Raw genomic sequence first — 55,312 nt, 5'->3', positions numbered from 1 at the left:
AGTATCCGACGGGCCAGGACAGTTTCGGGTGGGCGGTCGTGCCCTCAGCCCTCGCCGGTGGCGAAGGCGCGCACGGAGTCGGCGACCATCTGTACGGCGATCGCTGAGAGCAGGAGGCCGGCGATCCGGGTCACCAGGACCACGCCGCTCTCCTTGATCACCTTCAGGATCCGCACCGAGAATCGCATCGCCAGCCAGATCGACACGTGCACCAGGATGATGCCGAGCGCGAGGGCGGTGAACGCGGCGACGTTGTCGACCTCGCGGCTGAACAGCATGGTCGCGACGATCGCGCCCGGGCCGGCGAGCAGCGGCGTACCCAGCGGCACCAGCGCCACGTTGACGTCCTGGCCGGCGCTCGGCTCCTTCTCGTTGCCGGTCAGCAGCTCGAGTGCGACCAGGAGGAGCAGCAGGCCGCCGGCGCCCTGCAGGGCCGGCAGCGAGATGTGCATGTAGCTGAGGATCCCCTGGCCGAACAGCGCGAAGGTGACGATCACGAAGAACGACACCAGCACCGCCTGCCAGGCGGCCCGGCGTACCGTCGCCTGAGAGCGGCCGGAGGTCAGCGACAGGAAGATCGGGATTGTGCCCGGCGGGTCCATGATCACGAACAGGGTCACGAAGACCTCGGTCAGCAGGACCAGGTTGATGATCTCGCTCATCCGACCGGCACCTCCGGGGTCGCCCGGCCCGACGCCACCGCAGCAGCGCGGGCCAGGTCGAGCAGCCGCTCGTACTGGCCGGGGTCGGTGGTGTTGCAGCCGAGCTCGTGGTTGGCCTTGCCGGTGCCGTGGTAGTCGCTCGACCCGGTCGCGATCAGGTCGAGGTCGCGCGCGATCCCGCGCAGCTGCTCCCGGGTCTCCGGGGCGTGGTCCTGATGGTCGACCTCGATGCCGGCGAGCCCCTCCGACTTGAGCGCGGCCAGGCCGGCGGCATCGAGCGCGGTGTGGCTGTGCCGCGCCCACGGGTGCGCGATGACCGAGACGCCACCCGCGTCAGCGACCAGCCGGATCATCGCGACCAGGTCGGCGGCGTACCGGTCGACGTACGCCGGCTTGCCGGGCGCGAGGTACTTGGCGAACGCCTGGTCGCGGTCCTTCACCACGCCGAGCGCGACCAGCGCGTCGGCGACGTGGGGACGTCCCATGGCGGCGGCGTCGCGTGCCACCCGGCGTACGTCGCGGATGTCGATGTCGATGCCCTCGCCGCGCAACCGCTCTAGGGTCGCGGGGAGCCGGGAGTTACGGCCGTCGAGGATCTTGCCGAGCTCGCGGACGAAGCCGGCGTGGGTCGGGTCCGGGAAGTAGGCCAGCAGGTGCACGCCCTCGCCGGCGTGCCGGCAGCTCACCTCGATGCCCGGCACCAGCGTCAGCGCCACGTCCGCGGCAGCGGCGCGCGCCTCGGCCCAGCTCTCCGCCGTGTCGTGGTCGGTCAGCGCCATCACGTCGAGCCCGACCTCGGCGGCGTGCCGGACCAGCTCGGTCGGCGACTGGGTCCCGTCGGACACCGCGCTGTGGGTGTGAAGGTCGATGCGCACAGCCCGCAGCCTAATGCGCGGGTTCGCCTATCGCCGAAGCGTGGAGGAGCTGCCGTCGCTCGGCTGCTACATCACCTGGAAGGGCCTGAACAGCTGGGGGACGCCACCGTCCTCGAAGTTCGCGGCGAGCTCGTCGGTCGGCTCCCCCAGCAGCTCGCCGGTGCACTCGCCGGTCGCGGTGATCGCCTCCATCAGGTGCACGAGGTTCTGATGGTGCTCGATGAGCGCCGCGGAGTCGCGGAAGCGCTCGATGACGATCGCCTCGGACTCGTCGTGGTTGAGGAAGGTGTCGTACTGCAGCGTCCCGGGGTCCTTCGCGCGCACGATCTCGAGGCACTCGGCCGACAGCCGCTTGAACTCCTCGAGCTTGCCCTCGTAGAACTTGAATCGCACGATTGCCTGCAGCTCGCTCATCGTTGGTTCTCCTTCTCAGTGGTTGGTAGTGACGACCAGTCGGACGGCGACGGTGGCCAGGATCAGGCCGGTGACCTGCTCGATCCGCGCCTGCACGCGCGGCCGGCGTAGCCAGCGGCCGAGGCGCTCGACGGCGGCGACGTACAGGCCGAACCAGGCCAGGTAGAGCAGGCCGAAGATCGCCGACAGTAGCAACGCCTCGGCGCGCGGTGAACCGCTGTCGGCGCTCAGGAACTGCGGCAGGAAGGTGACGAAGAACAGGGCCACCTTCGGGTTGAGCGCGTTCGACAGGAACCCCTGTCGCAGGTAGGTCCAGCGTCGCTCCGGCACCGGGACCGCGGCCTCGGCGTGGGCCGGCGCCTGGCGCGACCTCCGCGCCGACCACAGCATCTGCGCCGCGAGCCAGAGCAGGTAGACCGCGCCGACGATCTTCAGTACGGCGAACGCGGTCGCTGAGGTCAGCAGCAGCGCGGACAGACCGAGGGCGGCCGCACTGGCGTGGATGGTCAGCCCGAGGACGCCACCCACCATGGTCAGCAGCCCGCCCCGCCGGCCCCCGACCAATGCGTTGCGCGTCAGCAGCGCCTGGTCCGGGCCGGGCATCATGATCAGCACCAGCGCCGCGATCGCGAATGTCAGCATCTCCGTCTCCCATCACGAGTTCCTTGGAAAAGACGATGCCAACATCTGATCGATAAGTCTAATGTCAGTTTTTACTGCTATCTATGAGTAGTCTTTATATATGGTTACCCTCGTCCAGCTCCAAGTGATCGACGCCGTTCGCCGCCACGGATCGGTCACCGCTGCAGCCAAGGACTTGAGCTACACGCAGCCGGCCGTCAGCCACCACCTGTCGAGGCTGGAGGCCCAGCTGGGCGCCCAGCTGCTGCAGCGGGTTGGGCGCGGTATCCGGCTCACCCCGGCCGGCCGGCTGCTGGCCGACCGCGCCGCCGAGATCCTCGGCCGGGTCGACTCCGCGACCACCGAGCTGTCCGCGCTCGTCGGCCTCACCGCCGGTCGGGTCCGGCTGGCCGGGTTCAACTCCGTGATGAGCTCGCTGGTCCCGGCGGCGGCCACCGTCCTCGCCGAGCGGCATCCCGACCTCGAGCTCGGCCTCACCGACGCGCACCCCGAGGACGCGCTGGAGCTGCTGCGCGCCGGCCAGGCCGACGCCGCGCTGATCTTCCGGTACGACGACACCGCACCCGAGGACGCCGGCATCCGGCTGACCCACCTGCTCGACGACCCGCTCTACCTGCTCACCACCGGCGGTGGCACCACGCTCACCGACCACGCGCAGTCACCCTGGATCGGCGGCTGCGTGCGCTGCCGCAGCCATCTCGTCGAGCTGTGCGCGGGCGCCGGCTTCCCCCCGCGGCTGGTCTCCTCCACCGACGACATGGTGGTCATGCAGAGCCTGGTCGCCGCCGGCATGGGCGTCACCACCATCCCCGGGCTCGCCCTGCGCGCTCACCGGCACCCGGCCGTCACCGCCACCCGGATCCAGGTGCCACCCCGCCAGATCTACGCCGCGACGTACGGCGAGCCGCCCGACCCGCCCGCCACCGCTGCGCTGGTCGCGGCGCTCGTCGAGACCGGCCGCGCGCTGGCCCGCGACTGATCCCTCACCAGGCCATCACCAGGAGGGTGGGGCACCGCCGAAGGACATGTCGAGCAGCTGCGGTCCGAGACCGGAGACGTCACGCAGGATCCAGTCGTCGCGCAGCAGCAGCATCGCCGAGGCGGGCCGCAGCACCATCCACAGCCAGCGGCCGACCGCCTCGCCGGCGAACACCGAGCGGTCCCAGTCGCCGTCCGAACCGCTGGTCGAGACCGGCCACAGCGGCACGGCCTGGGATCCGATCCGCACCTTGACCGTCGGCGGCCCCTCGCCCACCTCCGGCCCGGGGTCGTCGGTTGCGGTGCCGGCACACCGGGCGCCGAGGCCGGTGCCGGGCTCCTCGGCGACCACGAGTACGTCGACCGGTCCGTCCAGTGCGCTGTTCCCGGAGCTGCAGGTCAGCGTCGCCCGCGCGGACTCCGGGGTCGCACCCACCACGCCGAAGTCGGTCACCGACCAGCCCGGAGACAGCGGCCACGGCAGATAGGTCGGGAACTGCGGCGAGGCGCGCAGATGGTGCCCGAACGCGTCGTACGACGCCTCGCCCGGCTTCCACAGCGGTGCGGTCTCGCCGTGGTCCGGGCAGGCCCAGGTCCCGCTCCACTCGGTCAGTGGGGCCGAGCAGCGTGGACAGCTCGCCGTCAGGCTCACGCCGCCATTGTCCACTAAGTGAGATTACTTGGGAACCGTCACGTTCTACCGGCCGCCAGTGGTGGTGCTAGGAGTTCCAGCGGAGCAGGACAGGAGTCTCGCGCTCGTAGCCGAGCACCGACACGGTCGCGGTGTCGAGCCGGAAGTTCCGGCCTTCCTCGACCGGCTGGCCCAGCCACCGGGCGGTGAGCACCCGCAGCGCATGACCGTGCCCGAAGACCAGCACGTCGCCGTCGGCCTCACGGACCCGCTCGATCACCCGGTCCAGCCGCGCGCCGACCTGCGCCGCGGACTCACCGCCCGGGCTCGGGTGGGTCCACACCGTCCAGCCGGGCACGGTCTCGCGGATGGTCGCGGTGGTGACGCCCTCGTACTCGCCGTACGCCCACTCCGCGAGGTCGTCGTCGACCTGCGCGCCGGCGTACCCGGCAAGCTCGGCGGTACGCCGCGCCCGCTGCCGCGGGCTGGTCAGCACCAGCTTGAAGTCTCGGCCGGCCAGCCGCTCCCCCAGCGTGTGCGCCACCTGCACGCCCTCGTCGGTGAGCGGCAGCTCGGTGGTGGAGGTGTGCTTGCCGTCGCGGCTCCACTCGGTCTCGCCGTGCCGGACCAGCCACAGCTCGGGCGCGTCTGGGTGGGTGCTCATGGACCGGAGGTCTACCACAGCGTGCGGCTCCCGGTGGCGCGGGTCAGCGCGACGTAGCTCGCGAGGCTGACCAGCAGACCACCCACACCGGCGACGACGAAGGTGGTGCGGGCGTCGGTCGCAGCCAGCAGCAGGCCGCCCAATGCGTACGAGAGCCCGGCGCTGACGCCGACCGCGCCGTAGAGGGTGCCGAAGGCGCGGCCGAGGAATCCGGGCGGTACGACGCGCTGCAGGTGGGTGTTGACCCCGACGTCCAGGGCGGCGATCCCGATCCCGCGGAGACCCTGGTAGATCAGCGCCGCGGCAATGGACCCGGCCAGCCCGGTCACCAGGTTGCCGGCGCTGCTCACCACGAACCCGGCGATCAGCAGCCCCAGTGCCGGCCATCGCCCGCCGCCACGGGCGAGCAGCAGGTAGCCGGCCAGCAGGCCGACGCCGACTCCGGCGTACACGAGGGCCGCGTCGGTGTCGGTGCCGCCGAGATCGTCGCGGGCCAGGAAGACCAGGGCGACGTCGTCGACGCCGCTGAAGGCGACCACCCCGACGAACCCCACCGCCACCGCCCGCACCGTCGGAAGCGACCACAAGAGCCTCAGGCCGGCCGCGACCTCGCGGTACCACGGCGCTGCCTCGGGCGGGTCGCTCGACGCCGGGGCGCCGTGTGCGCCGCTGAGGGCGGGGAGTGTCGCGAGCAGGACAGCCGACACGGCGAAGGTCGCGACGTCAACCAGCAGCACACCGCGGATCTCGGTCACCGCGAACAGTGCCGCGGCGATCAGCGGACCCAGCGCCTCGAGCCCGTACGTGCCGACGCCCAGCGCGGCGTTCGCGGCCTCCAGGTCCTCGTCGCCGACGAGCCGCGGTACGGCAGAGCGGGAGGCCGCGGTGAACGTCGTCGCACCGATCCCGCGCGCCGCGACCAGCACCAGCAGGAGCGGCAGCGGCGGCCAGGCGGCGACGATCGCGAGCACCAGAAGGCCCTGGATGACCTCACAGGACACCATCACCCGGCGCAGCCCGTACCTGTCCCCGATCAGCCCGGCCACCGGCCCGAAGAGACCCGGGACGCAGTCGCCGGCCAGCAGCAGCAACGCGACGGCGATCGCGGCGCCGGTCTCGGCCTGGAGATGGACCAGCAGCGCGACCAGGCCCAGGGAGTCGCCGAGTACCGAGACCGCCCGCGCCGACCAGAGCACCCGGAACTCACGGTTGTCGCGAAGCAGCCGCAGTGCGCCACCGCGCTTGACCTCGAAGGCCACCGACGCTCCTCTCCTGACCGGGTTGGTGTGCGGGTCGCGACACTACGGTGGAGGAATGCGCGTCGACGATGTGGCGAGGCTAGACCTGGGGACCTTCGTGCGGCCGGCCGAGGAGACCGGGACGGGCAGCCCACGGGTCGAGGCGGTGTTCGGGTACGTCGCGCGGACGCCGGCCGGCGTACTGCTCCTCGACACCGGGCTCGGTGAGGCAGACGCAGAGACGGAGGCGTGGTACCGGCCGCACCGGATCCTGGTCGACGACGCGCTGCGCAAGCTGAGCCTCACTCGCGACGACGTCGATCTGATCGTCAACTGCCACCTGCACTTCGACCACATCGGCGGCAACCCGTCGTTCGCCGGCACCCCGATCCACTGCCAGCGCACCGAGCTGGAGGTGGCCCAGACCACCGACTACACGGTGCCGAAGCTGGTCGACTTCGCCGGCGCCACGTACGAGCTGCTCGACGGCGAGACCGAGCTCGCTCCCGGCGTTCACGTCATCCCCACGCCCGGGCACGTCGACGGGCACCAGTCGGTGGTCCTGGAGTGCGACGACGGCTCGATCGTCCTCGCCGGCCAGGCACACGACACCGCGTCAGCCTGGTCGGCCGACGCCCTGGCCGCCCGGGCCGCCGGACTCGGCCACGAGCCGCCGCTGCCACTCCCGAGCCCATGGATGGCGCGGCTGCTGGAGTTCGACCCGCGGCGTGTGGTGTTCGCGCACGACGCCGCGGTCTGGATGCCTTAGGCGGCGCGGCAGTTTCACTAGGTACCTAGTGAAACTGTCACTCCCCGGGCGAAACTTCGGTCGGGGCGGGACAGGAACGGTAGGGGAAGTGGCGGGCTATTCGGTCTTGGCCGGCCAGTTCTTGTCGGGCTGGGGGACGGGGCGGCCGGGCTGCTCGCCGCCGCGGGCCTCGAGGTAGTTGTTCTTCGGCACCATCACCTTGCGCCGGAAGATGCACACCACCTTGCCGTCCTGGTTGTAGCCGATGGTCTCGACGTGGACGACGCCACGGTCGTCCTTCGAGGTCGACTCCCACTTGTCGAGCACCGTGGTCTCGCCGTACAGCGTGTCGCCGTGGAAGGTCGGCGCGACGTGGCGCAGCGACTCGATCTCCAGGTTGGCGATCGCCTTGCCGGAGATGTCGGGGACCGACATGCCGAGCAGGATCGAGTAGACGTAGTTGCCGACCACCACGTTCTTGCCGAACTGCGTGGTCTCCTCGGCGTAGTGCACGTCGAGGTGGAGCGGGTGGTGGTTCATCGTGAGCAGGCAGAAGAGGTGGTCGTCGTACTCGGTAACCGTCTTGCCGGGCCAGTGCTTGTAGGTCGCACCGACCTCGAACTCCTCGTAGCTACGCCCGAACTGCATGCCCTGCTCCTTCAATCACGACTGACCCACTTCTGTGGGCGTCGCCCATCCTCGCCGACCCGGCCCCGTCTCGGGAACCGGACCGGCGGGTGGCGATCGTCACCCGGGAGCCGGCTCAGGAACCTCCGCCGCCGGCCTTCCGCCGGTGCATCTTCGGCGCGCCGCCAACCACCTCGGACCCGTGGACCTTCTCCTTGGGGTCGGCCGACTTGGGTACGCCGGTGTCGTTCGACTTCTTGCGCTCCAGCGCCTCGCGCATCTTGGCTTTGAGATCGTCGTTCCCGGACACGTGCGTCTCCTTGTCCTCGACATCGCCCCCTCAGATACCGGGGCTCGCTGACCACCTTGGCACGGGTACGGCGGCCGGTCGAGCCGATTTCGGGGCCCTACCCAGTGCGCTTACTCTTCGGTAACCTCCGTCACGGACCGGAGGAGAGGGCCTCCGGCACCGAGGGAGGACAACTTCATGAAGACACGCATCCGCATGCTCGTGACCGCCGCGGCGGCCGCGACAATCGCCGGTTCGACGCTGGTGGGAGCAGCGCCGGCCCAGGCCGCCGACATCAATGTGACCATCCCGATCACCGGGACCAGCACGCTCAAGAAGCAGAACGCCACGCTCACGCTGCCGGCCGGCGCCAAGATGACCGGCGTCCTGTCCGGCGACACCGTGACCGGCTCGATGACGATCCCGACGATCACCGCGAAGCTGCGGATCTTCGGCGTACCGACGCTCGGCGACACCACGTCCACGGTGAAGATCGTGGAGACCAAGCCGGCTGTGACCAAGCTCGAGGTGGACGGCAGCGTCAAGGTGACCTCGACGTTCCGGCTGGAGCTGCCGAAGGTCACCTCGGACGTGCTGCCGAGCGTGAACGTGGTGCGTCCGACCTGCCGCACCAAGGAGATCAGCGCGGTGCTGACCGCGGCGAAGTTCGACCTGTTCACGCCGTTCGCGCTGAGTGGCACGTTCACGATCCCGGCATTCGAGAAGTGTGGGTACTCGCTGTTCGGGCTACCCAGCGGGCGCGACCTGCTGATGACCAGCCTGCTGTCCGGCCCGGACAACCGGATGGACCTGATGGCCGGACCGGTGCAGATCGGCTGAGCTCGCACAAAAACTCGTGAGAATGGCTACTCCGGGGGAGGCGGTGACGCCTCCCCCGGAGTAAGTTCGGCAGCCATGAGGCCTCAGGCAAACCGTCGGGTCGCCGTCGGACTCGCCGTCGCGGCAGCGCTGTGTGCGCTGGCCGCCTGTGGCGGCGACGACGACCCCGACGAGTCCGAGGAGACTCCGCGAGCGGCGCGCATCGAGGTCGACTCGGCGAAGCCGGCCGAGGGGGCGACACTGACCACCGAGCACTTCCTGTACGCCGTTCCGGCTGGCTGGCGGGACGCGCGCGACCAGTTCCCGACCGTCGAGAGCGCCGCGGTCGACGCCGGCGACGGGGACGGCTTCGCCGACAACCTGAGCGTGCTCCGGGTCGAGCCGGCCCCGATCACCGACCTCGCCGAGCTCGAGTCGGGCCTGGGCCGCGAGCTGGCCGAGGCGGAGACCAAAGACATCGAAGTGCACGTGCGCACCACCATCGACGGCATCGAGACGGTGCACCTGAGCGGCATCGTCGAGCAGCCCGGCCGCACCTACACCGTCGACCAGTTCAACGCCGTGCTCGACGACGCGTCGTACATCCTGACCTTCTCGTACGACACGAAGACGCCGGCCGACGTGCGCACCAGCGAGGTCGCCGCCATGCTCGCCAGCTGGCACTGGCAGCCGTAGGGACTAGCTGGTCGCCGCAGTCTTCGTCGCCGTGGTCTTCGCCGCGGCGGTGGTCTTCGCGGCCGTCGTGCGCTTCGCGGGAGCCTTCTTGGCAGGGGCCTTCTTAACAGGGGCCTTCTTGGCAGGAGCAGCCTTGCTGGCCGTGGTCTTCGCTGCGGTGGTCCTCGCTGCGGGGGCCTTGGCGGCCGGCGCCTTCTTGGCGGTCGTCGTCTTGCGCACCGGAGCCTTGCGTGCCGGTGCCTTGCGCGCGGGGGCTCGCTTCGTGGGTGCGCTGGGCGCTGCGGCCGCGGCCGGCGCGGGAGCGGGGGTGGCGGCGGCCGCCTCCAGCTTGGCCACTCTCCCCTCCAGACGCTCGACGAGTGCGGTGAGCTTGGCGAGGGCCGCGGTGTGCTGGTCGTCGGCGGCAGCGGCCACCTTGGTTGGCTTGCTGGGCTTACTCGGCTTGCTTGCCTTGCTGGACTTCGCGGGCTTGTCGGCCTTCTTGATCTTCTTGATCTTCTTGGCCTGCTTCTCCAGCTTTTCCTTGACCTTGCTCTTGCCCATGCCTGCTTCTCCTTCGCGCGTCGTTCATCGAAGCATAGGGAACGCCAACGGCCGCGACAGGCAGCCAGGGTCGCGGGAACAGGGCGAGTCGCCGTCGACTGTCGGGTAGGGTTCGATGGCCTAGGGGGATGCACAACAGTGAAAATCACGACACTTGTCGCGACGGTTGTCGCGGTCGGTTTGCTGTCCGCATGCGGCGGTGACAACGGGTCCAGCGACGACCGCACCGAGCGTCGCGCGGACGCCTCAGACTCCGCCGAGCCGACCACTGAACCGCCGACCAGTGAGCCGCCGATCACGGAGCTGCCGGCCGGCGACGGCTCGACCATCACCGGCAAGGGCTACTCGTTCACAGCGCCCGGTGGCTGGTCGGACCAGACCGCCCACTTCAAGAGGGTTCAGCCCGCCGTGGACAAGGCTGCCGCGGAGCCCAGGCCGAAGGAAGGCTTCGCCAACAACGTCAACGTGCTCGTAGTACCCGCCGGCCCGGACGCCGGCAAGTCACTGGACGAGCTGGCGCCGGCCCTGAGGTCGGGCCTGTCCCAGTTCGCTAACGACGTCAAGGTGCTTCCACGAACCGAGCTGGACGGCATCGAGGCGCACCGCCAGGCCGGCCGGGCGACTCTCTTCAAGAACGAGGTCGCCGTCGAGCAGATCGCCGTCATCGTCGGTGACGAGCTCTACAACATCACCGTGACCATGCGCATGAGCACTCCCGCAGCCGAGCGCAAGGCGGCAGCCGACGCCGTGATCGCATCGTGGCGCTGGCGCGACCCACCGACGGTCTAGGCAGGAGACCCGCTGCGGCTTCAGCCACCGCCCGGGAAGACCGCCGAGTTCGCAATGCCGCTGACCGCCACCGTGCACGTGTTGTCGGTGACGTCGCAGCGCACGATCGAGATCGGCCCGGGGTCCTGGAAGGCACCGGACCGGTCGACGTCGCTGCGCCGCGCCACCGAAAGCGCGATGACCGTGGGCGACTCCCAGCCGAGTGGGTACGTCGCCCCCTGGAGCGTGCGCGGCAAAGGTAGCTCGGCGATTCGGCCGTCGCGAGCCTGGACGAGGACCGGGTACGGGTGTCGATACTGCTCGGCCTCACGGAACCAGATGCTGGGTGAGTAGGCGCGGTGGCGGCCGTCGGGCGACCAGATGCCCGTGCTGGCGTTCAGCAGCTCGGCCACCGGCTGGAACGAGCCGTCGTCGCCGACCGTGCCGACCACGCCGGGCTCCTCGAACTCCTCGCGCTCGGAGTCTGGCTGTCCCGCTGCGGTCAGCCCGCCGGGCCAGGATCGGCCGCCCGCCGCGGCACCTGGCAGGCCGCTCACCTCGACCGGCTCCGAACCGGGCCGCCAGACGGTGATCTCCTGCAGCCCTTCGTTCCTGGCCCAGTAGACCCGGCCGTCGGTGTCGACGTGCACCGGCACCTTCGAGATCCGCTGCTCGACGCCCTCGGTCGGTCCTGGGCTCGGAAACAGCCGGCCGATCGCGCGGTCGAGCGCGATCCGGGCGATCTCACGGTTGGCGGTGAGGTCCCAGGCCACGACGTACTCGGTGCGCTCGTCCTCCACGTCGACCCAGGCGAGCGTGTTCCCGTCGGCCGACAGGACGGGGTCCCCTGCGATCTTGCCGGTCGGTAGCTCGACCAGGTCACCGTCGTGATCGACCTCGTACCAAGGCGGCCCGAGGTCGTTGCCGAGGACGATCGAGCCGCCGGCGTACACCAGCTCGTGGTTCTCCGCCGACAGCCGGACCGTCTTCTCGCCGACGTGGAGCAGGTTGCCTACGACGTACGGGACGGGATGCTGCGAGGCGTGCCGCGGCGCCTGATCCGACGCGTCGGGCGTGTCTGGTGCGCTACAGGCCACGGCTGCCATCACAGCAGCGGCGACCAGCACGCGGTTCGGTGTCGGCATACCACCTACACGCGCCGACGCACGCTGGGGTTGCTTCAGCCCTTGAGCTTGTAGTCCTCGACGACGCGGCGGCCGATGATCATCCGCTGGATCTCCGAGGTGCCCTCGCCGATCAGCAGCATCGGGGCCTCGCGGTAGAGCCGCTCGATCTCGTACTCCTTGGAGAAGCCGTAACCGCCGTGGATCCGGAACGACGACTCGACGACCTCGTTGCAGTACTCCGCGGCGAGGTACTTCGCCATCCCGGCCTCGAGGTCGTTGCGCTCGCCGGAGTCCTTCTTGCGGGCCGCGCGGACCATCATCTGGTGGGCGGCCTCGACCTTGGTCGCCATCTCCGCGACGCGGAACAGGATCGCCTGGTGGTCGATGATCTTCTTGCCGAAGGTCTGCCGCTGCTGGGCGTACTCCACACCGAGCTCGAACGCCCGGTTGGCGACGCCGACCGCACGCGAAGCGACATTCACGCGGCCGACCTCGACGCCGTCCATCATCTGGTAGAAGCCGCGGCCCTTGCCCTTCTCGCCACCCAGGATCTGGTCGGCCGAGATCTGGTGGCCCTCGAACACCATCTCGGTGGTGTCGACGCCCTTGTAGCCCATCTTGTCGATCTTGCCGGGGATGGTGACGCCCTGGGCGGTCTCACCGAAGCCCTCGGTCTTCTCGACCAGGAACGTGGTCATGTTCTTATAGACGCTGTCGGCACCCTCGTCGGTCTTGACCAGTACAGCGACCAGGTTGGACGAGCCCCCGTTGGTCAGCCACATCTTCTGGCCGGTGATCGAGTACGTCGACTCGTCCACCTTCGTCGCCTTGGTGGTGATCGCCGAGACGTCGGAGCCGAGCGCCGGCTCGGACATCGAGAACGCGCCGCGCACCTCGCCGGTCGCCATCCGCGGCAGGTACTTCTGCTTCTGCTCCTCGGTGCCGTGCTGGAGCAGCATGTAGGCGACGATGAAGTGGGTGTTGATGATGCCCGACACGCTCATCCAGCCGCGGGCGATCTCCTCGACCACGAGGGCGTAGGTCAGCAGTGACTCGCCGAGACCGCCGTACTCCTCGGGGATCATCAGCCCGAAGATGCCGAGCTCCTTCATGCCCTCGACGATCTCGGTCGGGTACTCGTCCTTGTGCTCGAGCTCGGTCGCGACCGGGATGATCTGCTCCTCCACGAACTGGCGGACCAGCTTGAGGATCTCCTCCTGCTCGTCAGTGAGGCCTTCGGTCTCGCAGAGGCGACCCATGAAAGTGTCCTTCCGGAAGTGACTGGTGAGCGGGGGAAGTGTATTACCGCGGCGTACGCCGGAGCCTCATGACGCTGGTCACGCTGCGGCGCTGCCGACCCGCCTTCTCCGCGTGCGGAGCCGGCTCCGCAGGCTGCTCGGCGGCCTCGCTCGCCTCCCGTACGTCGCGCATCAGCCGGGCGACTGTGGCGATCGCCACATCGGCGATCTCGGCATCGGTCACCGACGACGGGTGCCGCCGCGGCTCCAGCTCGTCGGGCACGAGCAGCGCGTCGAGGTCACCGACCACGTCGTACCCCTCGGCGACGATCCGGTCGACGGCCGCGCGGCCGCGGGCCCGGCAGTCGGCGACCTGGTCCTCGCCGGGCCAGAACCGCTCGCCATCGCGGGGCACCAGCCGCTCGTCGGCGAGGAAGGTGCGGATCCACACGCCGCGCTCGTGCGGGGTGTCGAAGCCACGCAGCTGCTCGTTGATCCGGCGCAGCGTCTCGGCCTCGACCAGCCCCATCGACTCGTTCGGGAAGCTGCCCGAGGTGTCGGCCAGATCCGGGTCCACCCCGAGTACGGCGCAGAGCCGGGCCCACAGCTCGGTGCGTGGCGAGCCGGGCGGCGGAGCGGCGATCACGTGCACCCGCTCGGGCGGGACGGCACTCCCCCAGCGCTCCAGCACCAGCCCGAGGTCCAGCGCTCGCCAGTCCCAGATCTTCTGCGGGTCGTCGGACACGCCGCGGCCGTACTGGTCGATCGGGATCGTGCCCTGGTTCTTCAGCGACTCCTGCCAGCTCGACGTGAACAGCCCGAGCGGCTCGCGCGCGGTGACGACGACGTGGACGTCGGCCGGAGCCAGCTCCGCGACCATTCGCGCCGCCTGCTCCTGGGTCGCCGAGCAGAAGAACTCGTGGCTGACGACCCCGTCGCCGTCCCACGCCTCCAACTCGCGGCGTACCACCTGCCACGACTCGCGGGCCCGCGGGTCGCGTACCCCGATCTTGGGGTCCTCGCGCACCACCAGCGACGACCAGAGGTGGTCGCGGCGCTGGCGGCCGGGCACCAGCAGCCCGGCGTCGCGGAGCGCGGGCCGGTTCTGCCAGAGGATCGTCTGCAGGTAGGTGGTGCCGGTCTTCGGCAGCCCGATGTGCAGGTAGACGCGCGCCGCCACTGTCAGCTCAGGCGGTCGGTGTAGCGCTCCATGAGCTCGGCGATCCGGTCGTTGTCGCGCTGTGCGACCGGGAGCAGCAGCTCCTGGACGACGTCGGTAAGCTCGGCCAGCCGCAGGTTCAGCTGACGGCACTCCTGCACCTCGGCCTCGAGCTCGGTGACCCGCGCCGCCAGCCGGGACACGTCGTTGCGCTCGGCACGCATCTCCCGCACTCGGGCGGCGCCCTGTACGAGTCGTTCCTTCATCTCACCCATTCGACCACCAATCGACACACGCGTCGCCTTTGCCCACCCTGGTCGTGAGCCTTGTCCAGATCCATGTCCGCCGTCTCGAGCTCGGTGCGGCTCACCACCCGCGCGCCGGTGCCCTCGAGCTCGGCGATCACCAGCTCCGGAGACACCTTGTGCAGCAAGAACTGCTGCGCCCACGCGTCGTCGGCCGCCGAGCGGGTGAGGAACTCCAGGTAGAGCCTGCCACCACCGCTGAGGGCCATCTTCGCCAGCCGCCACAGGTACTGACGCGGGATCCCTCCGGTGGCGTCCACGAAGTGCCGGGCCATCAGCGCCCGCGGGCCGGGCATCTCGGCAATCCGCGCGCCCCAGCTAAGGGTGTGCCGCAGCTCCAGCAGATTTGCCCGGTGGTAGGTCACGGGGAGGTCGTTGCGCTCTGCTCGCTGGGCGAGGAACTCGTAGCCGTTGCTCGTGAAGTCCAGCCCGAGCGCCTGGCGGCCCTGCTTGGCCAGCCACAGCGCGTCGCTGCCGCGGCCGCAACCGATGTCGACGACGAAGGCGTCCGCCGGCTCCTGCTCGTGCAGGTACGTCGCCAGCACGTTCGGGCGGGAGCGCGGCTGCTTGTAGCGCGTGCCTTGGTACTTGCGTCCCCACTCCTGGCGCCCCTGGCGGGCACCGCGGAACCAGCCGTCGAGGCGGCGGTGCGTCGAGCCCGGCGTCTCGTACTGGAACGCCGGGTCGGGAACCCGCCAGGACTGGCCGTACGTCGCGGCCAGGAACCGGTCGGTGTCGGCGGGCGCCGGCAGCTCGCGCCCCTCGAGCGTGGTGGTGCCGAGCGGGAAGATCCACTCGCGCTCGAACGGCGTCCGGATCTCACCCATCAGCACCAGGTGGCCGGCCTGCATGAAGCCGCCGAACACGTCCAGCCCACGGGCCGAGCCGTCGCTCTCGCTGACGATGACCTTGAAGGCGGCGCCGCTGTAGCGGTGCACCGGGTAGCCCATGTCGACCAGCTTGCGCTCGATCGCGAACGACTCACGGCTGACGTCGACCGGGTGCTCATGCTGGCTGACGTAGCCGATGTCGGCGTCGCTGTCGTGGCCGATCAGCTTGCCGTCGCGGACCGCGCCGAGCAGGGTGCCGTAGGCGGGGAAGGCGTCGATCCCGGCCTTCTTCAGCGCGGCCAGCACCTCTTCGAGGGCGTCCAGCAGCGGCGCCACCTGGTCGGTGCTGCGGGTCTCGAAGGTCTGCATCAGCTTGCCGGACTTGTCGATGCCGAGCGGCTTGCCGGCGGCGTTGACGACGGCGATCCGCTGGTCCGACGTACCGAACCGGACCTCTTCGGCGAACAGCACCACCTCGTCGAGGTGCTGCTGGACGGTCAGCTCGGTGACGCCGTCGAGGAACTTCGGCAGGCCCTTCGGCCAGGGCACCAGATAGTCGTCGGTCGGCTTGCGGTACTTGCCGTCGCGCTGGATCCAGAACGACCAGATCCGTCGCCCGTCGAAGAGCACGTCGAGGATGACCTCGTCCGTCGCCCGGGCCGCGATCCCGGTGTTGTCCACCAGGACACGCGAGACGCCGGTCTCCGCATCCGACACACCAGCCCCCTTGACCTTCGACAACTGCACAGCAGAGCCTCCCACACCGGCCCTAGTGTCAAGGGCCGGGGCGCGAAACTTAGGCGACGTGTCCTCCGGAGCCGGACATGTCGGGCGGTACGGCGATCTCGCCGCGGCCGACGTGGTGCACCCCACCGGCGACGTGACACTCGGTCGCGCGGCCAGCGACGGCGTCGACCCGCCCGCTGAGCCGGGACGGACGGCCGAGCTCGACGCCCTGGGTGATCTCGTAGCGGCCGCCGTCGGGCAGCAGACCGGCGGCGACCAGAGCCATGCCGAGGCCGGCGGCCGCCGACCCGGTGGCCGGGTCCTCCGGCACCGACAGCTCCGGGACGAACACCCGCGACCGGACCGTCAGCTCCGGCGCGGTGCCGCTGACCGAGAACAGGTTGATCCCGTCGAACGGGTCCTGCAGCGGCCCGACTGCCTCGGTAAACCGGCTGACCGGGCGCCGAGCCGGCTCCGCACGGCCGATGGCGTCGGCCCGCACCGGCAGGTGCAGGAAGTTCAGCCCGGCGCCGGCGACGTACGCCGCGCCGTCATGGTCGTCGGCGCTCAGCCCGAGGTCGCCGAGCACCTCCTCCACGATCTCGTCGGAGACCGGCGCCGACAGGTCCCGCGGCGTGGCCGAGAGCTCGACCCGGTCGCCGTCGAAGCGCACCTTGATCTGCCCGGCGCCGCAGTGCTGCACGGCGCCGTCCGGCCCGAGCGCGCCCGCCGACCGCAGTACCCAAGCCGTGCCGAGCGTCGGGTGGCCGGCGAACGGGATCTCCCCGGCCGGCGTGAAGATGCGGACGTCGTACTCCCCCGCGCCCCGCGGCGTCGGGAACGTGGTCTCTGAAAGGTTGAACTCACTCGCGATCGCGTGCAGCTGCGCGACGCTGAGGTGCGCGGCGTCGTGCACCACCGCGAGCTGGTTGCCCGCGAAGGGCCGGTCGGTGAACACGTCGACGAGGTCGTATCTCAGCACCCACCCAACCTAGTGGTGGGCCGCAGGCCGAATGGTGCCCGGCCGCCGGATAGTCCAGAACGTTTGACATCACCTTCGGCCGAAAGATGATGCCAAACGTTCTGGACTATCCCGGCCTAGCGGATGAGGAGGCGCCGGGCAGCGGACCAGTAGGCGCGGGAGCCGTAGCGCAGGGGGGCGGGGGCGGCGATGCCGGTGGAGTCGCCGGGGGCGAAGTCGCCGGTGAGCAGTGGGAGTACGCCGGCGTCGGGGACGGTGCGGGCGGCCTGGACCTCGGTCCGGCGGCTGCGGACGACGTCACGGTTGCGCAGCAGCCAGCGCCAGCCGGCGACCTTCTGCCGCCACCAGCCACCGCGTGCGGCCACCGCGAGCATCGCCAGCTCCAGTCCGAGCAGGGCGGGCAGGATCACCAGCAACGTCCGGCGTTCGAAGAGCGTTAGCAGCAGGAAGAGCCGGTTGCGCTCCAGCAGGTAGAACTTCTGGTCGTTGCGCGAGAACTCGTAGCGGTGCAGGACCACCGCCTCGGGTACGTACACGACCCGCCAGCCGCGCTGCCAGCAGCGCAGGCTCAGCTCGGCGTCCTCGCAGTAGGCGAACATCGGCTCGCAGAAGCCGCCGAGCTCGGCGTACCGGTCGGCGCGGCAGACCACCGCGGCGCCGGTGGCGGAGGCGACGTCGACGGACTTCGCGTGGGCGCTCGCCGGCTCGCCCAGGCCGCCGGCCCAGCTCAGGCCCGAGAAGTGGATCGGGTTGCCGGCCGAGTTCATCACCTCGGGCTCGTCGTACAACCGGAGCGAGCCGCTGGCCAGCCCGACGCCGTCGTCGGCCGCGACCCGCGCCAGCGCGGCGATCGCGTCGGGCCGGACCACGGCATCGCCGTTGACGAACGCCAGGAAGACCCCGGTCGCCTGCTTCGCGCCGACGTTGCAGCCGCCGGCGAAGCCGGTGTTCGAACCGGGGTTCACCACGGTCACGCCCGGCTCGTCGGCCAGGATCCTGACCGCGTCGGACGTGCATCCGTTGTCGACGAGTACGACGTCCGCCGAGACACCGGTCGACGCGAGCACCGCCCGCACCGCCTCCACCAGCACCGGCTCGTCACCCCAGGCCAGCATCACCGCGGTCACCCGCGGGAGGGTCTCGTCGGTCACTCGGACCCGTCCTCGACCGGTTCGCCGTCGGCCTGCTGAGCCTTCTGGGACTCCGTCTGGGACTGCTCGAAGTCGAGCCGGAGCAGGCCCACCTCCTCGGCCAGGGTCCGGCAGCGCTCCTCCAGCCGACCCAGCTCGTGGCTGTGCTGCAGGGTCAGCCCGAGCAGCAGCAGCGAGGCGAGGAAGAAGAGCAGGTTCGACGGCACCTTCACGCCGACCAGGTCGGCCAGCCCGAAGAGCACCCCGGGCACCACCGCCACCACGATCGCGCTGACCGCGATCACGAACCAGATCACGGCGTACTTCTCGCGCAGCCGGTGCCGGCGCAGCATCTCGAACAGCACCACCATGATCACGACCGCGCCGGTCAGGCCCAGGATCGTCGTCGCGCTCATGCCCGGCCTGCCTTCCCGGCGGGACCGATGCCGAGGTCTGCGGGTGCGTGCTCCAGGGCGGCCGGCCAGCGGCGTACCAGGGCCAGGCCGAGAGCGACCACCGCACGGCCGAGGTAGACCGCGGCTCGCACCGGCGTCTGGCTGGCCTGGCCGGCGGCGCGGACCCGCATCTCGACCGGCTCCTGGGTGACCGTGCAGCCGGTGCGCAGGGCGATCACCAGGGACTCGACGGTGTCACCGAGGTACTCGGCCGGGTAGTGGGCCGCGAAGACAGTGATCGCCCGGGTGTTGGCGGCCCGGAAGCCGGAGGTGACGTCGGTGAGCCGGGTCTTGGCGAGCCGGCTCAGCGTGCGCGCCAGCAGCACCATCGCCCACCGGCGCGGGCCGCGCACCTGGTAGGGGTCGCCCTTGTGCGCGAAGCGGGCGCCGACCACCACGTCCGCGTCGACCAGCCGGGCCAGCAGCTTGGGGAGGTAGCGCGGGTCGTGCTGTCCGTCGGCGTCGATCTGTACGGCGACGTCGTACCCGTTGCGCAGCGCGTAGCGGTAGCCCGCCCGCATCGCTCCACCGACGCCAAGATTGAAGGGGAGCTGGCAGACCAGCGCACCCGCCGCGGACGCGCGTGCGGCGGTGTCGTCGTCGGATCCGTCGTCGACCACGAGGATGTCCACGCCCGGGTTGGTCTCGAGGATCTCCGCGATCGTCTCGGCCACCGAGTCGCGCTCGTTCCACGCCGGCATCACCACCAGAACCCGCGCGGTTAGACGGCTGGGGTGGGGCATGCGGGCATACTACCCACGCGTGTGTCAATCGGAGAGCGGCGCTATCACCCACCACACAGACAGCCAGCTGACACCAGGGGATCCGTTTTGAGCGTCACCAAGCTCCGCGCCGGGCTCGACGGTGCGATGGACGCGATCGTGCTCTCGCTCGCCCTCTGGACCCTGCTCTACTGCCTGGGTCTGGCCACCCAGTGGTCGCTGTGGCCGAGCGGCTGGCTGTGGCTGGTCGCCACGGTTACCCTCCTCGCCTGGCGGGTGCGGGCCGAGACAAGCGCAGCAGGCGACCTTGGTTTCGAGACGGTTGCTGCGCAACCTCCTCAACCGGCGGCCGACGGGACCTCTCCCCGCCTCCCCCTCTTGTGCGCCGGCATCGCGCTGGCCGCGGTCGGCGCGGTGGCCGGGCTGTTCTGGAGCAAGAGCGCGTTCCCGGCCGCCTGGGGCGCGGCCACCGTGGCCGTCGCCCTGCTCACCGCATGGATCTGGCTGCGGCTGCGCGCGACCGGCGCCGAGACCGAGCCGCCGCTCGGCGTACCCGAGCCGCGCCCCGACGATGGCGGCCTCTGGGCGCACCTCGGCGTACTCGCAATCAGCGCCGGGCTCGCCGTCTCCGCCCTGTTCATCCACCTCGAGGACGGTGACGACGCCTACTACGTCAACCGCTCGGTCTGGGTGGCCGAGCACGGCAACGCCGCGATCAGGGACACCATGTTCGGCGCGGAGGAGTACATCTCGCCGTACGGCGGCGGCATCCCGATCGCGTCCATCGAGGCGCAGATCGGCGTGGTCGCACACATGCTCGGCATCCGCGCGGGCACTGCCACCTACCTGATCGCCGGCCCGGTCTTCTCGCTGCTGGCCGGCTGGGCGATCTGGCGGCTGGTGCGGGCGTGGGCGCCGCGCCGCGTCTTCCTCGTGTACGCCGCGTCGATCGCGTTCCTGATGCTCAGCGGCGACTCGACGCTCGGCAACTTCTGGATCGTCCGGATGTGGCAGGGCAAGGTGATGGCGATCTGCTTCCTGATGCCGCTGATCTGGGCCTACGTCACCGATGTGGTCGAGTCACGTCGCGCAGCCGCGGACCGGACAGAGTGGTGGCCGGTCTTCATGCTGCTCGCCGCCGGCACCGCGTTCTTCGGTCTAACCCCGACCGCGGTCGTCTGGGGCCCGCTAATGAGCACCGCGATCCTGCTGGCCGCGCTCCTGGTCCGCTCCGGCCAACTCGCGATCGCTTCCGGCGCGCTCGCAGTAGGGCCGGTGTTGAGCGGGACCGCGGTGATCGTCTTCTCGTCCGACGTCGGCGGCAAGGACCCTGCCAAGGAGACGCTGACTGCGTACGAGTCGTTCGTGCGGGTGCTCGGGGAGACCAACCCGATGGTGGCAGTGTCGCTGCTCGGGCTCGCGGTGGCGCCGCTGCTGGTCCGGTTCGGTACGCCGACGCTGGTCGCCGGCTCCTCGGCGCTGGCCAGCATGGCGATCTTCGCGCCCGGCATCATGCCGCTCGCCAACGCGGTCACCGGGTCTGGCCCGATCCTGTGGCGGATGCTGTTCTGCGCGCCGATCCCGGTGCTGGTCGGGCTGCTGGCGAGCGCTCCGGCGCCTGCCTGGCTGCCGCGCGGCCGCCTCGTACCTGCCCTCGCGGGCGTCGCCCTGCTCTCCGGTCTCGCCCTCGGAGGCCGGCCGATCTGGGCCTACACCGATCACGTCGGACCGGTCTGGGTCGACACCCGGCCGCAGTGGAAGATGAACAGGTCGGCCCGCGACGACGTCGCGCTTCTTGTCGACCAGGGCGTACGTGGCGACGTGCTCCTGCCGCCGCGGCAGATGAGGGCGCTGGCGATGTACTCCACCCGGGCGTTTCCCATCGTGCCGGACGACTGGTTCATCGACAACATCGGCGAGCCGCAGGCCAAGACCGAGGCCCGCCAGCTGCTGTTCCGGGTCGCCGAGGGCGACAACCGGAACCCCTCGATCCCGGCCGTACGGCGCTCGCTCGAGCTGCTGGGGGTGGACGTCGCTTGCGTTGGCAGCGGCCCGAACGGCCCCCGAATCCTCGCGGTGTACAAGCGCGCTGGATACGGTCAGGAGCGTCGCTACGGCGCGCTACGCTGTGTGACACCTCAGCAATGACGCCCACGATCTGGGGGTTGGGCGTCTCATCCGGGTGACCATTCCCCGGGCCAGGTCGTTGTACCTTGGTCCCGGTACTGCGCCGATCTACACGGGGGCATCACGTCTTGCGCACGTTCAAGGTAGTTGCTGGTTTCGTCCTGCTCGCGATCCTGACCACGATGTTGGGCTCGGCCAACGCCGGTTCGTCACCGGCGCCAGCCGCCCAGGCCGCGCCGTACACGCCGAAGGCAGGGGTGATCTTCAACGACCCGACCATCCCCCACCGGCGCCACGACGTCCTGGACCACATCGTCCGCAGCATCCGCAGCACGCCCAAGGGCGCCAAGATCCGGTTCGCGAGCTGGAACTTCGATGCCATGCGGGCGGCCGACGCGCTGATCGACGCCCACAAGCGCGGGGTCTCGGTGCAGGTCGTGGTGTCCGGGACAATCGCTACCGAGTCGTTCACCAAGCTCCAGCGGCGGCTGGCGGGTCCGCCCCGGAGGACCGGCGAGAAGCGCAGCTTCGCTCGGCGCTGCCGGCACTCCTGCCGCGGCGGCAGCACCGGCACCATGCACACCAAGGTTCTGCTGTTCAGCAAGGTCGGCCGAGTCCCGAACGTGGTGATGTTCGGCTCCGCCAACCTGACCATCCTGGCCGGCAGGCGGCAGTGGAACGACTGGCGCACACTTACCCGCGCCGGCCAGGCCTACGACCGCCTCTACGACCTGTTCCGGCAGCTCCGCGCCGACGAGCCGCGCGACCAGCCGTGGAAGGTGATGAGCTGGGACAACCACGGCGCGTGGGCGTTCCCCGCCATTGGAGTGCGGCCCGGGCCGATCGACCGGCACTTCAAGGCGGTGAAGTGCGTGGGCGTGACCGGCGGTGCCGGCAACGGCCACGGCCGGACCAAAATCCGGGCGGCGATCGCCGGCGTCTTCGACGAGTACGGCGTGACCGTAGCCAAGGCGCTGCGCGATCTGTGGGACCGCGGCTGCGACGTCAAGCTCGTCTACGGCGTAATGGGCAACAGCATCGCGCGGATCCTCCACGACCCGTCCGGCCGCGGCCCGATCCCGACCCGCGAGCTGACCGACGACCCCGAGGGCGACGGCGAGCTGGAGCTCTACCTGCACACCAAGTACTTCACGATCAACGGCGTGTACGGCGACAAGACCAACGCCCGGGTGGTCTTCAACGGCAGCCCGAACTGGAGCGTCCGCGCCCTCCGTGGCGACGAGATCCTGGTCCGCACCAACAGCGCCCGGGCGCTGGTCGGCATCTACAACGGCCACTTCGAGCGGCTGTTCAGGTCGCCGTACGCCCACGACCGGACCACCTCGCCGGAGGAGCTGGTCCGCGGCTTCCCGGGCCACGAGAAGATGGCTCGACTTGCCCGGCAGCGCGGCTCCGACCCGGCGTCGTCGGTTGAGCAGGACTGGTGAGGCGGGCCCTGCCTCACGCGACGTGAGGTAGGGCACCACGCCCTCGGGCGGGTGTGTGCGCATTCACCGATTACCCTTGGTACCCATGAGCACCCCCACTCTCGAGCAGGTCAACGCTGCCTTGGCGACGGTGAACGACCCCGAGATCAAGCAGCCGATCACCGACCTCGGCATGGTCGACTCCGTCGACATCGAGGACGACGGCCGGGTCCGGGTCAAGGTGCTGCTGACCGTCGCCGGGTGCCCGCTCAAGGACACCATCAACCGCGAGGTCACAGCAGCCGTCTCCGGCGTAGCCGGCGTGACCGGTGTGGAGCTCGAGCTGGGCGTGATGACCGCCGAGCAGCGCGCCGGCCTCAAGGACCGGCTCGGCCGCGGCGGTGCCGCGCAGCGCGAGATCCCGTTCGCCCAGCCTGGCTCACTGACCAAGGTCTACGCGATCGCCAGCGGCAAGGGCGGGGTCGGCAAGTCCTCGGTCACGGTCAACCTGGCGCTGGCGATGGCCGCACAGGGCCGCCGCGTCGGCATCGTGGACGCCGACATCTACGGCCACTCGATCCCGGCCATGCTCGGCGTCGGCGATTCCCGGCCGACCCAGGTCGACGACCTGATCATGCCGGTGCCGACCCCGTCCGGCGTCTCGGTGATCTCGATCGGCATGCTCAAGCCGCGCCGCGACCAGGTCGTCGCCTGGCGTGGCCCGATGCTCGACCGGGCGCTGGTTCAGATGCTCTCCGACGTCTTCTGGGGCGACCTCGACGTGCTCCTGCTCGACCTGCCGCCCGGCACCGGCGACGTGGCGATCTCGCTCGGCCAGCACCTCCCGAACGCCGAGGTGGTCGTGGTGACTACGCCGCAGGAGGCCGCCGCCGAGGTCGCTGAGCGCGCCGGCACGATGGCCTCGATGATGCACCAGCGGGTGGTCGGCGTCGTGGAGAACATGAGCTACCTGACCCTGCCCGACGGCTCCACCATGGAGGTGTTCGGCTCCGGCGGCGGCGACCGGGTCGCCACCACTCTGAGCCAGCGCTTCGGGTACGACGTACCCGTGCTCGGCCGGGTGCCGCTGGACCCCTCACTGCGCGAGGGCGGCGACAGCGGCAAGCCGATCGTGGAGTCGGACCCGACCGCACCGGCCGCGGAGGAGCTGGTCAAGATCGCAACCGCCCTCGGTGGCCGCGGACGTGGTCTGGCCGGGATGCAACTCGGTCTCACCCCATCCAGTAAGTTCTAGCCCGTGTTCGGAGTCGGGCTCGCGGAGATGGCGGTCATCGCCTTTGTGGCGGTGCTCGTCTTCGGCCCGGACCGGCTCCCGGACTTCGCCCGCCAGGCGGGCCGCTTCCTGCGCGGGGTGCGCAACTACGCCAACGCCGCCCGCGACGAGCTGCGCACCGAGCTCGGCCCGGAGTTCGCCGACCTGGAGCTGCGCGACCTCGACCCGCGAACCATCGTCCGCAAGCACATCATCGACGCGATGAACGACGATGACGACGCTCCTGTCGCGCCCAAGCGCCCGGGCCTCCGCCCGCTCGAGGACGGCGAGCTTCCGCCGTACGACGTCGACGCTACGTAGCAGAAACGCGCGCTAACGCTGCTGGACGGCCGCGATCGCGTCGAAGGCGAACAGCATCACCGTGTCGCTGCCGGTGACGGCCTCGACGAAGTCCCGGCCGACGCGCCGGACCAGTACGTCGTGTGCGCTGCCGTCGACCAGCCGAAGGTGACAACGCTCCCGGGCTGAGGCGATCCGGCGCAGGGTGGAGCCGAACCCCAGCCTGGTGACCCGCGGCCAGGCAGCCTCGGGAAGAGAGCGCTCGGAGGCGCCACGGACCGCGCTGACGGCGGTCAGCCGGACGATCCAGGACTGCGCCCCGCTCTCGAGCAGGCACCAGCCGTCACCGACCCGCTGCAGGGTGCCGCGCACCAGGCCGACACCGAGCACCTCGAGCCCGACCTCGCTGTCACGTGAGGCCATCAGCCGGCTGGCGAGGGTGACCTGCTGGTACTCGGTCTGGCCCCGATCCTCGATCTCAAGCACGCGTTCCGCGTGGTAAAGCCCCTCCGCTTGGGACTCCAGATCGTCGAACAGCGCAAACAACTGTTCTTCCCAGCCCATGCAGCCAACCTTTTCATACCCCGCGGGCGTTCCTTCTGTAAGAGCAAACGACAGACAGCACTCGCTAACCAACGTTACAGTTCGCAAATAGCATCAAACGAAAGGTACAGAGGGATGACGGGGGAAAGTTCTGGGGCATCGCTCGGCAGATGCCTCCTGGTGTGGACCACGGTGTCGGTGGCCGTTCTCGGCCTCCTCACCTATCTCGCCGGCGATCTCGGTTGGGCCTGGTCACTGCTGACCGGCGCCGACCGCGCCACCATCCAGTTCGACACGGTGCTCGCGCTCACCGCGTCGGTCAGCCTCGCCGGCTGTGCGGTGTGGTTCTGGCTGGTCAGCTCGGCCGTCGTGATCGAGGCGGCCAGCGGCTCGGCGCCGCGCCTCGGCGGCGGCGTTCCGTGTCCGGCGTACCTGCGCCGCCTCCTGCTCGGCTGCTGCGGTGCTGCACTCGCCGGCGGGCTGAGCGCGCCGGGCTTCGCCGTACCGGTCGACATCGACTCCGGTCGCACCGATCGCACCGTGATCGGCGGCCTGCCGCTGCCCGACCGCGCGACGTCCGACCAGGCATGGGAGGCGGCACCCATGCCCGCACACCCTCGCCACCCGTCGTCCGTGCTGGTGCAGCCCGGCGACTCACTGTGGCAGATCGCCGAGCGACACCTGCCCGCCGCCGCATCCGACGCCGTGGTCGGCGAGCGGGTGCACCAGCTGTACGCCGCCAACCGCGACCTGATCGGCGCCGACCCCGACCTGATTCACCCCGGACTTCACCTCGAGCTGCCCCACGACCGGAAGGACTCCTGATGTCTTCGTACGACGCCAACGTGACCCGCCTCCGGGTGCCCGTCCCGCTCGCCGGCGTGCAGGGCACGCTCGCCCTGGAGATGCTGCCGCAGGTCGACCCGCCCGAGGGCGGACCGATCGCGCCGGTCACCGACATCGGCGAGGTCCCCGCGCGGGTGCGCCGCGAGTTCGAACGGCAGGCCTGGCACCAGATCCAGCGGACCACCGAGGTCATCTGCGGCGACCGCCCGGTGACGCAGCTGGTCCGCTGGACCTCGAAGCCGGTCTACGACCAGATCAACCACCGCGCGCAGGTCGTTGCGCGAGCCGGGGCGCACGAGGCGGGCTTCGGCCGCGGCCGCCGACCGGTGGTGACCCCCAAGGTGCAGAGCATCCACACCTGCTTCGTCACCCCAGCCATCGCCGAGGTCAGCCTCCGGATCCGGTACGGCGCCCGCTCCCGCTGCATCGCCGCCCGCTTCGAGCTCACCAACAACAGCTGGGTCTGCACCGAGATGATCTTCGGATAACTACAAGCAGGATTGCCCGCTAGCTGAGCAGCCACGCCAGCGACGGGGTGGCCGGAGGTGCCGGGCGGCGTCAAGCGGCTTGGCCGCGGCGCCCGCAGCGGCGCCGGACCACAGCGGACGCCACCGGGCGACGCGCCGCCGCAGCGCCCGGCACCTCCGGCCGCCGCGGCGCGGGCCTGACAGACCCGCCTGCTGAGAAGAAGAACTACCCGTTGACCCGCGTCGTCAGCCCCGTCGGCCCACCGGGCGCCCCGTGGCACTTCTTGTACTTCTTGCCGGAGCCGCAGGGGCAGAGGGCGTTGCGGCCGACGTTGGCGTACGGGTCGTCGGCGTTGCTGACGGTGGTGGAGCCGGTGACCTCGGCCTCGCCGTCCTCGCTGGGGGCGGAGTAGGAGAGGTTCTGCGGCGTCTTGGGAGCCTCCAGACCCTTCGCGCGGATCTGCGGCGCCTCCTTGCTCAGGGACGCGGGAGCCTGCACCTGGTCGAGGGGCGCCGAGAGCGCATCCTGGGGCTCCTCGATCACCTCGCCGGCGACGATCTCCACGCTCGGCTCCTCCTCGACCTGGACGTCGAGGTTGAACAGGAAGCCGACCGCCTCCTCCTTGATGCCGTCCATGATCGCGGCGAACATGTCGAAGCCCTCGCGCTGGTACTCGACCAGCGGGTCGCGCTGCGAGTACGCACGCAGGCCGATGCCCTCGCGCAGGTAGTCCATCTCATAGAGGTGCTCGCGCCACTTGCGGTCGAGCACCGACAGCACCACGCGCCGCTCCAGCTCGCGGGCCACCTCCTCGCCGACCTCGGCCTCCCGCCTGTCGTAGGCCTCGTGCGCGTCCTTCTTGAGGATGTCGATCAGCTTGTCGCGCGACAGGTTGGCGCGGCCGCCGGCTTCCTTCTCGATCGTCTCGTGGCTGAGCCCGATCGGGTAGATCTGGCCGAGCGAGGTCCACAGCGCCTCGAAGTCCCACTCCTCGGCGAACCCCTCGGTGGCACCGGTGACGTAGCCGGTCACCACGTCATCGATGAAGGTGCGGATCTGCTCCTCGAGGTCGGCGCCCTCGAGCACTTGGCGGCGCTCTCCGTAGATGACCTCGCGCTGGCGGTTCATGACGTCGTCGTACTTGAGGACGTTCTTGCGGGAGTCGAAGTTCTGCGACTCGACCTGGCCCTGGGCGTTGGCGATCGCGCCGGTGACCCGCTTGTTCTCGATCGGTACGTCGTCCGGCACCTTGAGCACCTGCAGGACCCGGTCGACCCAGTCGGACTTGAACAGCCGCATCAGCTCGTCCTCGAGGGACAGGTAGAACCGCGACTCACCCGGGTCACCCTGACGGCCGGAACGACCGCGCAGCTGGTTGTCGATCCGGCGCGACTCGTGGCGCTCGGTGCCGACGACGTACAGACCGCCGGCGTCCTTCACCTCGTCGTGCTCCGCGGCGACCTGGGTCTTGATCTGCTCGAGCGTCTCGGGCCAGGCGGCTTCGTACTCCGCCGCGGTCTCGCCGGACGGCTCGAGGCCCTTCTTGCGAAGCTCGGCGTCGGCGAGGAACTCGATGGAGCCACCGAGCATGATGTCAGTGCCTCGACCGGCCATGTTGGTGGCCACGGTGACCGCGCCCTTGTGGCCGGCCAGCGCGACGATCTTGGCCTCCTCGGCGTGCACCTTGGCGTTGAGAACCGAGTGCGGGATGCCCTTCTTCTTCATCAGCCCGGACAGCAGCTCGGACTTCTCCACCGAGACCGTGCCGACCAGGATCGGCTGGCCCTTCTGGTGCCGCTCGGCGATGTCCTCGACGACGGCCAGGTACTTGGCCTCCTCGGTGCGGTAGACCAGGTCCGCCTGGTCGATCCGGATCATCGGCTTGTTGGTGGGGATCGGGACCACGCCGAGGGAGTAGATCTTGTCGAACTCCGACGCCTCGGTCATGGCGGTACCGGTCATGCCGCCGAGCTTCTCGTAGAGCCGGAAGTAGTTCTGCAGGGTGACGGTGGCCAGCGTCTGGTACTCCTCGCGGACCTGGACGCCCTCCTTGGCCTCGATCGCCTGGTGCAGGCCGTCGTTGTAGCGACGACCGGAGAGCATGCGGCCGGTGTGCTCGTCGACGATCATCACCTCGCCGTTCATGACGACGTACTCCTTGTCGTTGCGGAACAGCTCCTTGGCCTTGATGGAGTTGTTCATGAACGAGATGAGCGGGGTGTTGACCGAGTCGTAGAGGTTCTCGATGCCGAGGTGGTCCTCGACCTTGGTGATGCCGGGCTCGAGCACCGAGATCGTGCGCTTCTTCTCGTCGACCTCGTAGTCGACGTCGATGGTGAGCTTCTTCGCGATCCGGGCGAACTCGTCGTACCAGTGGACCTCGTCCTGGGTCGGGCCGGAGATGATCAGCGGGGTCCGCGCCTCGTCGATCAGGATCGAGTCGACCTCGTCGACGATCGCGTAGTGGTGGCCGCGCTGGACGCAGTCCTCGATCGTGGAGGCCATGTTGTCGCGCAGGTAGTCGAAGCCGAGCTCGTTGTTGGTGCCGTACGTGATGTCGCAGGCGTAGGCCTCGCGACGCTCGGCGGGCGACATCTGCGGCAGGATCACGCCGACGGTCAGGCCGAGGAAGTGGTGAATGCGGCCCATCCACTCCGCGTGGTACTTGGCCAGGTAGTCGTTGACGGTGACGACGTGGACGCCCTTGCCGGTGAGCGCGTTGAGGTACGTCGGCGCGGTGGCGACCAGCGTCTTGCCCTCACCGGTCTTCATCTCGGCGATGTTGCCCTTGTGCAGCGCGGCGCCGCCCATCAGCTGGACGTCGTAGTGGCGCTGGCCGATGACCCGCTTGGCGGCCTCGCGGACGGTGGCGAACGCCTCCGGCATCAACTCGTCGAGCGACTCGCCCTTCGTCAGCCGCTCCTTGAACTCGCCGGTCATCGCCTGCAGCTCGGCGTCGCTCATCTTGACGAAGTCGTCCTCGATGGCGTTCACGGCCTTGGCAACGGCCTCGAGCTCACGGACGATCTTGCCCTCGCCGATGCGAAGGATCTTGTCGAGAATGGCAGGCACGAGCGTGGTCTCCTGAGACTTGTAAGAAGATGCGGGGCAATGCTACCCAGCGGGCGGTCGATCCCCGTTTTCGACGCCGCAGGCGAGCCTACCCGCCTGCGGCCGAGCGGAGGCTATCCGGCACCTGCTTGCCGTACGCTGGAACGGTGAGCACCCAGGCCTCGATCGAGTTGCCGCGCCGCCGCTTCACCGTCGCCGAGTACGAAGCGATGGCGCGGACCGGTGTGCTGCGCGAGGACGACCGGGTGGAGCTGCTTGACGGAGAGATTGTTGTGATGACGCCCATCGGGCCGCCACATGCTGGCGTTGTCAAGAGGCTGAACCGCCTGCTCGTTACCGCCCTGGGCGAAGCCGCGATCGTAGGCGTGCAAGATCCACTGCGGCTGTCTGCACACTCCGAGCCTGAGCCAGACCTGGTCGTCGCCCGCCCGCGGTCCGACGACTACACGGCCGGGCACCCGGGCCCGGACGACGCCCTTCTGGTGATCGAGGTGGCGGACTCGTCTCTCGCGGTCGACCGCGGCGTCAAGGTGCCTTTGTACGCCGCCGCCGGCATCACCGAGGTCTGGCTGGTCGACCTCGCGGGCGCGGCCGTACACGTCCACCGCGCGCCCGCAGGCTCGGCCTACACCGAGATTCAGACGCTGCGCCGCGGCGACACCGTCACACCGCTCGCGTTCCCCGACCTCGCCGTCGAGCTCACCGCGATCCTCGGCGACTAGAGCACCTGCGAGAGGCGGTGCCAGGTCGCGCTGGCAAGGCTTCCGGCTAGGGCTGAATCGGGGCGATCGTGACCCGGTCGGTCTGGGCGGCGAGAGCCGACAGGTCCGTCACATCGACAGTGGCGACGACCGCCCCGCCGGCAAGGTCGGCGACGGCCACCAAGAACGCGTCGATCGCCAACTCCGAGCCGGACCCGGCCGCGCCGAGCAGTTGTCCTGCCCGAACCCCGACGCGCGAGTCCACGGGGTGAACCGTCACCCGCTCGCGCCTGAGGCCACTGAAGACAGCAGCGTCGGCAGATCGACCCCGAACCACCTCGGCGAGCACCGCGGAGACGGTGGCGACTGAGTACTCACGGTCCCGCGCCTGTGCGATCAAGGCGCGAACGCGGTCACGCCGAACGGCCGGGCCATGGGCGACCGCCGACAGTGCCTCGCTGTCGAGAAGCAGCATCAGACGGCCTCACGGCCGGCAGCGGCAGGCTTGCCCACTTCCCAGCTGTCGAAGATCTGCGCCGCCCACTCCAGGGTCTCCTGAGGCACGGCCCCATGCTTCTCCTCCATCTCGGCCAGCCATTCGTCCACGGCGGCCATGTGTCGGAGATGAGCAAGGTGCTTGGCGACAGCAGCATCGATGGTCGAGGACAGACTCCGGGACCCGACCAGCGAGCGCAGCGCCGCGAGGCTCTCGGCATCGAGCGTCAACGTGACCTTCTCCTTTGCCATGGCCATATAATAGTACTTCTATACCATCGCAGCCAGCGCGGGCGCGAGGTCGCCGCGGGGCTCGACCACGACATCGTCGAGGTCGAGCCAGCCGGCCAGGTCGCGCAGCTCCTCGGCCAGCTCCGGGACCGTCTCGGGCGGTGCGTGCTCCTCGGCGTACGCCCCGCGGACCAGCAGCCGCCGGCCGGGGCGGTCGGCCTTGAGGTCGACCCGGCCCACGATCTGGTCGCCGAGCAGGAACGGCAGCACGTAATAGCCGTAGATCCGCTTGTCCGGCGGCGTGTAGATCTCGATCCGGTAGTGGAAGTCGAACAGCTGCTCGGCGCGGGTCCGCTCCCAGCAGATCGGGTCGAACGGGCTGAGCAGCGCGCGCGCCCGGACCCGGCGCGGTAGCCGCGCGTCACGATGCAGGTACGCCGGTCGCGCCCAGCCGTCGATCCGCACCGGGATCAGCTCGCCGGACTCGACCAGGTCGTCGATGGCTGGCTTCACCGCGGCCACCGACTGCCGGTAGTAGTCGCGCAGGCACTGGATCGTGGCCACCCCGTGGGAGGCGGCCGCACGCCGCACCAGCTCTCGGTCGGCGTCCGCGACGCTGGGCGTGGGCCGCTCGAGGATCTCGCGCGGCAGCACCCGCTCGGGCACGTCGTACAGCACCTCGAACTGGCTGTTGCGGCCGGCGATCGCCAGGTCGCCGACCATGTAGAGGAAGTCGAGCGTCTTCCGGCTGTCGGACCAGTTCCAGCCCCAGTGCTTCTTGTCCCTCGGCGCGCCACCGCCGAGGTGCGACTCGAGCTCGCGCGCGGTGCTCGCGCCCAGCTCGCGGACCGCGGCGAGCACCTTCTCGTCGAGTTCGACGTTGATCGCCTTCACCCACTTGCCGCGCTCGGGACGGTACGACGCCATCCGGTGCTGCATCACCGGCCAGAGGTCGACCGGCATGAACGCCTGGACGTGCGCCCAGTACTCCACGAGCTTGCGCGGCGACTTCTCCGAGGCCCGGGTCAGCATGCTGACGTCGTACGGGCCCATCCGCGAGAACAGCGGCATGTAGTGGGCGCGCTGCAGCACGTTGACCGAGTCGACCTGGAGCACACCGGTGCGGGTGAGCGTGCGGTTGAAGGTCCGCATCGTCGGCGTGGTGTGTCGTGGATCGAGGAAGCCCTGCGCGGCCAGAGCCACCCGCCGCGCCTGCGCCCGGGACAGTGTCTGCATGACCGAGACGCTATCCGGCGCCACCGACATTCGGTCACCACGAGATTTGTCAGGCGTCCGGGTCAATTGACCAGTGACAACCGTCACACTCCCCGCTATAACTTGTTCTATAACGTGTTCTACTTCTTGGGAGGGGAGTAGCGATGACCGATGACCTGTCTCGCCGCGGATTCTTGGTCGGAGCCAGCGCCACCCTCGGCCTGGCCCTACTTCCGGACCGCGCCACCGCAACAACAGCCACGACCGCTGCGATTCAGGACGCCGTCCACGTCCCGGCTCTGGTGATCGGCTCCGGGTACGGCGGCTCGGTGACGGCGCTGCGGCTGGCCGAGGCCGGAGTCGACGTACAGCTGGTCGAGCTCGGCATGGCCTGGGACACCCCCGGCGCCGACGGCAAGATCTTCTGCAAGACCACCGCACCCGACCACCGGTCGTTCTGGCTGCGCACCCGCACCAAGCAGCCGATCAGCCACTTCCTGGGCGCCTCGATCGACCGGGACATCCCGCGGCACACCGGGATCCTGGACGCCGAGGAGTTCGGCGGCATCACCGTCTACCAGGGCCGCGGCCTCGGCGGCGGCTCGCTGGTCAACGGCGGCATGTCGGTGACCCCGCTGCGTTCCCGGTTCGCCCAGATCCTGCCGACCGTCGACCCGGACGAGATGTACGGCGTCTACTACCCGCGCGCCAACGCGGGACTCGGCGTCGCGCTGGTCGACCCGGCGTGGTGGGAGGCGGCGCCGGCGTACCAGTTCAGCCGGGTCGGCCGGAAGCACGCCCAGCGCTCCGGCTTCCCGTGGCTGTTCGTGCCGAACGTCTACGACTGGGACTACATGCGGCGCGAGGCGGCCGGCGAGGTGCCGAAGTCGGCGCTGGACCAGGAGATCCTGTTCGGCAACAACGCCGGCAAGAAGTCACTACAGAAGACCTATCTCGCCCGGGCCGCGGCCACCGGCCGGGTCACTGTCTCGACCCTGCACCGGGTCACGTCCGTGCGTCCCGCGGCCGGCGGCGGGTACGCCGTGACCATCGAGCAGCTCGACACCTCGGGCGCCGTGGTCACCACCAAGGAGGTCGTCGCCGACAAGGTCTTCTTCGCCGCCGGCAGCGTCGGCACCAGCAAGCTGCTCACCCAGCTCAAGGCGACCGGCGTGCTGCCAGCCCTCAACGACGAGGTCGGCAAGAACTGGGGCGACAACGGCAATGTGATGTGCGGACGCGCCAACCACATGTGGGACCCGACCGGCGCCCTCCAGTCGACGATCCCGACTCTCGGCATCGACAACTGGGACGCCGGCGGCGCCTTCGCCGAGGTCGCGCCGCTGCCGACCGGCATCGAGACCTACGCGTCGTTCTACCTGTCGATCACCAAGACCAGCCAGCGCGCGCAGTTCAGCTGGAACCCGACCACCAGCAAGGTCGACCTGAACTGGCAGACCGCGTGGAAGCAGACCTCGATCAACGCCGCGAAGACGATCTTCGACAAGATCAACAGCAGGGAGGGCACGATCTACCGCACCGACCTGTTCGGCAGCTACAAGATCTGGGGCGACGGGCTCACCTACCACCCGCTCGGCGGCGCTGTGCTCGGCAAGGCCACCGACAACTACGGCCGGCTCTCGGGCTACCCCGGCCTCTACGTCATGGACGGCGCGCTGATTCCCGGCGCCGCCACCGTCAACCCGTACGTCACCATCACCGCGCTCGCGGAGCGCAACATCGCCAAGATCCTGGAGGCTGATCTGTGACCATCCCCACCGCTGTCTGGGGCACCGGCAACGTCGGCCGCGCCGCGATCCGCGCGGTGCACGCCAACCCGCAACTCGAGCTGGTCGCGGTCGTGGTCCGCAACCCGGAGCTGGTCGGCCGTGACGCCGGCGAGATCGCGGACCTCGGGCGGTCGCTCGGCGTGGCCGCCACCGACGATCTCACCGCGGTGCTGACGGCCGGACCGCGCGCACTGGTGTACGCCGTGACCGGCGACGGCCGCGAGCAGGACGCCTTCACCGACGTACTCCGGGCCGTCGAGGTGGGGTGCGTCGTGGTGACTCCTTCGCTCTACGCGCTGTACGACCCGCGTAACGCGGCGCCGGAGACGCTGGAGCCGCTGCAGGCGGCAGTCGAGCAGGGCGGCGGGTCGCTGTTCGTGTCCGGCGTCGACCCGGGCTGGGGCAACGACGTACTCCCGGCGCTGATCACTGGCGTGGCGAGTGAGATCGACCTGGTCCGCTGCCAGGAGATCTTCGACTACTCGACGTACGACGCCCCCGACTCGGTGCGCTACCTGATCGGCATGGGTCAGCCGATGGACTACGAGCCGCTGATGACCGCGCCCACCATCCCGACCATGGTCTGGGGCGGGCAGGTGCGGATGATCGCCCGGGCGCTCGGCGTGGAGGTCGAGGAGATCCGCGAGACGGTGGCTCGGCTGCCGCTGGAGAAGACGGTGACCACCGAGCTGATGGGCGAGTTCGAGGCCGGCACCCAGGGTGCGATCCGGTTCGAGGTGCAGGGCATCGTCGACGGCGAGCCGCGGATCGTGATCGAGCACGTCACCCGGATTCACCCGAGCTGCGCCCCCGACTGGCCGCAGCCCTACAACGGCGTCGGCGCGCACCGGGTGATCCTCGAGGGCAGGCCCCGGATCGAGGTCACCCTGGAGGCGACCGACGAGGGCGGCAACGCCGCAGCGGGCGGCAACGCCACCGCAGTCGGCCGCCTGGTCAACGCCATCGACTGGCTGGTCGACGCCAAGCCGGGCGTGTACGACGCCTTCGACGTCCCGCTGCGACCGGCGACAGGAAGACTGGGCTCATGATCATCGACGTACCCGACGGCAAGGACCCGATCGGCTGGGTGTGGGGCGACCTGGTGCCCGGCATCGGCCCGGCCGCCGCCAACCTCGCCCTCAACGTCTACTCCCACAGCACGCTCGGGCTGCGCGAGTTCGAGGCCGCGCGGCTGCGGATCGCGCAGGTCAACGGCTGTCTGTTCTGCCTGGACTGGCGCACCGACCGCGACGGCGAGAAGGTCGAGGAGAGCTTCGCCGACGCCGTACTCGACTGGCGGACGACGCCGGACTTCGACGACCGCACCCGGCTGGCCGCCGAGTACGCCGAGCGGTACGCGCTGGACCACCACGCCCTGGACGAGGACTTCTGGGCGCGGATGAAGCAGCACTACTCCGAGCGGGACATCGTCGAGCTCACGATGTGCCTGGGCTCGTGGCTGGCGTTCGGGCGGCTCAATCACGTGCTCGGACTCGATGCCGCGTGCGTGCTGCCGTCGTCGGTCCAGTCGAGGTGAAAGTCGTAGACCCAGTTCTGGGCGTTACCGGCCAGCCGCACGACGACCGGAAGCATCAGGTCGCGTAGCACCCGCGACAGACCGGTCGCGGCCTTGCTGCTGTTGACCCGCGCGGCCTGCTTGATGATCTTCTCGACGCGGGGTCGCCGGAGCGCCTCGAACCTGGCCAGCGCGCTCGCGCGATCCGGCTGGTCACGCAGGCTCTGGGCCAGCACCACCGCGTCCTCGATCGACAGCGAGGCGCCCTGACCCGAGCTCGGGGACGGCGCGTGCGCGGCATCGCCCAGCACCACCATCCGGTCGTTGTGCCAGGCCGGCAGGTGGGCGAGCGTGTGCATCGGGGTGGCGGTGACGATCTGCTCGCTGGCCGCGACCAGCTCGGCTGCCGGGCCCTCGTCGTCGGCGAACAGGTCGCCGAGGGTACGCCGCCACTCGTCCGCGCCGATCGCCTCGACCTCACCGCGGGCCGGCTCGTCCGGTCGCGGCACATTGGCGAACCACCAGACCTCGTCGTCCGGCGCCACGGCGTACCCGAAGAAGCCGCGGCGGCCGAAGATCATCTGGTAGCTCCCCGGCTCGGCGTCGACCGCGACGCCACGGGCGTAGCCGCCGAGACCCACCAGCCCGGTGTACGACGGAGCCGGCGCGGCCGGGTCGATCAGGGTCCGGACCACCGAGTGCAGACCGTCACAGCCGACCAGAAGGTCGCCGTACTCCTCGGAGCCGTCGGCGAACCTCGCGACCACGCCGTCGCCGGACGGCCTCGCGTCCACCAGCCGCTTGCCACCCTCGATCCGCAGTCCGCGCTCGACCGCCTCGGCCCGCAGGGCGGCGTACAGGTCGGAGCGGCGCATGGTCCGGCTGGTGGTGCCGTCGGCAAGCTCGGTGCCGACCCGGCTGACACCGAGCGGCTTGCCCGTGTAGCTGCGTAGGTGGATGCCCGGCGTCGGGAAGCCCGTTGCCAGCGCCTTGCGGTCCGCGCCGAGGGTGCGCAGCGCGTCGATGCCGTTTGAGCCGAGCGTGAGGAACACGCCGAGGCCCTCGGCGGATGCGGCGTACTGCTCGAACACGACCGGCTCCAGGCCGGCCTTCTGAAGCGCAATGGCGGTTGCCGGTCCGGCGATCCCGCCTCCGATGATCAATGCTTTCGTCATAGTCATAATATGACTCCCTATACTATGACTAGTCAAGGTCGATTCTCGTGGAGGTTGCCGGATGCCCGCTGTACTGCGTCGCTCACCGCTGGCGATGGTGCTGCTCGCACTGTTGGAGGAGGCGGCGATGCACGCCTACCGGATGCAGCAGCTGATCCGCGAGCGCGCCCAGGACAGTGTGGTCAATGTCGGCTCCCGGAACAGCGTCTACCAGGTGCTGGACCGGCTGCAGCGGCACCAGCTGATCGCGGTTGCCGAGGACGGCGGCCAGGGCGGGAAGACCGTCTACGAGATCACCGGCGCCGGCCGGGAGACGCTCTACGCCTGGCTCGGCGAGATGCTGGGGCGCCCGCGCAACGAGTACCCGGAGTTCCCCGCGGCCCTGGCCTTCGTCGCCCTGCTCACCCCGGCCCGAACCGCCGAGCTGCTGGCCGAGCGAATCGCCGAGCTCGACGCCGTACTCGCCCAGCCCGACCCGGAGACGGTCGGCAAGGAGCTGGGGCTGCCGCGGGTCTTTCTCGTCGAGGACGAGTACAAGCGCGCGATGGCCACGGCTGAGCGAGCCTGGGTGGCCGGCCTGGTCGCCGACCTACGCTCCGGAAGCCTGGCCTGGGAGCGGCCCGGCTGAGGCCGGCCGCAACGACGCCCGGTCAGGGGATGTCGAGCAGCTTCTCCTTGACCGCGTACATCACGGCCTCCATGCGCGAGTGCAGCTGGAGCTTCTCCAGGATGTTGCGCACGTGGTTCTTGACGGTGTTCTCGCTGATGAACAGCTGGCGGGCGATCTCGCGGTTGTTGAGGCCCTTCGCGACCAGCCGCAGCACCTCGAGCTCGCGCTCGGTCAGCCGGAGGCCGGAGACCTGGTCCCGCTCGGGCCGCGACATCTGCTTGAACTCGTCGATCAGCTTGACCGCCATCGACGGCGAGATCAGCGACTGGCCGTCGGCCACCAGCCGGACCGCCTGCGCGACCTCGTCGATCGAGGAGTCCTTGAGCAGGTAGCCCGAGGCCCCGCTCTTGACCGCCTCGTAGAGGTCGGCCTCCTCGTCGCTGACCGTCAGCATGATGATCTTCGCCGACGGCACAGTCTCCTTGATCGCGACGCAGGCCTCGATGCCGGACTGCTTCGGCATCCGGACGTCGAGCAGCACCACGTCGGGCGCCGTACTCGCTGCGAGTGTCGAACCCTCTACGCCGTCACCGGCCTCGCCGACAACGTCGATGCCGGCCTCCACGCCCAAGAGCATCGTCAAGCCCTTCCGGAAAAGCTCCTGGTCATCGACCACCAGCACCCGGATCGGCTCTCGCTCAGTTGTCCCTGCCTGCTCTCCCACAAGAGGCATCATGGCACGAAGTGGCCATCCCGGTTGCCTCGACGGACCATCCAAACTCGCTAGCGCCGATAGCCAGTGCGGGCTACCGCGACCCTGCGCAAGCTCGGGTGGTCGAGCAGGGTTGCGCAGCAATCTGCTCGACCACCCGGTGTTGCTCAGGTGGCGAGGTTGAGCGAGATCACGCCGTAGTCGTAGCCGCGGCGGCGGTAGACGACCGACGGCCGTTCGTTCTCCTTGTCGACGAACAGATAGAAGTCGTGGCCCACGAGCTCCATCTCGTAGAGGGCCTGGTCCAGGGTCATGGGAGCCGCGGCGTGCGTCTTCTCGCGCACCACGAGGGGTCCGTCGCCAGTGACCGCGATCGGTCCGACCTGGCGCTCAACGGTGACGGTGCCTACCTCCTCGGTGGAGGTGGCCAGTCCGTCGGGTACGACGCCCGCTAGGGCCTGCCCGACGGAGACGGGGGTGTGGCGGCCGCGGTGCACGCGGCGGCGGTCGGCCGCGCGGCGCATCTGTGCGGCCATCTTGTCCAGCGCGAGATCGAGAGCGCCCATCTTGTCCTCGGCTGCTGCCTCGGCCCGGATGACGGGTCCCTTGGAGAATGCGGTGAGCTCGACGCGAACAGCCCGGTCGTGCTGTCGGGGGTTCCGCTCCTTCTCCACTTCGACCTGGACCCTGATGATCCGGTGGTCGTGCTTCTCGAGCCGGGCCAGTTTCTCCTCGACATGACTGCGGAACCTGTCCGACACCTCACAGTGCCGTGCATTGACCACAACGTCCATGTGAACCTCCCGTACTTCAGTTGGCGATATTCACTCCCCTACCGGCCCTGTCCTGGGCAGGCATCATCAACGGGCCGCTGAGTGGCCCGTGGGGAGCGTGGGCTGGAGTCCGTCCGGCCGACCTGGTCTTCGACCCCACAGTCGCCTGCTGAGGCGTTCGCAGCTTCTCTGCCACTACTGGCCTTCTCCCGCCTTCGGCCGTATCTGACGGCGTGGGCGAGGCAGGACTTACGTCTAAGCCGCACCGTGATCGTCCGAAGCCCGAGCGCACCCGGACACCGGACTTACGTGGACCGTTTTGCCTGCGACTGGCATCGGCTAGCCACCCGGACCTACTCGTCCCGGTGACGCAACCACGGACCCGGACGGACTCCATGAATCGACGTTAGACGGTAGGTGTCTGCAAGGAAAGCGCTCAGCCTGAAGATTCCCCGAGAGCGGTGCTACCCAGTCTGCGACGGGTCGCCGCGACACTGGCTATTCCCACTATCCGGACACCGACGGAGGCCAGCGCGCGCTGCGCTTCGTGGACCGTCGCGCCGGTCGTGAGCACGTCGTCGCAGACCACGACCTGGGCCGCCGGACGATGCGCGGCCAGCCGGGCCAGCCGCCGGGACGGGCACGACATCGAGCCCGCGAGGTTAGCGGCGCGGCCGGCAGCGTCCAGACCACCCTGGTCGACCACACCGCCGCGCAGCGCCAGCAGCCGGTGCGGCAGCGCGTCGTACTCCTCCCGGCGGAGTAGCCGGGCCGCCTCGGCGACCAGGGAGTACGTCGCGTCGTGACCACGCCGGCGCACCATCGTCGGCCGCGACGGCGCCGGCACCAGGACGACCGGCAGCTCCGGGCTCACCAGCTCGCGCACCGCGCTCGCCAGCAGCTCCCCGAGCGGTCGCCGGAGCGCGAACAGGCGGCGCTCCTTGTGTCCCACGATCAGGTCCCGCACCACGCCGTCGTACTCCGCGGCCGACACCGGCAGCGCCAGGCCCGGCGGGGCCGGGCTCGGCCAGCGCGCCTGGGCCCGCGTGGGCAGTCGCGCGTGGCAGTCGACGCAGAGCAGCCGGCCGGGCCGGCCGCAGGCGACACAGGTGCTGCCGGTCAGCAGGTCGACGACGGCGTCCAGCACTAGTGGTCACCGCCGGGCGTACGTCGGGGGTATGCGCGGTCAGGGTGCGTGCAGCGCAAGGCGGCGGCGCGAAGGCAGGCTTGCCTGCCTGTCGAGCGTCGCCAACGCCGCGATGTGCGTGCCATGGCCGCGCATACCGTTGGCGTACGTCCGGAGGTGACCACTTGTCCATCGCACTGGTCACGCAGCTCGCGATCAAGAGCGGGCCGAGCGCCTGTGGACAGGCGGCCGGCGGACCGGGGCTCAGCCGACGTAGGTGAGCGCGCGGATGCGCTGCCGCCCGACGAGCCGGCTCTCGGTCAGCGAGACCTGCATGATCTCGCCGCGGGCGTTGGTGCAGTAGATGAGCGAGTTCTGCTGGGGTGAGGCGGCCACCCCGACCATGTCCTGGTCCATCGCCTCGCCGAAGTCTGCGGGCTCGTCGGAGACCGCCGCACCGAGCGGCACGATCGACAGCTGGGTGAAGGCGTTCGGGGTCTTCCGCAGCACCAGCACGTTGGTCGGAGACTGCCACGCGAGGTCCTGTACGGCGAACGGCACGGTCTCGGTGCCGGCGTACATCAGCCGGGCACCAGTGGCGCCCGACACCGAGCCGTCGACGTTGTGCTCCAGCCGGCTCACCACCAGCGCGTCGCCCGTGGCACGACGGACCGCCGCGACGATCCGGGTCCCGTCGCGCGACACCAGGAAGTCGACCACCCGCTTGCCGCTGATGCCCGGCACATAGACCGGCCGCAGCCGCCCGTCCTTGAAGTGCCAGACGCGGGCTCCACGCTCGGAACGGTCGATCAGCCACAACCGTCCGGAGACGTCCCAGGCCGGCGCCAGCACCTCCGATCCGCGGATGACCTGCTCGACCGGCGCCTCGCCGTCATCGATCTGCGCCAGATAGACGGTCCGGGCGTCGGCCGTCACCCCGGCCACACCGGCCTTCTGGCCGCCGTCGAGATCGACCGCCGCGCGACCGAGCTGGTAGTCCGCGCTGCCGAAGGCGCCCCTGACCGGCGTCCACTTCTCCTCGACCACCCGGCCGAGCCGCCCGTCGCTGATGCCGTACAGGTCGGTGGGACTGTGGACGTACGCCGGGTCGTAGGGCTGGCTGCCATCGACGTCGACGTCGTTCGGGCCACTCACCAGCCTGCCGTCCATGGTCACCCGGAGCTGGAGGATCGAGGGATCCTGGCGCAGCGTCCACTGCAGCTGGGCGATCATCATCCGCAGCTGGTCCGCCGACGGTGGCGCGCCGGAGCCGGGCAGGTCGATCTCGGCCAGGCCGTCCGGCTGCACGTCGACCCTCACCTCGGACACGCTGTTCACCGTGGGCAGGTAGGTGCGGGCGATGAGCTGTCCGTCGGCGGGCGGGCCGTGGACCAGGCTGCGCACCAGGCTGGTGGCCAGCTGCGCACCTCGCGGCACATACACAGCCTCCGGTACCAGGATCTGCGCGGCCACGTCGAAGAAGTAGATCTGCTGCCGGACGAACTGATCGTCGAACCAGCGCCGCGGCACGACCAGCGCGTTCGGTGCCTCCTCGATCCGCGGCTGGCTGCCGTCCCAGCCCATGTCGAACTCCAGCGTGGACTCGTCCTCGGTCAGCTGCTCGACCCAGGCGCCGCGCGAGTTGAGCTTCTCGGCGCCCTGCAGCCGAACCTGCACGGGGTCCGAGCCGGAGACGTCGGCATCGGTATAGGTGATGATCGCCCGGTCGGGATGCCATCGCGAGCGGCTCGCCCGCATGAGGTACTCCTTCGCGACCGTGGTGGACACCGGCTCGGCGGTCATCGCATCGAGGAACCCGCGCACGATCCCGTCGAACGTCGAGTCCGGCGCGGGCGGCGGAGGCACCCGGCCGGAGTCCGGCTGCTCGGTGGTGGCGACGTCGACCTCCTCCACCGGCCCGGACTCGGGCAGGGTCATGCAGCCGGACAGCAGGCCGGCCAGCAGCACGCTCACGACGCCGGCGATCAGCCCACGCTTCGAACTCCGCCCGCTCACGCCGGCACCTTCGCATCCGCAGGCACCAGTGGCAATGGGCTGTGACGCAGCGACCCACTCGAGCGGCGGGGCAGCGTGAGCCGGAACTGGGCGCCGTCTCCGGGCTGTCCCCAGGCCTGAAGCCACCCGCCGTGCAGGTGGGTGTCCTCGAGCGCGATCGACAGGCCGAGGCCGGTGCCGCCACTGGTGCGGGCGCGAGCGGGGTCCGCCCGCCAGAACCTGTTGAACACCAGCGCGGACTGGCCCGCCTCCAGGCCGATGCCGTGGTCGCGGACCGCGATCGCCGAGGCGTCGTCGTTGCTGGCGACGTAGATCTCGATGTCCCCACTGTCGGAGTGATCGATGGCGTTGCTGACCAGGTTGCGCACGATCCGCTCGACCCGGCGTACGTCGGCCTCCACGAGGCAGGGCCCGTCCGGCGCGTGTACGACGATCTGGACGCCGCACCGCGCCGCCAGCGGACCGGTCGCGTCCACGATCCGCCGGCACAGGTCGACCAGGTTCACGTCGACGACCTCCAGGGCGGCGGCACCGGCATCGAAGCGGCTGATCTCCAGCAGGTCGCCGAGGAGCCGCTCGAAGCGGTCCAGCTCGGTCTGCAAGAGCTCGGCCGCTCGAGCGGTCGCCGGGTCGAACGAGCCGCGCGCGTCGTGCAGCACGTCGCTGGCCATGCGTACCGTCGTGAGCGGGGTTCGCAGCTCGTGGGACACGTCGGACACGAACCGCCGCTGCATCCGGCTCAGCTCCTCCAGCTGGCCGATCTGGCGCTGCAGGTTGGAGGCCATCTGGTTGAAGGAGGTCCCCAGGCGTGCGATGTCGTCGTGACCACGGATCCGCAGCCGCTCCTCCAGCTTGCCGGACGCCAGCCGCTCGGCGACCTGCCGCGCCAGCCGGACCGGGGTCACCACCTGCCGGGCGACCAGCCAGGTGACACCGGCGATCAGGAGCAGCAGCGCACCGCCGGCGGTGATCAGCGCCCGGCTCACCAGACTGAGGGTCTCGCGCTCCTCGGTGAGCGGAAACAGGTAGTAGATCGTGTAGAACTGGCCGTCGGCGGGTAGCTGGATCCGGGAGCCGACCACGATCCCTGGAGTCGGGTCGCCGGAGGTGGCGGCGGGGACCGAGCCGTAGGTCCAGACCGTGGTGTCAGAGGTCTGGAAGTGCTGGCGCAGGTCGAGCGGCACCGCCTCGAGGTGACGCACCGAGGTCATCCGGGCCCCGAGCCTGCGCAGGTCGGTGTCGTCCTGGCCGGGCCCGGCGAGAACGGCACCGAAGCCGCGGTTGCGGGCCACCCGATCGATCGAGTCGAAGACCTCCTCCTGTTGCCGGGCGACATCGGTGTCGGTGCCGGGGAGGGCCTCCAGCCGCTGTTTGGCCAGGTCGGTCTCGACGTTGGCCTCGCCGACCGCCGACTCCACCTTGTTCTCGAGCAGGCCGTCGCGGGTCTGCTGCAACAGGAACCAGCCCACCAGCGTCACCACGATCGCGGTGAGCAGCACCGTGCTGACCACGACCCGGGCCTGGATCGAACGCTGCCAGAAGGTGAGGCCACGGCGGACAGCGGTGGGGATGCTCGTGCGGACCATCGACGGGCCTAAACAGTCATCTCAGGACGTTCCAGCCTTGTAGCCGACACCGCGGACGGTGACCACGATCTCGGGGTTCTCCGGGTCGTGCTCGACCTTCGAGCGGAGCCGCTGCACGTGGACGTTGACCAGCCGGGTGTCGGCGGCGTGCCGGTAGCCCCACACCTGCTCGAGCAGCACCTCGCGGGTGAAGACCTGCCACGGCTTGCGGGCCAGGCACACCAGCAGGTCGAACTCGAGCGGGGTCAGGCTGATCGGTCGGCCGGCGCGGGCTACGGCGTGCCCGGCGACGTCGATGGTCAGGTCGCCGATGGCGAGGGTCTCCGGCGTCGGCGCCTCGAAGCGGCGTACTCGAGCCCGGATCCGGGCCACCAGCTCCTTGGGCTTGAACGGCTTGATGACGTAGTCGTCGGCGCCCGACTCCAGGCCCACGACGACGTCGACGGTGTCGCCCTTGGCCGTGAGCATCACGATCGGCGTGCCGGACTCCGCGCGGATCTCCTTGCACACGTCGATGCCGTCCTTGCCGGGCAGCATCAGGTCGAGCAGGAGTACGTCGGGCTTGTACTCGCGGAAGGCGGCCAGCGCCTCGTCACCGCGCGTGCAGACCCGGCTGTCGAAGCCCTCCTGGCGAAGGACGATCGTCAGCATCTCGGCGAGGGACGCGTCGTCGTCCACGACGAGGACGCGTCCCTTACCGCCGTACTCCGGCTGGGTTTGTGCCATTTAACGATCCTAGTGGCCCGGTGCACATGAGCCGCGGAAACCGGGCCACTGGGCCGCTTCTGGTCAGTAGCGGTAGTGCTCGGACTTGAACGGGCCGGTGACCGGGATGCCGAGGTAGTCGGCCTGGTCGTCGGTCAGCTCGGTGAGCTTGACGCCGAGCGAGGCGAGGTGGAGGCGGGCGACCTCCTCGTCGAGGTGCTTGGGCAGCACGTACACGCCGACGGGGTACTCCTCGGTCTTGGTGAACAACTCGATCTGCGCCAGGACCTGGTTGGTGAAGGAGTTCGACATCACGAACGACGGGTGGCCGGTGGCGTTGCCGAGGTTCATCAGCCGGCCCTCGGACAGCACGATGATCGACTGACCGCCGACCTCGTTGGCCTCCGGGAAGGTCCAGACGTCGACCTGCGGCTTGACGTTCTTGCGCTCGGCGGTGCCGGGCGTCTCGAGGCCGGCCATGTCGATCTCGTTGTCGAAGTGGCCGATGTTGCCGATGATCGCGTTGTGCTTCATCCGCTTCATCTGGTCGACGGTGACGACGTCCTTGTTGCCGGTCGCGGTGATCACGATGTCGGCGATCGGGAGGCTGTTGTCGAGGGTGTCGACCTGGTAGCCGTCCATCGCCGCCTGCAGCGCGCAGATCGGGTCGATCTCGGTGATGATCACCCGGGCGCCCTGGCCGCGCAGCGACTCCGCGGAGCCCTTGCCGACGTCGCCGTACCCGCACACGACCGCGACCTTGCCGCCGATGAGTACGTCGGTGGCACGGTTGATGCCGTCGATGAGGGAGTGGCGGCAGCCGTACTTGTTGTCGAACTTGGACTTGGTGACCGAGTCGTTGACGTTGATGGCCGGGAAGAGCAGCGAGCCTTCCTTCATCATGTCGTAGAGCCGGTGTACGCCGGTCGTGGTCTCCTCGGTGACGCCCTTGAGCTCGTTGGCGATCTTGGACCAGCGGTCGGTGCTCTCCTTGAGGGACGCCTGCAGCACCTCGAAGATGATCTTCTGCTCGCCGCTGGTGGCGGTCGCCGGGTCCGGCGCCTCGCCCTTCTTCTCGGCCTCGACACCGAGGTGGACCAGCAGCGTCGCGTCGCCACCATCGTCGAGGATCATGTTGGCGAACTTGCCGTCCGGCCACTGCAGGATCTGCTGGGTGCACCACCAGTACTCCTCCAGCGTCTCGCCCTTCCAGGCGAAGACGGGGACGCCGGCGGGGGCGTCGGGGGTCCCGGTCGGGCCGACCGCGATCGCGGCCGCGGCGTGGTCCTGGGTCGAGAAGATGTTGCACGAGGCCCAGCGGACCTCGGCGCCGAGGGCGACCAGGGTCTCGATCAGGACCGCGGTCTGAATGGTCATGTGCAGCGACCCGGCGATCCGGGCTCCGGCCAGCGGCTTCTCCGCGCCGTACCGCTCGCGCATCGCCATCAGACCGGGCATCTCGTGCTCGGCCAGCTCGATCTCGGTGCGGCCGAAGTCGGCCAGGCTCAGGTCGGCGACCTTGTAGTCCATGAACTCATCCCTCGTCTGTGGCAGCTGATGCGTTCGGCCAGCGTAGACCTGGAAAAGTCCCAGGGTGGAATCCTCGCGACCCGCAGCAGAGCGCTAGGTCGTGCCAACTATCGGCCGGTTCATTACGTCTAATCCTTGAGGCGTGCGTCCTGCAGGGGCGCAGGTCCGGACCACCACGACCTGGCCGGAAGGATCACATGACCGACGTGGGCTCGCCCTCGATCAGCCACCCAGACTACTGGTGGTACCGCGCTCGCGCCGACCTGCTCCGGGTGGCGCTGGAGCGGTACGTCGGCAGCCCGGGCCGCGTGCTCGACGTCGGCAGCGCCGACGGGCCCAGCGTCGGCTGGCTGCGCCACGGCCAGCGGGTCGCCCTGGACCTCGACCCTCGAGGTCTGCAGCCGGGCGACATCTGCGGCTCGGCGACCGCGCTGCCGTTCGCCGATGGGAGCTTCGACGTGGTCGCGGCGTTCGACGTGGTCGAGCACTGCCGGTCGGAGGAGTCCGCGCTCGCGGAAGTAGCGCGGGTGCTGGCGCCCGGCGGCCGGTTCCTGATGTCGGTGCCGGCGTACCAATGGGCCTGGACCCACCACGACGACCTCAACCACCACCACCGGCGCTACACGCGCCGGCGGGCGGTCGCCGCCGTCCGAGGCGCGGGGCTCGACGTGCTCCGCGCCAGCCATGTCTTCGCCGGCACCTTCCCGTTCTTCGCCGCCGACCGGCTCCGCACCCGGCTCCGCGAGCGCGGTCGGTCGGCCACACCGCTCGCGGAGGGCGAGGTCCCACCGCTGCCGCAGCCGTCGCCGGCGGTCGAGTCGCTGCTGATGGCGTGCTCCCGGCTGGACCGACGGCTGCTCGCCCGCCGCGACCTGCCGTTCGGCTCCTCGGTCGTCGTCGCTGCCGTCAAGCCCGGAGCCACCGATGGACGCCGTAGCGAGCGTCGCCAGGCGGGTGTGATGGCAAGGCGGCGGAGCGAAGGCGGGCCGGAGGCCCGTCGAGTCTTCGCCAACGCAGCCAGCGCGCCCGCATGGTGGCGCTCGGTAGGCGGCCATCGGTGGCTCCGGGCTACGCCGGGCGGTCGCCGTGGCTGAACGCGAGCACGAGATCTCCGTGGTGGTCCCGGTCTACCGGGGCGCGAGCACGCTGCCCGCGCTGGTCACCGAACTGGCCGCCTGGACCGAGCCGTTCGTCACGCCCGGCGGACACCGCGCCCGGGTCGCCGAGGTGCTGCTGGTGCACGACTGCGGCCCTGACGACTCCGACCGGGTGCTGCGCGAGCTCGCGGACGCCCACGACTGGGTGCGGCCGGTGTGGCTGAGCCGCAACTTCGGCCAGCATCCGGCGACCATGGCCGGCATGTCGTCGTCGGGAGGCGACTGGGTGGCAACCCTCGACGAGGACGGCCAGCACGACCCGGCGTACCTCCCGGCGCTGCTGGACCGGGCGATGGCCGACCGCGCCGACGTGGTCTACGCCGCGCCGACCAACCCACCGCCGCACGGGCCGCTCCGCAACGCCGCCTCGCACGGTGCCAAGTGGCTGGTGCGCACCGTCGGCGGCACCGCCGCGGCGGAGCAGTTCCACAGCTACCGGCTGGTGCTCGGCGTGATCGCGCGCAGCGTCGCGGCGTACGCCGGGCCGCGCGTCTACCTCGATGTGGCGCTGACCTGGCTCACCGACCGGGTCACCACCTGTCCGGTCGAGCTGCGCGACGACAGCCAGCGCCCGTCCGGCTACCGGCTCCGCACCCTGGCCTCCCACTTCTGGCGGCTGCTGCTGACCAGCGGCACCCGGCCCCTGCGGATCGTCAGCCTGAGCGGCGTGCTGATGGCCGGCCTGGGCTTCCTGCTGGCCGGCTGGGTGGTCGGCGTCCGGCTGCTCGGAGATGTCGGCGAGCAGGGCTGGGCCTCGGTGATGGTGGCGATCCTGATCGGCATCGGGATGGTGCTCTTCGCGCTTGGCGTGGTCGCCGAGTACGTCGGGGTCGCGGTCAGCATGGCGATGGGCAGGCCGCACTTCCTGGTGGTCGGCGACCGTGCCGACGGGCCGCACGGACCGGACCCGGCGCAGGGCCCGGCGGCGCGGGCGGCGGATCGGGCGGCGGGCCGATGAGCACGCTGGTGGTCGGCGGCGGCGGCCTGCTCGGCAGCCACGTGGTGGATGCGCTGCGGCGCCAGGGGCTGGCGTGCCGGGTGCCGCGGGTGGCCGACTGGCTGGACACCTCGGCCACGCTGGACACGCTCCTGGAACAGGTGCCGGCGGCGGGCGACGACTACCGGGTGGCCTGGTGCGCCGGTGCCGGCACTGTCGCCACCGAGCCGGAGACGCTCGAGCGGGAGGTGCGGCTGTTCGAGCGGTTCCTGGACGAGCTCCCGACGCCGCCTAGGGTGGTCTTCCTGGCCTCGTCGGCAGGTGGCGTGTACGCCGGCTCGCCCGCCTCGCCGCCGTTCTCCGAACGCTCGGCGACCGGCGCGCTGGCGCCGTACGGCGTGGCCAAGCTGGCGATGGAGCGCCGGCTCGCGGCGTACGCCCGCCGGCGCGGCACCCGCGGCGTACTCGGCCGGATCAGCAACCTCTACGGACCCGGCCAGAACCTCGACAAAGGGCAGGGCCTGGTCTCGCGGATCCGGCACGGTCAGCTGGTGCACGAGCCGCTCGGGATCTACGTCTCGATGGACACCCTGCGCGACTACCTGTTCGTGCGCGACGCGGCGGAGATGGTGCTCGCCTGCCTCGACCGGGCCGCCGCCGAGCCGCCCGGCACGGCCACCGTCAAGATCCTGGCGTCCGGCAAGGCGCTGTCGATCGCGGCGCTGGCCGGTGAGTCGGCGCGGGTCTTCCGGCGCTCCCCCGGGCTGGCCAGCCGGCCCAGCCACCGTGCCGCCGCCCAGGTGCGCGATCTTCGGCTGCGCTCGGTCGTGTGGCCCGAGATCGACGCGCTGGCCCGGACGCCGGTCGGCACCGGCCTGCACGCCACCGGCAACGCCGTGGCCGACGCCTTCGTGACCGGCAAGCGCCGAGCTAACTGATGGCGCGGCTCCGTGGCTGGTCAGGCTGGCACGAGCTGGGTTGGGCAAGCCTGGCGGTGGTCGTCGTATGGGTCGCCTGGCTCGGACCGCGGCTGGGCAACGACCGCCGCTACTTCCGAGGCGACACCGAGGGCGCGTACTACGGCTGGTGGTACCGCTTCGGCGAGTCGCTGCGGGCCGGCGACTGGCCGATGCTGGACGTGCACACCTGGACCGGCTCGAACCTGCTCGCCGAGGGCCAGCCCGGCCTGTTCAACCCGCTGCTCGCGGTGATCGGCTTGGGCGCGACGGCGGCGCCCGACCTCGCGACGTACGCACTGTGCGTGAAGCTCACGGTCGCGGCGGTCGCCGTGGTCGGCACGATGCTCCTGGCCAGGTCGTACGGCGTGCACCCTGGGCTGGCGGCGGCCGCGGGGGCGGCGGTGCCGCTGTGCGGGTTCACGATCACCTTCGACGGGCCGGCCTGGTTCGCGGGCCTGCTGGTGTGCGCGCTGCTGCCGTGGGCGTGGTGGGGCATCCGCCGGGTGATGGCTGGGCACAACCCATGGCCGGCGCTGGTGGCCGGCTATCTCGTCGTCACGGTCGGCTACGTCTACGGCACCATCTACCTCGCCATCGTGCTGGTCGGCTGCCTGATCGAAGCTGCCGTCCGCCGCCGGTGGCAGGTCCTGCTGCGGGTCGGCGTGGTCGCCGTCTGCTGCGGGCTGGTCGCGGTGACCGTCTACCTGCCCGGCGTGCTCACCGCGCCGGTCACCACCCGGGCCGAGTGGAAGACCGGCGGTCAGGGACCACTGCACATCCCGCCGCTCGGCCTGCTGATCGGCGGACAGCCGACGACCGTGCTGGGCGCCGGCCCGGTCGGCGGGACCCTGCACTCCGGGAACATCCCGGCGATCTCGTACGTCGCGTGGTTCGTGCCGCTGCTGGCGTGGGCCGACTGGCGCGCGCTGCGGGCACGGGCGAGTGGCCTGATCGCCATCGGGTTCACGCTGGTGCTGCTAGTCATCTGGTCGCTCGGGCCGTACCAGCTCGGGCCGATCCGCTGGCCGGCCCGGATCATGCCGATGGTCTCGCTGGTGATCGTGCTGCTGGTCGTGGTGCTGCTCGACCAGGCGCTCCGGGTCCGGCGGCCGTCGGCGGTGCGGCTGGCCGCGAGCCTGGCCTGGGTCGCGGCCGGCGGCGTACTCGCCACGCTCGGTGACCGCGACCGGTGGGAGCAGCAGGTAGCGGTCGCGGCGGCGATGGGCGCGGGTGTCGCTGCCGTGTGGCTGCTCGCGTCCGGTGAGCGCCGGGGCCGCGCGCTCGCCTGCGTCGGCGGCGTCCTGGTCTGCGGATCGATGGTGGCGTCACTGGCGACCACCGACCTTCGCCCCGGGCTGCCCTCGCCCAGCCGGGTGCTGCCGCTGTCGGCCTCCGAGTACCGCCATCAGCTCGCCGCGGCCGAGGGCGACACGGTCGTGGTCGGCCCGAGCCGCAACACCGCACGGTGGAGCGAGGCGCGGTCACGATCACTGCTGGCGGCCAACGCCTGGTACCTCAACCCGCGGTCGGTCCGGAACACCTACTCGACGATCGGCTTCCAGGCCTTCAACGAGGCCCTCTGTGTGCGCTACGACGGCAGCTACTGCCCGAACGCGCTCAACAAGATGCTGGAGATCGAGCCAGAGACCGGCCTGCCGTACGCCGAGCTGCTGTCGGTCCAGACGGTGGTCCTGAGCACCGAGCACCACTGGTTCGTCGGCCGTGAGGTGCCGCCCGGCTGGCGCGAGGTCAGCCGGGACGACCTGACCCGCGTCTGGGTGCGGGACGCCCAGGTTCCGCCGTCCGGAAGCGTGGTCTGGAGCTCACCCGGCACCACGGTCCGACAGATCTCGAACAGCGGCGAGTCGGTCTCGTTCGTGGTCGACGAGGTGCCCGCCGGCGGCGGCACGGTGGTGCTGAGCCGGCTCGCCTGGCCCGGTTACCGCGTGGACGGCGCCGAGCTCGGCGAGCCGCTCGACGACTATCTGGTCCGGGTGAAGGTGCCCGGCGACGCGGCCGGCCACACCGTCCGGGTGACGTTCCGGCCGCCGCAGTGGGAGCTGGAGCTCGCCGCCCTGGCGACCGCGCTCGCCGTCGGGTTCAGCTGGTCGGCGGCGGAGCCGCTGCTTCGTCGCCGGCGTCGCCGTGATCTTCCGAGTGGTCGTCCTTCCGACCGAACGGAAGCACGTGCATGACCGCGACGATCACCGCGCCGACGACGAGGCCGACGACTGCCGAGGCGAAGGTGTTGGCGACCCAGGCGAGGGTCGCGCCGATCCAGCCGCCGTGTACGGCGTGGTCGATCTCGTGCTCGAGGTCGTGCACCAGGTCGTACGGCGCGTGCCAGCCGAGGTCGTCGACACCGACAAGCAGGATGTGGCCACCGACCCAGAGCATCGCGACGGTGCCGACGACCGAGATCACCGAGAGCAGCTTGGGCATCCCCGCGACCAGGCCGTGACCGAGGCGCTGCGAGAAGGCGCTGGACCGCTGGGTCAGCAGCAGGCCGACGTCGTCCATCTTCACGATCAGCCCGACCACGCCGTACACCGCGATCGTGATCACCACGGCCACCACCGCGAGGATCGCCAGCCGCGACCAGAAGCTCTCGTCGGCGACCTCGTTGAGCGCGATCACCATGATCTCGGCGGACAGGATGAAGTCGGTGCGGATCGCGCCGGCGACCATCGTCTTCTCGGCGTCACCGCCGACGGTGGTCACAGGGACGGCGTGGCCGCTGTGGCCGCTGACCTTCGCCCAGATCTTCTCGGCGCCCTCGTAGGCGAGATAGCAGCCGCCGATCATCAGGATCGGGGTCAGCAGCCAGGGCAGGAACTCGCTGAGGATCAGCGCCGCCGGCAGGATGAAGATCAGCTTGTTGCGGATCGAGCCCCTGGCGATCTGCTTGACGATCGGGAGCTCGCGCTCGGCAGCGACGCCGTGGACGTACTGCGGGGTCACCGCCGTGTCGTCGACGACGACGCCCGCTGCCTTGGTGGTGGCGCGGCCGGCCGCGGCTCCGACGTCGTCGACCGACGCTGCCGCCAGTCGGGCCAGCGCTGCGACATCGTCGAGAAGGGCGAACAGTCCGCTCATGGCCGGAAGAGTAGCCGGTCTCCACCGATGGGCGCCGTGAGCTGCGCGCCGTCAGGCGGGTGTGATGGCAAGGCGGCGGAGCGAAGGCGGGCCGGAGGCCCGTCGAGTCTTCGCCAACGCAGCCAGCGCGCCCGCATGGCGGCGCGCAGTAGGCGCCCATCGGTGGAGACCGGCTTAGCCCGTATCCACTGATGGGCGTCGCCAGCCCGCGCCGCCGGCGAGCAACAGCCGCACGCAGTGCTCCTCGAACGCCGCCCGCTCGACCCGGAGCTCGCCGGTGAGGTAGCGGAAGAACAGGTGGACGAGCGCGCCTGCCAGCGCCGACGCGACCAGCTCGCTGTCGCCGGCGTCGCTATCGATGTGCTCCTCGAACAGCGCGGTCAGCACCGGGAGCATCTCGTCCCGCTTGGCGAACAGCACCGGGTCCGACACCGGCGCCACCACCAGGACCTGGCCGCGGCGCGGGTCGTCGATCGTCTGCTCGACCGCGACCCGGACGCCGGCCCGGGCGACCGACTCGGGGCGGCCGTCGGTCTCGGCGACCGCCTCGACGATGGCCGCGACCGCCTCGTGGGCGGCGGCCTCGAAGGCGGCGATCACCAGCTCGTCGCGGTCGCCGAAGCTCTCGTAGAAGTAGCGCTGGGTGAGCTTGGCGGCCCGGCACACCGACCGCACCGTGACCGCCTGACCGGCGCCCAGGAGCTCGCGCCCGGCCGCGACCAGCTGGGCGCGCCGGACGGCTTTGCGCTCGGCGAGCGTGCTGCCGGCCCAGGTGCGCGTCGTACCAGTGGCGGTCACGGTCCCTCCCTGACGGCGTCAACTGACTACGGGGGTTGTCACTCTAGCAAGTAACTGACTACCATCGTTGTCAGTTTCCCTCCCTAAGGAGCGAGCGTGAGCGCAGTGGAGTCCACGGAGATCGACCTGCGGCCGTACTTCTACGGCATCGCGGGCGCGTACGCCGGCGGCGCGAACACCGTCATGCAGCTCGGCCTCCCGCCGGTCGCGTACGGCGTCCTCGAGAGCACCGTCGACAGCGGGAAGGTCACCAAGCACCCGTTCAAGCGGGCTCGGACCACGCTGAGCTACCTCGCTGTCGCCATCATGGGCGACGACGACGACAAGGCGGCGTACCAGAAGGCGGTCAACCGCTCGCACGTCCCGGTCCGATCGAACCCGGACAGCCCGGTCGAGTACAACGCGTTCGACCCGAACCTGCAGCTCTGGGTGGCAGCCTGTCTCTACTTCGGCACCGTCGACACCTTCGACAAGCTCGGCGTGGTGATGGACGACGAGACCGCCGAGACGGTCTACCAACAGCTCGCGACGCTGGGCACCACGCTGCAGATGCCCCGCGAGCTGTGGCCGGCGGACCGGACGGCGTTCGAGGAGTACTGGCAGGCCGGCCTGGAGCGGATCGAGTACGACCCGCCGGTCCGCGACTACCTGGTCGCCCTGCTCAACTTCCGGTTCCTGCCGCTGGTGCTGCGGCCGACGGCGTGGCCACTGGTGCTCATGAACATCGGCTTCCTGCCGGACTCGGTGCGCGAGAAGCTCGGCCTCGACTGGGGCCCGAAGCGGCAGCGAACCTTCGACACGGTCAACCGGGTCACCGGCGTCATCTATCGGTTGATGCCGACTGTGGTCCGCGCCTTCCCGTTCAACCTCCTGCTGTGGGACGTGCGCCGGCGGGTACGCCGCGGCAAGCCGCTCGTCTGAGCGCGCCGCTGGTTTCCCCGGGCGCCCGGGGAATCCTGCACCGGGCAGGCAGTGCAATGCCTGCCCGGTGCTAGAACTGCCTGCCCGGTACCGATGAACCCAGGCCGGGCCGCCGTCAGTGCGTCGGGCGCAGGAAGCGCGGCGGCATGAACCGGGTGAACTTCGGTACGTCGGGCTCGTCGGTGCCGTCGGTGCTGAAGTCGAAGACGTACTGCAGGTCGTCCGGCATCGCGGCGGCCGCGGCGTTCATCCTGGCCGGCGAGAGGTTCGGCCACCGGCCGGTCTCGATCCGGCGCTCCAGCGACTGGATCGCGACGATCTCCTCGGCGCCGCTGATCGTGCAGTGCCCGCCGCGCTCCACCCAGGTGTTGCGGAGCAGGTGGGACTTGCCGTGCTTGCGGGCCTGCTCGGCGTACCAGCGCTCCTGGTCCACGATCGCGCCACCGTCACCGGTGCTGTGCAGGGTGAGGGTCGGCACCCGGAGGTTCCCGGTGGCGACATCGCGGCTCAGGTACTCGACCGCCTGCGGGTCGGCGGCGATCCGCGGGCCGGCGTTTAGCGCGGCCAGGTCGGCCTTGAGGCTGGCCTGGTCGGCGTGTGCGTAGGCGCGGCGCACCCGCTCACCCTGCGCCGACTTGTGGAACTGGCGCTTGTAGTCGATGCCGGTGTTCCACGACGGGTTGCCACCGGCGCGGGCCTCCAGGTCGATCCGGCCGAGGGTGCCGAGCATCCCGTAAGCCCACTTGACCCATTCCTTCTGCTGCTCCAGGAACTCCAGGTCGTTGGCCGGCTCGGGGTAGCGCGCCGAGTACCAGCCGCTGATGTTGTTCAGCGACCCGATCAGGGCCAGCTTGGCCCGGCCGTCCGGCGTCTCGAACGCCTTGTCCACGGCCGCGTGCAGCGCCATCAGGTCGGCCCAGGCCTCGTCGAACGTGCCGGGGTGCACCAGGTCGATCTCCTCGGCCGGGTCGAGCAGCCGGACGATGGCGTAGGTCAGGTCGAGGACCGTGTTGAACTGGGAGACCGGGTCGTACTCGGCGCAGAACGTCGCCACGCCGTCGAAGCGGCCCGGGTTCTCGGCGGCAAGCTTGACCGCGAGTACGCCGCCCAGCGACTGGCCGGTCGAGATGGTGCGCTCCGGCGTACCGATCTCCCGCTCGAACCAGTCGAGCAGCTTGATCTGGTCCTGGGCGCCCTGCTGGACCTGGTAGCCGGTGACGCCCTTGTAGTTGGACGCGGCCAGTGCGTAGCCGTGGTCGAGCAGCCACTGCTCGCTCGTCTGCCCGTTCGGCAGCGGCCGGTTGGTCAACGCCACCGGCGGCTCCTGCCCCGGCGGCACGAAGAACGAGGGGATGTAGCCGTGGCTGTACAGCAGCAGTGTGCCGTTCCAGTCCTCGGGCGTCTCCACTCGGTACTGGGCGCCGTCGATCTTGCCCTCGAAGGTGTGCCGGCCCGGGTCAGGAATCGGGTCCTGGACGGCGTCAGCGGTGGCGGTCTGGGCCGAGGTGGCCAGGAGGGTGGTGGTCAGCAGTGCTCCGGCCGTGGCGGCGGTCAGCTTGCGCAGCATGTCGGTGTCTCCTAGGTCGGTGGTCCTGCCTTCTTGGACCAGACACCCGGGAGAAACTCATCGCCGACCCGCCCCGTGTTCACACCAGACACCGTCCACCCGGCCCGTGTTCACACCACAAACCGCCGACCCGGCCCGTGTTCACAGTGCCGATGTGAAGACGGGCCGGGTCGACATCGGCCTGAGACGCTTCTATAGGTTGTCAACCCCTGCCGCGAGGTGTCGGTAGAGCTCGCGGGCGATGTATCTCTTGAGGCAGCGGCGGATGCGGGGCTTGCTAAGGGACTCGGCGGTGCGGCGCGCGACGTAGGCGCGGGTGGCGGGGTGGTGCTGCATGCGGGTCTTGGCGATGGAGTGCAGGGCTCGGTTGAG

56 protein-coding genes and 1 pseudogene are annotated in these 55,312 nt (G+C 70.2%); 21 read left to right on the top strand and 36 right to left on the bottom strand.

Features of this window, described 5'->3' with window-relative positions; all coding sequences use genetic code 11:
- Window positions 1-44: 44 nt before the first annotated feature.
- The 4 genes from DDV73_RS26875 to DDV73_RS26860 all read right to left on the bottom strand — a co-directional run bounded on the left by DDV73_RS26875 (window position 45) and on the right by DDV73_RS26860 (window position 2,593).
- Complete coding sequence (locus DDV73_RS26875) at window positions 45-662, bottom strand: MarC family protein (RefSeq protein WP_109510352.1); 618 nt, start codon at window positions 660-662, stop codon at window positions 45-47.
- Complete coding sequence (locus DDV73_RS26870) at window positions 659-1,537, bottom strand: PHP domain-containing protein (RefSeq protein ID WP_109510351.1); 879 nt, start codon at window positions 1,535-1,537, stop codon at window positions 659-661. Before DDV73_RS26870 ends, DDV73_RS26875 begins: the two co-directional genes overlap by 4 nt.
- 66 nt (window positions 1,538-1,603) lie before the next feature.
- On the bottom strand, window positions 1,604-1,951 hold the full coding sequence (locus DDV73_RS26865; protein WP_109510350.1) for a putative quinol monooxygenase: 348 nt from the start codon (window positions 1,949-1,951) through the stop codon (window positions 1,604-1,606).
- A gap of 15 nt (window positions 1,952-1,966) precedes the next feature.
- Window positions 1,967-2,593, bottom strand: a complete 627-nt coding sequence (locus DDV73_RS26860; protein ID WP_161962545.1) for a LysE family translocator — start codon at window positions 2,591-2,593, stop codon at window positions 1,967-1,969.
- Window positions 2,594-2,693: 100 nt separating this feature from the next.
- On the opposite strand from DDV73_RS26860, the gene DDV73_RS26855 reads away from it, so the two are divergent.
- Window positions 2,694-3,572, top strand: a complete 879-nt coding sequence (locus tag DDV73_RS26855; RefSeq protein WP_109510349.1) for a LysR family transcriptional regulator — start codon at window positions 2,694-2,696, stop codon at window positions 3,570-3,572.
- Between the two features lie 15 nt (window positions 3,573-3,587).
- Here the strand turns inward: DDV73_RS26855 and DDV73_RS26850 are convergent, their stop codons facing one another.
- From DDV73_RS26850 to DDV73_RS26840, 3 genes are all read right to left on the bottom strand, one after another.
- The gene (locus DDV73_RS26850; protein ID WP_109510504.1) at window positions 3,588-4,223 is read right to left on the bottom strand and encodes a DUF6758 family protein; all 636 of its coding nucleotides are present in this window, start codon (window positions 4,221-4,223) and stop codon (window positions 3,588-3,590) included.
- 67 nt (window positions 4,224-4,290) lie between these two features.
- Window positions 4,291-4,866, bottom strand: a complete 576-nt coding sequence (locus DDV73_RS26845) for a histidine phosphatase family protein (RefSeq protein WP_109510348.1) — start codon at window positions 4,864-4,866, stop codon at window positions 4,291-4,293.
- An 11-nt stretch (window positions 4,867-4,877) separates the two neighbouring features.
- Window positions 4,878-6,125, bottom strand: a complete 1,248-nt coding sequence (locus tag DDV73_RS26840; protein WP_240617507.1) for an MFS transporter — start codon at window positions 6,123-6,125, stop codon at window positions 4,878-4,880.
- 55 nt (window positions 6,126-6,180) lie between these two features.
- Here DDV73_RS26840 and DDV73_RS26835 point away from each other — a divergent pair, with 55 nt between their 5' ends.
- A complete protein-coding gene (locus tag DDV73_RS26835; RefSeq protein WP_109510347.1) occupies window positions 6,181-6,873 on the top strand; it encodes an MBL fold metallo-hydrolase in 693 nt (230 codons plus the stop codon).
- A gap of 96 nt (window positions 6,874-6,969) precedes the next feature.
- Here the strand turns inward: DDV73_RS26835 and DDV73_RS26830 are convergent, their stop codons facing one another.
- Both DDV73_RS26830 and DDV73_RS28145 read right to left on the bottom strand, forming a co-directional pair.
- Window positions 6,970-7,500 carry a MaoC family dehydratase gene (locus DDV73_RS26830; RefSeq protein WP_109510346.1) on the bottom strand — a complete coding sequence of 177 codons (531 nt, stop codon included), beginning with the start codon at window positions 7,498-7,500 and terminating at the stop codon, window positions 6,970-6,972.
- A 115-nt stretch (window positions 7,501-7,615) separates the two neighbouring features.
- Complete coding sequence (locus DDV73_RS28145) at window positions 7,616-7,789, bottom strand: DUF5302 domain-containing protein (protein WP_154402926.1); 174 nt, start codon at window positions 7,787-7,789, stop codon at window positions 7,616-7,618.
- 177 nt (window positions 7,790-7,966) lie between these two features.
- On the opposite strand from DDV73_RS28145, the gene DDV73_RS26825 reads away from it, so the two are divergent.
- The gene (locus DDV73_RS26825) at window positions 7,967-8,608 is read left to right on the top strand and encodes a hypothetical protein (protein ID WP_109510345.1); all 642 of its coding nucleotides are present in this window, start codon (window positions 7,967-7,969) and stop codon (window positions 8,606-8,608) included.
- 75 nt (window positions 8,609-8,683) lie between these two features.
- A complete protein-coding gene (locus DDV73_RS26820) occupies window positions 8,684-9,283 on the top strand; it encodes a hypothetical protein (protein ID WP_109510344.1) in 600 nt (199 codons plus the stop codon).
- Window positions 9,284-9,286: 3 nt separating this feature from the next.
- Here the strand turns inward: DDV73_RS26820 and DDV73_RS26815 are convergent, their stop codons facing one another.
- Window positions 9,287-9,826: a histone gene (locus DDV73_RS26815; protein ID WP_109510343.1), complete on the bottom strand. Its 540-nt coding sequence runs from the start codon at window positions 9,824-9,826 to the stop codon at window positions 9,287-9,289.
- Between the two features lie 138 nt (window positions 9,827-9,964).
- On the opposite strand from DDV73_RS26815, the gene DDV73_RS26810 reads away from it, so the two are divergent.
- Window positions 9,965-10,615, top strand: coding sequence for a DcrB/PsbP domain-containing protein (locus DDV73_RS26810; RefSeq protein ID WP_154402925.1), 651 nt, complete (start codon window positions 9,965-9,967; stop codon window positions 10,613-10,615).
- Window positions 10,616-10,635: 20 nt separating this feature from the next.
- Here the strand turns inward: DDV73_RS26810 and DDV73_RS28140 are convergent, their stop codons facing one another.
- The 9 genes from DDV73_RS28140 to DDV73_RS26765 form a co-directional block, all read right to left on the bottom strand.
- Window positions 10,636-11,739, bottom strand: a complete 1,104-nt coding sequence (locus DDV73_RS28140; protein WP_154402924.1) for a hypothetical protein — start codon at window positions 11,737-11,739, stop codon at window positions 10,636-10,638.
- A gap of 35 nt (window positions 11,740-11,774) precedes the next feature.
- On the bottom strand, window positions 11,775-12,980 hold the full coding sequence (locus DDV73_RS26800) for an acyl-CoA dehydrogenase family protein (protein ID WP_109510341.1): 1,206 nt from the start codon (window positions 12,978-12,980) through the stop codon (window positions 11,775-11,777).
- Window positions 12,981-13,023: 43 nt separating this feature from the next.
- Complete coding sequence (locus tag DDV73_RS26795; RefSeq protein ID WP_109510340.1) at window positions 13,024-14,139, bottom strand: hypothetical protein; 1,116 nt, start codon at window positions 14,137-14,139, stop codon at window positions 13,024-13,026.
- A gap of 2 nt (window positions 14,140-14,141) precedes the next feature.
- Window positions 14,142-14,384: a DUF6752 domain-containing protein gene (locus DDV73_RS26790; protein WP_240617506.1), complete on the bottom strand. Its 243-nt coding sequence runs from the start codon at window positions 14,382-14,384 to the stop codon at window positions 14,142-14,144.
- On the bottom strand, window positions 14,381-16,000 hold the full coding sequence (locus tag DDV73_RS26785; protein ID WP_154402923.1) for a class I SAM-dependent methyltransferase: 1,620 nt from the start codon (window positions 15,998-16,000) through the stop codon (window positions 14,381-14,383). The genes DDV73_RS26790 and DDV73_RS26785 overlap by 4 nt, the downstream gene beginning before the upstream one ends.
- A gap of 49 nt (window positions 16,001-16,049) precedes the next feature.
- Complete coding sequence (locus DDV73_RS26780; RefSeq protein WP_109510337.1) at window positions 16,050-16,961, bottom strand: PhzF family phenazine biosynthesis protein; 912 nt, start codon at window positions 16,959-16,961, stop codon at window positions 16,050-16,052.
- Window positions 16,962-17,077: 116 nt separating this feature from the next.
- Entirely contained in the window at window positions 17,078-18,112 is a 1,035-nt protein-coding gene (locus DDV73_RS26775; RefSeq protein ID WP_206051122.1) for a glycosyltransferase family 2 protein, read from the bottom strand.
- Window positions 18,109-18,507, bottom strand: coding sequence for a DUF2304 domain-containing protein (locus DDV73_RS26770; protein ID WP_109510336.1), 399 nt, complete (start codon window positions 18,505-18,507; stop codon window positions 18,109-18,111). Before DDV73_RS26770 ends, DDV73_RS26775 begins: the two co-directional genes overlap by 4 nt.
- On the bottom strand, window positions 18,504-19,289 hold the full coding sequence (locus DDV73_RS26765) for a glycosyltransferase family 2 protein (RefSeq protein WP_206051121.1): 786 nt from the start codon (window positions 19,287-19,289) through the stop codon (window positions 18,504-18,506). The genes DDV73_RS26770 and DDV73_RS26765 overlap by 4 nt, the downstream gene beginning before the upstream one ends.
- 87 nt (window positions 19,290-19,376) lie before the next feature.
- On the opposite strand from DDV73_RS26765, the gene DDV73_RS26760 reads away from it, so the two are divergent.
- The 4 genes from DDV73_RS26760 (at window position 19,377) to DDV73_RS26745 (ending at window position 24,416) form a co-directional block, all read left to right on the top strand.
- Complete coding sequence (locus DDV73_RS26760) at window positions 19,377-21,416, top strand: DUF6077 domain-containing protein (RefSeq protein WP_109510334.1); 2,040 nt, start codon at window positions 19,377-19,379, stop codon at window positions 21,414-21,416.
- Between the two features lie 107 nt (window positions 21,417-21,523).
- On the top strand, window positions 21,524-22,843 hold the full coding sequence (locus DDV73_RS26755) for a phospholipase D-like domain-containing protein (RefSeq protein WP_109510333.1): 1,320 nt from the start codon (window positions 21,524-21,526) through the stop codon (window positions 22,841-22,843).
- Window positions 22,844-22,928: 85 nt separating this feature from the next.
- Entirely contained in the window at window positions 22,929-24,077 is a 1,149-nt protein-coding gene (locus tag DDV73_RS26750; RefSeq protein ID WP_109510332.1) for an Mrp/NBP35 family ATP-binding protein, read from the top strand.
- Between the two features lie 3 nt (window positions 24,078-24,080).
- On the top strand, window positions 24,081-24,416 hold the full coding sequence (locus DDV73_RS26745; protein ID WP_109510331.1) for a sec-independent translocase: 336 nt from the start codon (window positions 24,081-24,083) through the stop codon (window positions 24,414-24,416).
- A gap of 12 nt (window positions 24,417-24,428) precedes the next feature.
- Here DDV73_RS26745 and DDV73_RS26740 read toward each other — a convergent pair whose 3' ends face one another.
- Complete coding sequence (locus DDV73_RS26740) at window positions 24,429-24,959, bottom strand: hypothetical protein (protein ID WP_109510330.1); 531 nt, start codon at window positions 24,957-24,959, stop codon at window positions 24,429-24,431.
- Between the two features lie 159 nt (window positions 24,960-25,118).
- On the opposite strand from DDV73_RS26740, the gene DDV73_RS26735 reads away from it, so the two are divergent.
- A complete protein-coding gene (locus tag DDV73_RS26735) occupies window positions 25,119-25,763 on the top strand; it encodes a LysM peptidoglycan-binding domain-containing protein (RefSeq protein ID WP_161962544.1) in 645 nt (214 codons plus the stop codon).
- Window positions 25,763-26,272, top strand: coding sequence for an Rv3235 family protein (locus DDV73_RS26730; protein ID WP_109510328.1), 510 nt, complete (start codon window positions 25,763-25,765; stop codon window positions 26,270-26,272). Before DDV73_RS26735 ends, DDV73_RS26730 begins: the two co-directional genes overlap by 1 nt.
- Window positions 26,273-26,477: 205 nt before the next feature.
- Here the strand turns inward: DDV73_RS26730 and secA are convergent, their stop codons facing one another.
- Window positions 26,478-29,324 (bottom strand): preprotein translocase subunit SecA, encoded by a 2,847-nt coding sequence (secA, locus tag DDV73_RS26725; protein ID WP_109510327.1) that lies wholly within the window; start codon window positions 29,322-29,324, stop codon window positions 26,478-26,480.
- A gap of 146 nt (window positions 29,325-29,470) precedes the next feature.
- Between secA and DDV73_RS26720 the strand changes: the two genes are divergently transcribed.
- Window positions 29,471-30,046 (top strand): Uma2 family endonuclease, encoded by a 576-nt coding sequence (locus DDV73_RS26720; protein ID WP_206051120.1) that lies wholly within the window; start codon window positions 29,471-29,473, stop codon window positions 30,044-30,046.
- A 46-nt stretch (window positions 30,047-30,092) separates the two neighbouring features.
- Here the strand turns inward: DDV73_RS26720 and DDV73_RS26715 are convergent, their stop codons facing one another.
- Genes DDV73_RS26715 through DDV73_RS26705 form a run of 3 tightly spaced genes read right to left on the bottom strand, consistent with a single transcriptional unit; the run spans window position 30,093 to window position 31,987 of the window.
- Window positions 30,093-30,500, bottom strand: a complete 408-nt coding sequence (locus tag DDV73_RS26715) for a PIN domain-containing protein (RefSeq protein ID WP_109510325.1) — start codon at window positions 30,498-30,500, stop codon at window positions 30,093-30,095.
- Window positions 30,500-30,772, bottom strand: a complete 273-nt coding sequence (locus DDV73_RS26710) for a CopG family transcriptional regulator (RefSeq protein ID WP_109510501.1) — start codon at window positions 30,770-30,772, stop codon at window positions 30,500-30,502. The genes DDV73_RS26715 and DDV73_RS26710 overlap by 1 nt, the downstream gene beginning before the upstream one ends.
- Before the next feature lie 18 nt (window positions 30,773-30,790).
- Entirely contained in the window at window positions 30,791-31,987 is a 1,197-nt protein-coding gene (locus DDV73_RS26705; protein ID WP_109510500.1) for a winged helix-turn-helix domain-containing protein, read from the bottom strand.
- A gap of 143 nt (window positions 31,988-32,130) precedes the next feature.
- Here DDV73_RS26705 and DDV73_RS26700 point away from each other — a divergent pair, with 143 nt between their 5' ends.
- From DDV73_RS26700 to DDV73_RS26690, 3 genes are read left to right on the top strand one after another with little or no spacing between them, the layout of a single operon-like run.
- A complete protein-coding gene (locus DDV73_RS26700; RefSeq protein WP_109510324.1) occupies window positions 32,131-33,735 on the top strand; it encodes a GMC oxidoreductase in 1,605 nt (534 codons plus the stop codon).
- Window positions 33,732-34,805, top strand: coding sequence for an NAD(P)H-dependent amine dehydrogenase family protein (locus DDV73_RS26695; protein ID WP_240617505.1), 1,074 nt, complete (start codon window positions 33,732-33,734; stop codon window positions 34,803-34,805). The genes DDV73_RS26700 and DDV73_RS26695 overlap by 4 nt, the downstream gene beginning before the upstream one ends.
- The gene (locus DDV73_RS26690; protein WP_109510323.1) at window positions 34,802-35,293 is read left to right on the top strand and encodes a carboxymuconolactone decarboxylase family protein; all 492 of its coding nucleotides are present in this window, start codon (window positions 34,802-34,804) and stop codon (window positions 35,291-35,293) included. The genes DDV73_RS26695 and DDV73_RS26690 overlap by 4 nt, the downstream gene beginning before the upstream one ends.
- Here DDV73_RS26690 and DDV73_RS26685 read toward each other — a convergent pair.
- Window positions 35,236-36,447 carry an FAD-dependent oxidoreductase gene (locus DDV73_RS26685; protein ID WP_206051119.1) on the bottom strand — a complete coding sequence of 404 codons (1,212 nt, stop codon included), beginning with the start codon at window positions 36,445-36,447 and terminating at the stop codon, window positions 35,236-35,238. The two genes, DDV73_RS26690 and DDV73_RS26685, sit on opposite strands and share 58 nt — an antisense overlap.
- Window positions 36,448-36,508: 61 nt before the next feature.
- On the opposite strand from DDV73_RS26685, the gene DDV73_RS26680 reads away from it, so the two are divergent.
- Entirely contained in the window at window positions 36,509-37,075 is a 567-nt protein-coding gene (locus DDV73_RS26680) for a PadR family transcriptional regulator (protein WP_206051118.1), read from the top strand.
- Between the two features lie 22 nt (window positions 37,076-37,097).
- On the opposite strand, the gene DDV73_RS26675 is transcribed toward DDV73_RS26680, so the two are convergent.
- From DDV73_RS26675 to ahcY, 7 genes are all read right to left on the bottom strand, one after another.
- The gene (locus DDV73_RS26675) at window positions 37,098-37,781 is read right to left on the bottom strand and encodes a response regulator (RefSeq protein WP_240617504.1); all 684 of its coding nucleotides are present in this window, start codon (window positions 37,779-37,781) and stop codon (window positions 37,098-37,100) included.
- Window positions 37,782-37,936: 155 nt separating this feature from the next.
- Window positions 37,937-38,563, bottom strand: a complete 627-nt coding sequence (hpf, locus tag DDV73_RS26670; protein ID WP_109510321.1) for a ribosome hibernation-promoting factor, HPF/YfiA family — start codon at window positions 38,561-38,563, stop codon at window positions 37,937-37,939.
- A 415-nt stretch (window positions 38,564-38,978) separates the two neighbouring features.
- Window positions 38,979-39,689: a ComF family protein gene (locus DDV73_RS26665; RefSeq protein WP_109510320.1), complete on the bottom strand. Its 711-nt coding sequence runs from the start codon at window positions 39,687-39,689 to the stop codon at window positions 38,979-38,981.
- 243 nt (window positions 39,690-39,932) lie between these two features.
- Entirely contained in the window at window positions 39,933-41,684 is a 1,752-nt protein-coding gene (locus DDV73_RS26660) for an LpqB family beta-propeller domain-containing protein (RefSeq protein WP_109510319.1), read from the bottom strand.
- A complete protein-coding gene (gene mtrB, locus DDV73_RS26655; protein ID WP_109510318.1) occupies window positions 41,681-43,270 on the bottom strand; it encodes an MtrAB system histidine kinase MtrB in 1,590 nt (529 codons plus the stop codon). Before mtrB ends, DDV73_RS26660 begins: the two co-directional genes overlap by 4 nt.
- Window positions 43,271-43,291: 21 nt before the next feature.
- On the bottom strand, window positions 43,292-43,996 hold the full coding sequence (mtrA, locus tag DDV73_RS26650; RefSeq protein ID WP_109510317.1) for an MtrAB system response regulator MtrA: 705 nt from the start codon (window positions 43,994-43,996) through the stop codon (window positions 43,292-43,294).
- A 63-nt stretch (window positions 43,997-44,059) separates the two neighbouring features.
- Window positions 44,060-45,505 carry an adenosylhomocysteinase gene (ahcY, locus tag DDV73_RS26645; RefSeq protein WP_109510316.1) on the bottom strand — a complete coding sequence of 482 codons (1,446 nt, stop codon included), beginning with the start codon at window positions 45,503-45,505 and terminating at the stop codon, window positions 44,060-44,062.
- A gap of 197 nt (window positions 45,506-45,702) precedes the next feature.
- On the opposite strand from ahcY, the gene DDV73_RS26640 reads away from it, so the two are divergent.
- The 4 genes from DDV73_RS26640 to DDV73_RS26625 are packed head-to-tail and all read left to right on the top strand — an operon-like array spanning window position 45,703 to window position 50,753.
- Window positions 45,703-46,599 (top strand): class I SAM-dependent methyltransferase, encoded by an 897-nt coding sequence (locus DDV73_RS26640; RefSeq protein WP_109510315.1) that lies wholly within the window; start codon window positions 45,703-45,705, stop codon window positions 46,597-46,599.
- A complete protein-coding gene (locus DDV73_RS26635; RefSeq protein ID WP_109510314.1) occupies window positions 46,592-47,620 on the top strand; it encodes a glycosyltransferase in 1,029 nt (342 codons plus the stop codon). The genes DDV73_RS26640 and DDV73_RS26635 overlap by 8 nt, the downstream gene beginning before the upstream one ends.
- The gene (locus DDV73_RS26630; RefSeq protein ID WP_109510313.1) at window positions 47,617-48,537 is read left to right on the top strand and encodes an NAD-dependent epimerase/dehydratase family protein; all 921 of its coding nucleotides are present in this window, start codon (window positions 47,617-47,619) and stop codon (window positions 48,535-48,537) included. The genes DDV73_RS26635 and DDV73_RS26630 overlap by 4 nt, the downstream gene beginning before the upstream one ends.
- The gene (locus DDV73_RS26625) at window positions 48,537-50,753 is read left to right on the top strand and encodes a hypothetical protein (protein WP_109510312.1); all 2,217 of its coding nucleotides are present in this window, start codon (window positions 48,537-48,539) and stop codon (window positions 50,751-50,753) included. Before DDV73_RS26630 ends, DDV73_RS26625 begins: the two co-directional genes overlap by 1 nt.
- On the opposite strand, the gene DDV73_RS26620 is transcribed toward DDV73_RS26625, so the two are convergent.
- Window positions 50,659-51,654 carry a DUF808 domain-containing protein gene (locus DDV73_RS26620; protein ID WP_109510311.1) on the bottom strand — a complete coding sequence of 332 codons (996 nt, stop codon included), beginning with the start codon at window positions 51,652-51,654 and terminating at the stop codon, window positions 50,659-50,661. The genes DDV73_RS26625 and DDV73_RS26620 overlap by 95 nt on opposite strands.
- 174 nt (window positions 51,655-51,828) lie before the next feature.
- Window positions 51,829-52,452 carry a TetR/AcrR family transcriptional regulator gene (locus DDV73_RS26615; protein WP_109510310.1) on the bottom strand — a complete coding sequence of 208 codons (624 nt, stop codon included), beginning with the start codon at window positions 52,450-52,452 and terminating at the stop codon, window positions 51,829-51,831.
- Between the two features lie 96 nt (window positions 52,453-52,548).
- Between DDV73_RS26615 and DDV73_RS26610 the strand changes: the two genes are divergently transcribed.
- Window positions 52,549-53,373, top strand: coding sequence for an oxygenase MpaB family protein (locus tag DDV73_RS26610; protein ID WP_206051117.1), 825 nt, complete (start codon window positions 52,549-52,551; stop codon window positions 53,371-53,373).
- A gap of 115 nt (window positions 53,374-53,488) precedes the next feature.
- Here the strand turns inward: DDV73_RS26610 and DDV73_RS26605 are convergent, their stop codons facing one another.
- Window positions 53,489-54,940 (bottom strand): alpha/beta hydrolase family protein, encoded by a 1,452-nt coding sequence (locus DDV73_RS26605; RefSeq protein WP_109510309.1) that lies wholly within the window; start codon window positions 54,938-54,940, stop codon window positions 53,489-53,491.
- A gap of 192 nt (window positions 54,941-55,132) precedes the next feature.
- A pseudogene (locus tag DDV73_RS28955) lies at window positions 55,133-55,312 on the bottom strand (IS110 family transposase); the annotation flags it as partial.

Origin of the sequence: Nocardioides speluncae, assembly GCF_003121585.1 — a bacterium.
Lineage (GTDB): Bacteria > Actinomycetota > Actinomycetes > Propionibacteriales > Nocardioidaceae > Nocardioides > Nocardioides speluncae.
This window is presented reverse-complemented; position numbering and strand designations above follow the sequence as displayed.

Bases quoted from the DNA above. Each gene is read 5' to 3' on its own strand.
- DDV73_RS26875 (WP_109510352.1), bottom strand. From the start codon at position 662: ATGAGCGAGATCATCAACCTGGTCCTGCTGACCGAGGTCTTCGTGACC.
- DDV73_RS26865 (WP_109510350.1), bottom strand. From the start codon at position 1,951: ATGAGCGAGCTGCAGGCAATCGTGCGATTCAAGTTCTACGAGGGCAAG.
- DDV73_RS26860 (WP_161962545.1), bottom strand. From the start codon at position 2,593: ATGCTGACATTCGCGATCGCGGCGCTGGTGCTGATCATGATGCCCGGC.
- DDV73_RS26855 (WP_109510349.1), top strand. From the start codon at position 2,694: ATGGTTACCCTCGTCCAGCTCCAAGTGATCGACGCCGTTCGCCGCCAC.
- DDV73_RS26845 (WP_109510348.1), bottom strand. From the start codon at position 4,866: ATGAGCACCCACCCAGACGCGCCCGAGCTGTGGCTGGTCCGGCACGGC.
- DDV73_RS26835 (WP_109510347.1), top strand. From the start codon at position 6,181: ATGCGCGTCGACGATGTGGCGAGGCTAGACCTGGGGACCTTCGTGCGG.
- DDV73_RS26830 (WP_109510346.1), bottom strand. From the start codon at position 7,500: ATGCAGTTCGGGCGTAGCTACGAGGAGTTCGAGGTCGGTGCGACCTAC.
- DDV73_RS26825 (WP_109510345.1), top strand. From the start codon at position 7,967: ATGAAGACACGCATCCGCATGCTCGTGACCGCCGCGGCGGCCGCGACA.
- DDV73_RS26820 (WP_109510344.1), top strand. From the start codon at position 8,684: ATGAGGCCTCAGGCAAACCGTCGGGTCGCCGTCGGACTCGCCGTCGCG.
- DDV73_RS26815 (WP_109510343.1), bottom strand. From the start codon at position 9,826: ATGGGCAAGAGCAAGGTCAAGGAAAAGCTGGAGAAGCAGGCCAAGAAG.
- DDV73_RS28140 (WP_154402924.1), bottom strand. From the start codon at position 11,739: ATGCCGACACCGAACCGCGTGCTGGTCGCCGCTGCTGTGATGGCAGCC.
- DDV73_RS26800 (WP_109510341.1), bottom strand. From the start codon at position 12,980: ATGGGTCGCCTCTGCGAGACCGAAGGCCTCACTGACGAGCAGGAGGAG.
- DDV73_RS26790 (WP_240617506.1), bottom strand. From the start codon at position 14,384: ATGAAGGAACGACTCGTACAGGGCGCCGCCCGAGTGCGGGAGATGCGT.
- DDV73_RS26770 (WP_109510336.1), bottom strand. From the start codon at position 18,507: ATGAGCGCGACGACGATCCTGGGCCTGACCGGCGCGGTCGTGATCATG.
- DDV73_RS26765 (WP_206051121.1), bottom strand. From the start codon at position 19,289: ATGCCCCACCCCAGCCGTCTAACCGCGCGGGTTCTGGTGGTGATGCCG.
- DDV73_RS26750 (WP_109510332.1), top strand. From the start codon at position 22,929: ATGAGCACCCCCACTCTCGAGCAGGTCAACGCTGCCTTGGCGACGGTG.
- DDV73_RS26740 (WP_109510330.1), bottom strand. From the start codon at position 24,959: ATGGGCTGGGAAGAACAGTTGTTTGCGCTGTTCGACGATCTGGAGTCC.
- DDV73_RS26730 (WP_109510328.1), top strand. From the start codon at position 25,763: ATGTCTTCGTACGACGCCAACGTGACCCGCCTCCGGGTGCCCGTCCCG.
- DDV73_RS26715 (WP_109510325.1), bottom strand. From the start codon at position 30,500: ATGCTGCTTCTCGACAGCGAGGCACTGTCGGCGGTCGCCCATGGCCCG.
- DDV73_RS26710 (WP_109510501.1), bottom strand. From the start codon at position 30,772: ATGGCAAAGGAGAAGGTCACGTTGACGCTCGATGCCGAGAGCCTCGCG.
- DDV73_RS26705 (WP_109510500.1), bottom strand. From the start codon at position 31,987: ATGCAGACACTGTCCCGGGCGCAGGCGCGGCGGGTGGCTCTGGCCGCG.
- DDV73_RS26700 (WP_109510324.1), top strand. From the start codon at position 32,131: ATGACCGATGACCTGTCTCGCCGCGGATTCTTGGTCGGAGCCAGCGCC.
- DDV73_RS26690 (WP_109510323.1), top strand. From the start codon at position 34,802: ATGATCATCGACGTACCCGACGGCAAGGACCCGATCGGCTGGGTGTGG.
- DDV73_RS26685 (WP_206051119.1), bottom strand. From the start codon at position 36,447: ATGACGAAAGCATTGATCATCGGAGGCGGGATCGCCGGACCGGCAACC.
- DDV73_RS26680 (WP_206051118.1), top strand. From the start codon at position 36,509: ATGCCCGCTGTACTGCGTCGCTCACCGCTGGCGATGGTGCTGCTCGCA.
- hpf (WP_109510321.1), bottom strand. From the start codon at position 38,563: ATGGACGTTGTGGTCAATGCACGGCACTGTGAGGTGTCGGACAGGTTC.
- mtrB (WP_109510318.1), bottom strand. From the start codon at position 43,270: ATGGTCCGCACGAGCATCCCCACCGCTGTCCGCCGTGGCCTCACCTTC.
- mtrA (WP_109510317.1), bottom strand. From the start codon at position 43,996: ATGGCACAAACCCAGCCGGAGTACGGCGGTAAGGGACGCGTCCTCGTC.
- ahcY (WP_109510316.1), bottom strand. From the start codon at position 45,505: ATGGACTACAAGGTCGCCGACCTGAGCCTGGCCGACTTCGGCCGCACC.
- DDV73_RS26640 (WP_109510315.1), top strand. From the start codon at position 45,703: ATGACCGACGTGGGCTCGCCCTCGATCAGCCACCCAGACTACTGGTGG.
- DDV73_RS26630 (WP_109510313.1), top strand. From the start codon at position 47,617: ATGAGCACGCTGGTGGTCGGCGGCGGCGGCCTGCTCGGCAGCCACGTG.
- DDV73_RS26625 (WP_109510312.1), top strand. From the start codon at position 48,537: ATGGCGCGGCTCCGTGGCTGGTCAGGCTGGCACGAGCTGGGTTGGGCA.
- DDV73_RS26620 (WP_109510311.1), bottom strand. From the start codon at position 51,654: ATGAGCGGACTGTTCGCCCTTCTCGACGATGTCGCAGCGCTGGCCCGA.
- DDV73_RS26605 (WP_109510309.1), bottom strand. From the start codon at position 54,940: ATGCTGCGCAAGCTGACCGCCGCCACGGCCGGAGCACTGCTGACCACC.